This is a genomic window from Bdellovibrio bacteriovorus (assembly GCF_001592745.1).
GTDB classification, from domain to species: Bacteria; Bdellovibrionota; Bdellovibrionia; order Bdellovibrionales; family Bdellovibrionaceae; genus Bdellovibrio; species Bdellovibrio bacteriovorus_B.
Window position 1 is genome coordinate 2,126,101 of the sequence record NZ_LUKD01000001.1, and the last position, 56,914, is coordinate 2,183,014.

Consider the following 56,914-nt stretch of genomic DNA (forward strand, 5'->3'; position numbering starts at 1 on the left):
TGAATGTAGCCGTAAGTGCGCAACTGCCACACGTAAGGGTGATTGGGCTCTCGCTCTAACTTTGCGCGCAGTTCATCAATGTCAAAGGCCGATTTAATTTCTTCAATCAGACCCGTGGCTTCGACAAAGCCATCAGCTCGGCCCGAGACGACAAATTCATAAGGACCTGCCTCAAAAGAGTGAACTAATTTCTTTTCGGGCGTGTAGCCCGGGTTTTCTCGGACACGCTGACGTTGAATCGTAACATGCACTTCTTGCCCGCTTGTAGGAATCGGGCCATAGCCTGAATGCGTCTCGATGCTACCAACACGAGGCGCGGGCAATGCAAATTGTTTAAGATCCAGGTTTATTTTTCTCATCACTATTCAATATCAAATTTTAGTTGATCACCACGACGCTGAAAGTGCTCGGTGGAGAGATCAAACTTTTTCACATTTAAACCGTATTTGCGAGTATAAAGCTTGAACATTTGCGCCATTTGGTCAGCTCGAGGCCCTTCCCCGCGCATACGCGATCCAAAGTTCGCGTCATTCAATTTGCCGCCGCGTATATCACGCACCGAGTTTAAAACTTTTTCCTTTTTTAACGGCTGATGGACTTCCAGCCACTCTTCAAAGATAGGCAGCACGGAAGAAGGAAGCCGCAATGGCACATAGCCTGCGTACTGAGCCCCCGCGTCTTTTGCTGCCTTTAAGATCGCGGGCATTTCGTGATCATTCAATCCTGGAATACAAGGGGCGACGTTGACGCCCACAGGAACGCCGGCTTTCGCCAAAGTCTCGATAGCTTTAAGACGAGCGGCGGGCCTTGACGTGCGGGGCTCTAAGATCTGAACCAAGTCATCATTCAAAGAAGTGATTGAAAGGAAAACCAAGGTGCCGTTATAAGCGGCCATCTGCGAAAGAATATCGACGTCGCGAGTGACCAAAGCGTTTTTTGTAATTAACGACACTGGATTTTTAAACTCCAACAAAACTTCCAAACAACCGCGAGTCAGCTGCATCTTTCTTTCTAGAGGCTGGTAGCAGTCGGTGATGCCGCTCATTGCAATGACAGCAGGTTTCCACGAAGGCTTCATCAAAGCTTCGCGCAAAAGTTTGGGTGCTTCTTCTTTGACGAAAATTTTAGATTCAAAATCCAAACCTGGGGAAAGGCCCAAATACTCGTGTGTCGGACGAGCATAGCAATACGCGCAGCCGTGTTCACAACCGCGATACGCGTTGATAGAAAATGTGAAGCCGATGTCCGGGCTTTTGTTTTCCGTGATAATCGTGCGTGAAGAATCTTTCAGAACTTCCGTTTTAAGAAGAGCTTTTTCGTCCTCAAGATAATTGTCGAAATCTTCTTCGGTAGCTTCGTATTTGAGTGAGTCGTAACGATTGGTGACGTTGCTACTGGCTCCACGACCGCGGATGTCTTTACGAAATTCACGAGTCATAAGAAGCGAGTATGCCACAGAACCAACGCCCTTCCTAGTCGGCTGGTGAAAAAGGCCCATCCGACTGCGTTGGAAGCCTTCCGCCTTGCGGCTGGACCTTTTTGACCAGCCGATGAGATGTGAGTTTGGTTTAATTTTTTATTTGGCGGGGGCGTGGGTGTCGTGGTGGTGGAAATGTGAGTGTTTTTCTTCTTTGTGGCGTTTGAAGATGGATTTGTAGGTGTTGACCATGAAGAGGGAAACGACGACGAAGACTAGGCCGAAGAGGACGGCTTCGCGGATGCCGAAGAGGTCGGTGAGTTTTCCGATTGCTAAGTGCATGATGATTAACATCATTGAGTCGGTCGCCATCATATACGAAACGGCCGTATCTAAATCTTCAGGGAATTCAGAAGAGATCCATGAGATGGCGAGGGGATAAAAGGGCGCGATCATAAATCCGGTTCCAGTGAGGAATAACGGATGGATGAAGACGCCTCCCAGGATGCAAATCGCGGTTAACACTAAAGACGCTGAAAGCAGAAATTGCGGCGAGCGTTTGAAGTGGACAACGGCGAACAACAATCTTCCAAGCATCATCGCGATAAAGAAATAGGTGACATAGATACTTGCGGATTCCATGTCATAGTTCCAAGTTCTTTGCATGTACAAAGCTAAGCGCGATGAGACCATGATTTCAGCAGCGACCGCCAAACTGAGCATCACAGCTAGGAAAAGTTGGGGCTTAAAGTTTTTCTTTTTATTGGCTTTGTGAGTCTCTGGAGAAAAAGAGGCCTTCGTGTGAAGCGACTTATGACTTGGGTGAAAGGTGTAACCCACAAAAATCATGGGTGCTAATGAGGCCGCAGCAAACGTCCAGCGCCAGCTTCCTGTGATATATTCCATACCGGCGGCCAATAAAGGAGCCATTAAACTTGCTAGGCCATACATCGTGTGAAGACCTGAAAGCATCTGTTGTTTTTTCTGGGGTGTTGAACCCATGGGTACCAGAATATTTGGCACCAAACCTAAGATACCCAAACACAACCCATAGACGAAACTACACACGAGGAACATGGGAAAGATTGGGGATGCGGCTAATCCCCACATGGACAACATTAGACCTACGGCGCCGCCTTGAAGAACACTCAGGCGGTCGTAACGTCGTAACATATATCGACAGCCGTAACTCGCAATAAATCCAGAGATATTGCTTAACGCAAACATCAAAGAACCCATCGAGTCGCTGACTCCGAATTGCTTCAAGATCTCCGGAAAAAGAGGGCCCCTGATATTGTCAGTCAGACCAAATACAAACAAGCTCGCATAAGAGAGAAAAATAAAGGGCCAAATCATGAGACCCACTATAAAGACCGCTCCCTAGGAAGACAAGGGCAACTAATTATGCGGCTTTGGAATAGGTCGTGCCCGACGTGTCTATCGGGCAGGCATAATATGTAGAAAATGCTTGGGAGTCCTGCTCAATTTAGTGAAATCCCTAGGAAATAAAGGGTTGCTATGCTACAAACGGAGCCCACATAAATCCTTAACCAAAGGGACTGACAAGGTCCCAGCTGTAATAAGCATGGCTGTAACAAGCCAAGGAGCCCCGAAGATGGAATTGAATGATGGTGCTAACACCACTCAAGCTAGCGCGCCTGTGAACTATTCTGACGACAACGTCGCAAAACCCCTCGAAAACAAGCCGGTGAACTTCTACTCTCTGACACTAGAGGGCCTAAAGTCTTATCTTAAAGGCAAAGGTAAAGAGCAATTCCGTGCTCAACAAATCTTTAAATGGGTTTACGAGCAACGAGTGACTGATCCGGAACAAATGACGAATCTGTCTAAAGAATTCCGTGCGTCTTTGCCACAAATTCTTTCTTTTGATCTTCCTCCAGTACTGACTCACTTAAAGTCTGTCGACGGAACACAAAAACTTCTCTTTGATATGGGTGGTGGCAACAGCGTGGAAGCCGTCGTCATTCCATCTGAAGACCGTCTGACTTTGTGTATTTCTTCAGAAGTGGGCTGCAACATTGGATGTAAGTTCTGCTTCACCGGAAAACAAAAACTAAAACGTCGCTTGCGCACAGAAGAGATCGTCGGCCAATTCATGCAGGTGCATGATCGTTTGGGTGAAGGTCAACGTATCACGAATATCGTGTTCATGGGGATGGGCGAGCCTTTGGACAATCCAGAAGCGGTTTTCCAAACTATCGACGTTTTACATTCTCCATGGGGCATCAACTTGTCTCGTAAGAAAATCACGGTTTCTACATCCGGTATCGTTCCGGAGATGTGGAGAGTTTCAGAAGCGAAAGTTCGTTTGGCGGTGAGCTTAAACGGCCCGACCGATGAGATTCGTACCCAAGTTATGCCGATCAATAAAAAGTGGAACACAACAGAGCTTTTGAACGCTTGTAAAGAACATTACCGTATCACGAAAGATAAAATCACTTTCGAGTACGTGTTGTTAAAAGGTGTGACGGATCAAATCGAACACGCACGTCAGTTGGTGAAGCTGGTGAAAGACGTTCCGTGCAAGATCAACATCATTCCGTTCAACGAACATCCAGGTTCAGGATATGAGCGTCCTTCAGATGAAGCGGTGGAGGCTTTCCACTCTGAATTGATGCGTCTTGGAGCTCACGTTTTACTTCGTCGCTCTATGGGTCGTGATATTTTCGCGGCTTGTGGCCAGTTAACAAGCCAAGTTCCAAATAAGCCTGTTTCTATGGACATTTCGAATTCAAAATTAGCAGGTCTACCAAAATACAAACGCGAGATGCTAGAAAACTCAGCGGCATCACAACAGGAGCAATAGTTTTATGTCAGAGATTTTAGTCGTTGGAAGTTTGGCTTACGATTCCATTCAAACTCCGTCAGGAAAAGTGGACCGCGCCTTGGGTGGTTCCGCAAATTACTTCTCTTTGGCCGCTTCTTTGTTTTCTAAGGTGCGTGTGGTCGGTGTTGTGGGCGAAGACTATGATCAAGGAGACTACGAGCTTTTGAATTCTCGCGGCGTTGACTTAAGCGGTCTTTCGAAAGTTGCGGGTAAGACGTTCCACTGGGCCGGTTCTTATGAAGGCGATATGAACGAAGCAAAGACGTTAAAAACAGATTTAAACGTTTTTGAACATTTCAATCCGCAATTGCCAGAACACTTCAAAGATTCCTCTTTCGTTTTCTTGGCAAACATTGCTCCGGAATTGCAATTGCAGGTTCTTGAGCAAGTGAAGTCACCAAAATTTGTCGGCATGGATACAATGAACTTCTGGATCTCGATCAAAAAAGAAAAGTTGATCGAAGTTCTTAAGAAAGTGGACCTTGTTCTTATCAATGAAGGTGAAGCAAAAATGTTAACGGGAGCGGCGAATGCCATTTCGGCGGCACCGTTGATCACAGCCATGGGCCCTCAAGCTGTTGTTATCAAACGGGGTGAGTACGGTTTTGCGATGTACACGAAGGAAGAAGGATACTTCATCCTTCCAGCAATGCCGATTCCGACGGTGGTCGATCCCACGGGTGCTGGCGATACTTTTGCTGGCGGCTTCTTCGGTTACTTGGCAGCGCAAAAAGACAAGCCAACATTGGCTCACTTGAAACAGGCCTGCATCATGGGTTCTATGATGGCCAGCCACACGATCCAAGACTTCTCCGTTCGTGCGCTTTCTAAAGTGACTTTGGGCGACGTCGAAAGACGCTTGGCTGACTATAAAAAAGTAATCACGCTTTAAAAAATACCGATTTTCCCAGAGAGTTTTTCGGACTCTCTGGGACTATTGTCCAGAGTTCCTTTTTTCTCTCTAAATCCAACTTAAATCCTGATCAAGACGCGATATCTTATATAGATATGCGTTTAGTTTTGGTTATGAACATTCTGGTTATGTGCGGCCTTCTTTCTTGGAGTTCGCACTCACAAGCTAATGAAGCTGTGCTTTCAAAACAAATTGGCTGGGCGGCCGCGAATATCGAAAATCCGGCGGTGACTGCGGCCTTTAAAACTTCTTTCGAAAAGTTCGTACAGGATCCCGCCAACAAAAAGATTTCGGAATCAAAGGAAGGAAAGCAACTCTTAAGTCAGGGCCGAGGCCTTTTAAATGTTGTCTCCTTACAAGAAAAGCTGAAAAAGTGCGCCGTCAAAGAGGAAGCTTCTCAAGAAGTGCAAAAAGCTTTAATTGCTGCTTTGAACGGCAAAGCCGCGGCAGATCTTTCTAGCTACGACCCGTGCCGCGAACAGGCTCCTGAGTTGCTTTTTGCAAAAGATCTGGTTGAACATCAAAAAGTTCAAAGCCAGAAAAGAATATTATCTATCGCGCAGTCACAGGTGCAGCAGACTCGAAGCTATTGGAAGAATGTGAAATCTCAAGATGCCATTGATACGGCTGTGGAACTGATGGAAAAAGAGCGAGATCTGAAGGACTCTCCTCCGAAAGCCGGTGTTGAACTTCTGTTATATACCCAAGCAATCAAAAAACGATCGAATCGAAATGTCATTACCGGAGCCAACGTTCATTCCGCTCTTAAAGAAGTGGAAGGGGAACTGGACAAACATCAAAAGTATCTTGAGGATCTGGCTAAGACCTCTTCAGACGAAGCTTTGCAACAGTTGGTCGTCAGTAATCCCGCAGCCACCGCGCAATATATGTTAGAAAATCCTGAAAGCTACGAACTTCTTTGTCGCTCTTTGCAGAGCTATGATGAAGGTGTTTCTAAGAAAGCATTTATCGACAAGGCCGTTTTTTGGGGTGGTCTTGTGGTCGGCGGTGTTTTACTTGCGACCGGCATTGGTGCGGGTGTCGGGGCCATGGTGGTTTCTAGCGCAACGGCGGCATCTGCTTTAACAACGGTCGCTGCCGGGGCTGCTCTAGCGGGGACAGTGACTGCTGGTGGAGAAGTTTTGTATTCTTCTTCTAAGTCTCATTCTTCATTTATCGAAGCTCAAACTTTAAGGTCTGCAGGTTTTTCAGAGGCGTCGTCATCGAACATGAAACGCGCGGATCAGGCGACCGAGAGGGCCTATGACGAATTGGCAGAGGCTGGCTTTTCCGCCGTCTCTATCGTGCCGCTTGGCGCCGGATTTAAATATATGAAAAATGCGGCGGCGGCATCTAAACTGGGATCCGCAAGCAAAGTGGCCTCGGAGGGCACTAAGGTCGAAAAAGAAACTGTCCAAGCCTTGTCGGCCTCACTCAAAGAAATCTCGTCTGACAAGAAGGCTCTGAAAGTTTTAGAGGATTCGTCAAAGCAAGTCAGCTCGGAAGAAATGGGCACATTCTTAGGGTATCTTTCAGATCTTCCCGCACAACAGCGCAAAGAGGTTTTAGATTTGATTAAAGAAAAACCGGATCGCGTCGCTAAATCCATTCGTGAATCCACTCAGTCCGGAGTTTGCCGATGAGAATTAGAAATATTATTCTTCTATTAAGTCTGACATTTTCTTTTCAAACTTATGCTCAAACAGTGGAAGAGGCGAAACGAATACTCAATAGGAACACATCTCTTTACGATGTTTTAGGTGTTGCGCCGAATGCCTCTGATGCGGACATTAAGAATGCGTATCGGCGTTTAGTGCGCACTTATCATCCGGATCGCTTTCAAGGCGACCCCGTTAAATCGCAAGTGATGAGCCAGGTTACGGCGAAACTTAATACCACGCGCGACACATTGATGGATTCAAGTCTGCGTAAGCGTTATGACAATACATTAAAAGCTTCCGGAAGATATAACACGACTTCGTCGTCGACAGCGACGAAAACAGAAGCTCCTGCTTACAAGAAATATGATTTCGGCACCGTTCATCCCGAAGAGCCAGTAAAGAAAAATCAAGAGCCCCCCAAACAAAGTGCGGAACAGCCTAAGGCCAGCGAAAAAGCGAATTCTCAGACCGAAGAACCTAAGAAGCCGACTTCATCTGCAAAAACATCTGTCAATGAGCCTTCAACGACGACAAGAGTCTCTTCGACTCCAGCGACGAGTTCGAACCCTCCGGCGAACCGGGCGACCTCGGCAGAGGCCGCTAGAGCGACGAAACTTTATAATGACGTTCAGAAATGTTCCGGCGGATTTTATAAAGCTTTTGTCGATGTGATGATCTAAGCTTCCATTTCTTCCCGGATCTTAGTGATGTGCTTTTCGGGAATTTGCTCAGCGATATATTCAGCCATCGCGGCAATAGTTAAAGAAGGGTTGGTTCCCGTTGAAGTGGGAAGGATGCTTCCATCGACAACATAAAGTCCGGGATAACCAAACACTTCGCCTTTTGTGTTCACGAAACCTGTTTGCTCTGAATCACCCATAGGGCACCCACCCAAAGGATGCACCGAAATTACTTTTTTTAAGTGAGTCAGTGGATTTTCGACGTAAACTCCATCAACCATCTCGGCCAATCTTTTCATCTCGGAACGAATGCGCGTGAAGTGGACCTCGCTTTCGTCGATCTTCCAGCGAATCAATGCCTGATCGTCATCGCGCAACTGGATTTCGCCGTCGGGTTTATCCCGACCCATGCCTAAAAGAACCAGGCAACGTTTGGTAAATTCAGCTCGGTCGATGCTTTTTGCCATTTCGTCGCCGATGTTGATCTGATCGTGACCGGAAATTTTTAGGACTTTAAAAATGTACTTTTTAACATGATGAGCAGCCATTGTGGCTAAACCCGCAAACCCGCTGAACTGAGGCACCTTGCCGGACAAAAACCAAGCAAAACCCACCGGGTATCCCGCCTCTTGTATAAACATTCCGTGAGGATATCCATCTGCATAGTCATTGTATTTATACTCGATGGATCCGGTGATAACGGGGCCGTTAGTTCCGTCAACATTGTGTTTGGATTTAAAGATCAAAGAGATGAAATCCCCGTTGCCACTCCATCTTTTTCCTAACCATTTATTTAGAAGTGGCAAGTGACCATATCGTTTCATCTTTAAAAGTAATGAAGTAGAACCCAAGGAGCCTGCCGCCAGCACGACATTTTTTGCCGTGAACCTGTTTTCCTGCATTGGGAACTCAGGGATCACGTAGGTTACGATGTAGTGATCGTCTTTCTTTTCGATTTTTGTGACTTCCGCGTGAGTGCGAACCTCTGCTTTGTAAGCGGCCTCCTTCAGGTTTCGCGCCCGGAAAAGATAATTTAGATCCAAGGTGTTCTTTGCGTGGATATTGCATCCAATGTCGCAGTCACCGCATTTATTACAACGAGATTGAAGAGCACCGTGAATATTCCGGGTTTGATGTCCCGGAAATTTTCCTTCAAAGCGCACGGCAATCGGAGGGAATACCATCGTCGGTTTTTCAGTCGTTCCTAGTGGGGCTGACATTTCGTCGGCAAGCTTTTTCAGCAAGGTCGTTTTAGGTGTGTTGCGGTAATAAGGATGTGTGTCGTACGGATAGGGTTTTGCTTCCATCATATTTAGAACACGATCATAGTAGGGCTCTAGCATCTGGCGACTGATGTTGCCGGGCCAACCTTTAAAAAACTCTTCGGGCATTTTATATAAAACATTCGCATAGATCAGGCTGCCGCCACCCAATCCGCTGGAGGTGATCGTCATCACGTCACTTTCCGGAGTGTCGCGAACTTCCATCAGTCCATATTTATTATCGATGGGGTCCCAGAACATGTTCTTGCGAATTTCATGTGGACGTCGCGGGAACTCATGCATTTTCCATTCACGACCTCGCTCAAGCAAACAAACTTTATAACCTTTTTCAACAAGTCGGCACGTCATCACGGATCCGCCAAAGCCAGACCCGATCACGATATAGTCATAGTCGTACTTCATTTAATTCCTCACGCAATACGAAGCTTGCGGGTTTCGACACCAGAAATACCGGAATGTTGTTTTAAAAATTCAATCAGTTCAGGAAAAACTTCGTTATGGCAATACTGCCCCATGAAGATATCCTGATGACCGTAGTTGGTAAACTCTTTATAGGACACCTTTGAAGCATTTTTCGTCTGACTTAAAATTTCATACGTCGTTTTATTTGAGTTCGGGAAAATATGGTTTTCCGCTCCCGAAATCAGCAGGGTCGGAGGCATGTCTCGTTTCTTCATCTCTTCCAAATAGTTGGTTTTTGAATCGAATGAAATCGAAGCTTTCGCTAACAGCATTTTGCGAATGTGCTTGTGGTAGTGAAAGCTTGTGCCGCCAAATAAATCCATTAAACGTCGATGTGTAACAGGGTGAATATTGCGATGATTGAAAGCCGCAGGGAAGCCCCATCCCCACATAAAGCTCACCATATGACAAGCGGGCTCTTTGCATTCACGGCGCAAACTGCGCTCCATCCAGTACAGCCAGCGACCCAAAGCGCGGCCGGGATGATAGGGAATTTTCGGAGACACATAGGGATATCCCAGAACTTGTCCTAAGATTTCGGGCCCCACCATCATCTTGGCCATCGCTTGCCAAGGAACCATTGGAGTCAACGAAACACTATTCGCCACGATGCTCGCAATATTTTTTACGTATCCTGCGGCGTAAGAGGCCATGAAAGACAGAGATCCTACACAGTGAGCTATCACGTGGATCTTCACATCGTTGCCGCATGATTCGCGAATGAAATCCACCGCGCGCGGAATGTCGTATTTCGCCACATCATCAATCGTGTAACGATGCGGAGTCATATTGTAAGTGAATCTTCCACTTCCGCGCCAATCCAGGGACCACACGTCGGAATATCCAGAAGCGTGAAGTTGATTCACTAAGTTTTGGTGCTCAGGCATGATAAACATGTCTGTCGAAGTCGTGAGGCCGTGGAGCAGCAAAACCACATTCTTAGACTCTTGATGTTTAAATCTTTGCACGGAAATTGTCAGGCCATCGCGAGTGTCAAGAGGATGAAGAGTCTTTTCACCTAGGGCGACACCTTGAGTGGTGTGCATAGGGTATTGGTGCTCATTCCAGCGAGCCGAAGTCGTGGTGAAGATGAAGGGAGCGTAGCTTTCCCAAAGAGTGTCAGTGAAAGCCTTGAAGTATTTCATCAAAGCTTCTTTTTCTTGCAGGAAGGAGGAAGCGTTGGTTTTAAAACTTTTCATTTGAGTTAAGAAGTCACTCAGTGAAATACGTAAACTTCCGATAGCGTGCACTTCTTTATCGCTGTAATTATCAAAGGGAGAATGCCCTTCCCAAAGATAATAGTACAAAGTCGTCGTTTGGTTCCATAACTCGGAAAGATCTTCTTTTAAGATGGCTTTGTAACCAAAAAAGGTCCATTTCTTCCCTTCACGGTCGGTTAGAAAAAGAGTGTAGTGCATCTCTTTAACTGTATCGAAATGTGGACTGGCGGCTGGCAATGTGAATAGTTGAAAATAACCTTTTTCAATGCGCAGTTCTTCGCGAAATCGGAAATCGGTGATTCTGCCATACATCTGGGAGGGCGTGCTGTGATCGTCCAAGAACTTGTCCAGATTGGGCACTTTGATCGTCACCGTAAACTCAAATGGCTGCTTATCAAAGCGATCATTTTCAATCAAAAAATCAGAATGTGAAAGGGGTTTGCCTGGTGACAAGACAAACTTTTTTGGGACTACGAATCCCGACATTCTCTCGGTGAATTCGACAGAAAGTGACGTCATAAATATCCTTTGTTTATATAAACAGTATGGTGTTTCGGCTCCTATGTAAACGCGACTGGGACTTATGATCGGTGGCCAACTCACCTTGTTTTCGGCCACAGGAAGAAGGACGGGGGCGTCTTAAAATGAGACTTTCAAGACCTTCATCCTGATATGGGAGCGACTCTGTTTTATTCTTAAAGGGGACCAGGAAAAATTCCGATATTTCCCTATAGATATGAGCAAAAAGAAAAAGAAATCTTCAGCCGCGGAAAACCTTATTGAGTCCTTGATGGATGATCTTAAGGATATTCAGGCCGATTCTTCGTATCATGCGGGGCAATCGGAGGATGATTTTTCTGGTCTGCCAACGTTGGAAGATGAAGCTCACCGCGTGGAAAATACCAGCGCGGGAAATAATCTGTGGGACAACTTAGAAAAAGGTTTAGAGAAAGATCTTGATGCCTCTGAGTTTACCGGGGGTGCAGAAGCCTCTTCTGAAGAAGAAGTTCCCGTAGAAGATTTCGATATGCCCGAAGGCTTTGGTGATTTGCCACCTTCTGAGCGTTTTATGGTCAATGGGGCTCCTACCGCTGAGGAAGAACGCTATCAAGGCCCTTCTGCGGGTGGGGGATACCAGTCTTCCGATGAATTGTTTTCTCCTCCGACGCCGGACCTCTCGTCTGACGATTCATCTTCAGAAGATGAATCTACTCGTCCGGTCTTTAGTGGTCAGGCCAGTGGTGGTGAAGACAAAACGGTTTCCATTCAGCAAGATTTCAATGTGACATCTTCGGTCGCGTCGACAAACTCTGACGCCGATAAAACTGTGGCTGTTGATGGCTTTGCCAATGCTCGTTTGGGTGCGCGCAAGTCTGCCGATGTGGATGTCAAAGTCAGCGTAGGTAATTTCCGCGGAAGCCGTGGCTCTGCCAACGTAATGACTTCTGTGGATGCCAGCTTAGCTCAGGCCGAGAACCTAAAGCTGGCGCAACAACGCATTCTTGAACTTGAAAAAGAAGTAGAACATCTTCGTGGCGATAATGAAGAATTGGCTTCGGCTGGTGAAATCATTCGTTCTCGCACAGATGAACTGACAGTTCGCATTACGGCTTTAGAAAAAGAAAAAGCCGAGATTCAAGAATCCGCGCAAAGTGAAATTCTTATTTTAAAAGGCAATCTTCAGTACAAAGAAAACGAAGTTGCCAAGGCGCGTATTAAAGTTGAAGAACTGGAAACTAGACTTAAATCTGACTTTAAAAAGATCCGCGTTCGCGAACGAGAACTTGAAAACCGTCTGGAACTGCTGCGGGCAGAGAAGTCGGCTCTTGTTCGGTCCAAAGATGAGTATATTTTAGAACAGAAAAGAAAGATTGATCAGCTCTCTCAGGAACTCGATAATTACCGTAAGAAATGTCTTGAGCTTAACAAGACTATCGAGGCCAACCAAGATCAGGTCAAACGTACAGAGCGTGCTCTGCGTTTAGCCTTGACGAACTTGGAAGCTAAAGAGGAAAGTGCCGTTCCACTGAAGAAAGCTGAGTAGTATGGAATCTGCTTCCCCAGAAGAGAGCAACGAGACCGCCGTCGCGGTGAAACCCGCTCCTATTAAAAAAATCAAAGTGATTGTGAGCGACCTCCATCTGGGGAAAGGTCGTCTATTGGAACAAGGCGGAATCAACTCTTTAGAAGAGTTCTACTATGGGGAAAAGTTGGTGGAGTTCATCCATTACTATTCTTCGGGTGTGTATCGCGATTACGAAGTGGAACTTATCATAAATGGGGATTTTCTTAACTTTCTGCAGTGTGATTACAAGGGACATTTTCTTTCGGTCATCACAGAATCCGTCACTCTGGAAATTTTAAAAGAGATCGTTAAAGGCCACGAAAACGTTTTTAAAGCGTTGGCTGAATTTGCCTCTAAGCCGAACAACACCGTAACGTACATCGTGGGAAATCACGATCAAGGTATGCTGTGGCCTGCGTGTCGTGCTTACTTAAACCAAGTGATTGGCACGCCTATCCGTTATAAAAACATCGTGTACTTCTTTGATGGCGTGCATATTGAGCATGGTCATATGCATGAAGCCGCAAACCGTATGGACCCCAAAAAGTTTTTCCTGAAGAAAGACCTGGTGGAGCCCATTTTGAATCTGCCTTTTGGTTCCCACTTTTTTTTGGAAGTGGTGTTAAAGATCAAACAACATTATCCGCACGTGGATAAAATCCGCCCGTTTGGAAAAATGGTGCGCTGGTCTTTGATGAATGAAACCAAAACCATGATTCGCGCGTTTTTCATGGCGCTTTTTTATTTTGCCAAAAGTGCTTTCATCAAGGATCCACGTCGTCACTATCCGTTGAAGCGCATTATCAAAGTCATTGCGGAAAGTGCGATCTTTCCTGATTTAAGTGAATCGGCGCGTAAAATTCTTCACGATGACCGCGTGCACACTGTTGTTTTTGGCCACACCCATGTTTACCAATACCGCCAGTGGTCCGAGAATAAAGAATATTTTAACTCGGGAACATGGACGGAGATCACATCTTTGGATATTGTGTCTCTTGGTAAAATCACAAAGCTTACTTATGTACTGATTGAGTACCCTGAAGACGGTGGTCGCCCTCGCGGTCGCTTAAAAGAGTGGAAGGGTTATCATCGTATCGAAGAAGACGTTGCGATTTCTTAGAGGCCAACTATACTGGCCTCTCTTACAATGAGGCGGACGTATGTTGGAAATAGTTCAAGCTGGTCATAAACTCGATGATTCCATCCTGCAAAAGTGCCAGGAATCTCTAAAAATCTTTTTACACCGGAAGGACATTGGCTTCCCTCAATTGGTCGAGCGCATTCCTTTGTGGCAGCAATCTCACAAAGTCGGTCAAGAATTCAGCCGCCGCTTTAAACAGTTGGTAGTTGTCGGTCTTGGTGGAAGCTCACTAGGCAATCGTGTATTGGCTGAAGTCTTCCGCGCGAAGAACATGTTCTTCGTCGACAACGTCGATGCTTTGGAATTTGAAACTTTGATGGAGGAACTGGGTGATCTGAAAGAGGTCGGTTGGGTTTTCATTTCTAAAAGTGGAACGACAATTGAATCTTTATGCTCTCTTGAATTCATCGATCAGATATACAAGCAAGAAAATCTAAATCTGGCTTCTCAAAGTGTTGTTATCTCTGAAAGCAAAGACAATACGCTTGTTCAATGGGCTAAAAAGAATGACATTCCAATGTGTGAAATCCCCGTAGACGTTGGGGGACGTTTTTCTGTTTTATCACCTGTTGGAATGATGCCCGCAGCTTATCTTGGATTGGATCTTGAAAAGTTTCGCGTGGGCGCGATGCGTGCTTTGCAAGACACGGCCCTTGTCACTCAGACAATGGCGCAAGTGGCGCAAAGTTATAAGCGTGAAGAGTGGATCACTCTTTTGTGGTTCTATGGTTCACGTTTAAAAAACTTCGGAGCTTGGTTTCAGCAATTGTGGGCGGAGTCTTTAGGCAAAGCGCACGGTCGGGATGGTGGTCCCGCAGCTCGTGCCAGCACTCCGATGTCCGCAGTGGGAGCTTCTGATCAGCACTCCATCTTGCAACAAGTGATGGAAGGTCATCGCGATAAGTTTGTGATCTTCATGCGCATCGAAGAAGCGGAAGCAGGATCGCAGCGTTTGAAAAAAGCACAGTTCAATGAAACCAAGGATCTTGAAGGTCGCACGATGGGTGAGCTCTTGAGGGCAGAAGCTTTGGCCACACAAGAGGCACTTACTCAGAACGGAGTGTCGACATTGACTCTTAAGACGAAGGTCTTAGACGAACATACGTTAGGTTACATGTTCATGTTCTGGGAACTCGTTGTTGCCGGCCTGGGTGAATACTTGCAGATCGACGCCTTCAACCAACCAGGTGTAGAGCTAGGCAAGAGACTAGCGAAAGAGAAATTGAAGAAAGCTTGATTGTCATCAGTCGTAGAGGAGACTTATACTTTCCTCTATGGCTCACAACGATGATTCTTCCAATGACAACTTAGAAAAAACCAGTATTGTCGCCAGTGACACTTTCCGTGGTCGTCTGAAAGAGGCCGACGAAGTTCCACCGGCGATTGTTGTTTTGATTGGTCCTCCTGGATACGTGGGGAAGCAATATCCTATCACCGCGAACGATATCGTGATCGGCCGCTCGGTGGAAAGCCAAGTTTATATCGACGATAAAAGTTTAAGTCGTTCCCATGCCAAATTTGCTGTCAATGGCAGTGAAGTGTCGGTGATTGACTTGGGTTCTACAAATAAAACCATCGTGAATGGTCAAGTCATCCCGCCATTGGCTTCATGTCTTTTAAAAAATAACGACCAAATTAAAACCGGCAATGTCATCTTCAAATTCCTTGAAAAAGGAAGCATCGAAGCGATGACAAATGCGGCTATGTACGAGCGCGCTCAAAAAGACGCTTTAACAGGCGCGCATTCTAAAGGAGCCCTTCTTGAAAAGGGACCCGAGGCGATGAAACGGGCTGAAGTTTTAAACGAGCCGTTGAGCCTTGTGACATTCGATATTGATCACTTTAAGAAAATCAATGATAACTACGGTCATCCCGGTGGGGACCACGTTCTTAAAGAGTTGTGCCGGATTGTCATCACTAAATTAATTCGCTCTAATGACTTTTTCGCTCGTTATGGTGGAGAGGAATTCGTTCTTCTTCTCTCTGGTTCTCCGTCAAAGACAGCCGGTGAGGTGGGAGAGCGTATTCGCCAAACAATTGAAGCTCATGAGTTCGTTTTTGAAAATAAAAAGATTCCTGTCACAATTTCCGTGGGCGTAGCCACAAAATTACCGCAAGAAACTGAGTGGACTCAGATCTACGACCGCGCAGATAAGGCTCTCTATCAGTCGAAGCAGGGTGGACGTAACCGGGTCACGATTGCTCCATAAATTTCCGCGAAAAAGCCTCCAATTCGGAGGCTTTTTACTTTGACCCAATGCGGGTACAAAAAATGGCGCTCTTTTGAAAGAACCTCCTGGGAAGAGAATTCTCTTACCGTCTGAGGCAAGATTTGTTAAGACTTCTTCCGAAACATTCGGAGGAATGCCATGAAACTTAGCGCTGCTCTTATCACTCTTTTGACTGCGTTTTCAGCTCAAGCTCAAACACCGGTAGTTCATGCAGTTTGCACAGGAAAAATTGATGATATCCAAGTTGTGTTTGAAATCCGTGACACTTATGCCGTCACTTTAAAGCAAGGCCTTTTGACTATCGGCGAAGATACAATCAGCCTGCACTGTCGTGACAGCAAGAAATCAAAGCTGGCCGATAAAACTTCCGTATATCAGTGTAAAGAGTCTCGCAAAGGCGACGGTAAACTTCTTGTGGAAGTTGAGCGCGGAGTCACAGGTCATTTGATCGCGAACATCCAACGCGAACAAATCTACCCAATGCCACCAGCATCCTTGGGTTCTTTGCTTTGTCTTGAATAATTATTTGAATCAGAAATGAGTTTTGATTCCTATGTGTGTTGGGCCTCTGAAAAGAGGCCCTTTTTTTGCCCAGATTATTTTTCTTCAATCAGGCTTAGCACAGTCCAACGTAAGGGAATACCGAAGGCGAACTCTTTAAAGTCTTCGCGGCTGACGGGACGAACTAAGTTCCCAGAGCCGGCTTGAAGCCAACTGTAGCGTGTCGGACTTTCTGGATCGATCACACCAATCAGTCCTTTTTCTTTATCTGCAAAAACCTTCAGGACGAAATGGTTTCCTCGTACGGGAGGGTTGTCATTAAGCATGTCATCAGGAAAAGGGATGTCTCGTCTCGGAGGAAAGCGTCCCCCGCGGCCTGCAGGACTTTGTGGGCGAATTTCAGTATAGTTCAACATCAAGATCTGAACTTTGTCTGACCAAACTTCATCGATATTAAAATTCGTGCGGCCTTTGATAACGAAGTCTCGCTTGATATTCAATTTAGTATCAAGAATCTTTAAAAAGCGAACCAAGTCCGTTTCAAGCAATCCGCGATTGATCTCTATATAATGAGGGCGCAGCGCTTCTCCGGTTTCTTTAATAAGCTCTACCAACTCCTCTTTAGAAAATGTTTGTGCCTGAAGCTGCAACCAGTTCGCGGCACTGGTAGGACCACATAAAGAGCTCGATTGGTTAGCCGGAATCACGCCGCGATCATAAAAAAGTTCATCTTTTTGATCGAGCATAAGGTGGCGAAGTGCACCTTCTTCCGGAAGAGCTTGAGCTAGTGACGCCGACCCCCAAAAGAACACTGCGGTTAGTAAAAGTCCGATATTTTTCATGAGCGCAGTTTTAACAGACTTCCACTATTTCCCACAGAGGGCCCCGGTCCTTTCAGAAATCTTTCCAGTGTCGTCGTGTTCCTAGACCAAGGCCCGGACCCATAAGTTTTGCTAATGCGTGTTATAACAAAATGCGTAATTCCTAAATTATTTCATATATTTAGAGCCATTTTGACCACCTTTCTTCGGCATCAACGTTGCATTAACGAAACAGTGTAGGCAGCGCGGGTTTGGGGGCGAATTTACCGCGAGCTGAGGGGGGCCAGGCGGCTTCACTGGGAAAAAAATTCAGAACGTTAACCGAATTTAGACAGAAGCGAGTCAAAGTATGGAGAGAGATCTTTTAGTATCGGATCTTGAACTGGTTGAAAAAGTAAAGTCTGGTGACAGACGCTCTTTTTCCGAACTCGTGAAACGACATCAAAGAAGTGTGCTGCGACTGAGTTTGAGGTTTGTGAAGGACATGGACACGGCGGAAGATGTGACGCAAGAAGCGTTCATCAAAGCTTACGAGAAGCTGAACTCTTTCGAGGGCAGAGCTTCTTTTAAAAGCTGGTTGTTTCAGATTGCTGTGAATACAGCACGAAACAAAATCCGCGAGTGGAAAAGGGATACCGTCGACATAGATGATGTGCAGCTGGCAGTGGATGCTGAAGCTGAAACAACTCTGGTTCACACGGCGGTGGCTGACATCCTTCAGCAAGAGGTGGAGAAATTACCCTTCAAACAAAAAACAGCGTTGGTCCTTCGTGTTTACGAAGACCTTAGCTTTAACGAGATTGCCGATATTATGGAGTGTCCTTACGACACTGCGAAGGCGAATTACCGCCACGCTCTCCTTAAACTTCGTCAAACTTTTGAGCAAAAAGCAGAGCTCAAAAATTGGACGGAAGAAGTAGGTGGTTTCTTTATGGAAGTGAATCAAAGATTTGCGGAAGCAGAAGGATAATCAATGGATCGTATGGATCGATTAGATAAAGTTCGAAAAGGACTTAAGAAAGCCGATGATCTTGAACTCCCGATGAATGAAGATTTCTTCAATCGTCTGCACGACAAGATCATGGCCGAGGTCGAGGAGACGGCCATCGCGCCAGCTCCGGTGTTGATGACACCACGAAATCTTTTGCGCTCTCACTGGAGAGGATGGCTTTATCCGGCAGGCGGTGTAACATCTCTTTTTATTTTGGCGTCACTCTTGTTGACTCAGGTGTCAAAAGTTAACCAGTCCATGCAACGTGTTGGATTATTGAGCGATGGTCATGAAAGAATTGTAGCTGAGGCCTTGTTGTCCCCAGAAGACTTGTCCCAGACTTTAATCAGCACTCAGAGCGAATCTGATTTTTATATGGACGTAGCTCGCGAATCATTCGAAAATTTATCAGGATCTAAATTCAATAAAATTATGGGTGAAAGCGGACGCTAATCACCCATTGTCGGGTGATTAAAGTGCGTTTGATTTTTCTTTTCACTATTTCAGTTTTGTTTTCCACGTCGTTGGTTTCCGCTGCGTCTGCGGCGGAAAAGCGCAATCAGTTGGAAGAGTTGCTTATTTGGAAAATGAGTGACGAATTAAAGCTGACTCCGGTGGAAGAAAAAAAGTTCACCGACATCGTTAAAAGCCTGAATCAAAAAAAAGCCGACCTCAATCACGAGTTGCAAGCTTCTGTCGAAAAAATGCAGAAAGCAACATCCGCAAAATTTAAAGAGGATGAACTTTCAAAGTATCGTAAAACTTTGCAAAGTTACGGACGTGTGGGGGAAGAAGAGTTTGATAAATTGAAACCGCTTCTAGGTTCCGAGCGTATGGCTCAGTATTTGGTAATCAAGCAGGATTTAACAAACAGAATCAAGTCCATGCTGGCAAATCCTGAAAGCAATGGCAAAGGAAGCAAATCGCTTCCTTCACCAAAACTTATCGAAGAAAAATAATTAGTTGCAGTCAGAGTAGTTTTTGCCTGAACGGATGCAAGCTTCAAACTCAGAACGATCTGGGCCCGCTGCTTTTGCGCACAATTGGATAGCGTCAGCGTAATTGATGCCGTTGTTCTGTCTGATGATTTCAGAAACGTTGCAAGTCGCTTCACCCAAACGGCAAAGCTGAGTTGCTAGTTCACGGTTACCGTGAGTCTTTTGCATCATTTCAGAGACACAGTTAGAAGCTGCGTTTGCAGCAGAAAAAGAAAGTACAACAGCTACCATAGTGATTAGTTGTTTCATGGGTTTCTCCTTTAGATGCCGCCTGGGTATCAAGGAGAAAAAATGATGTCTATGTGGAAAATCGTAATATTCGGACTCGTGGAACACTTTAAAGGTAAAACAGAAGTTTATTAGGTCTGGGAAATGTTTCGCCTTTTACGGCGGAACACTTCCCATGACATTATCTCAGAAAATTTCGTGGAACAGCTTTGCTAAGGAGCTTGTTCTTCGGAATCGTCTTCAACACTTCCTTGGAACTGTTGATCGCTTTTTTGGCTACCAGGCTGCTGTTGTTGTTGGCCTTGGTTGCGTGACTCTTTTTCCAAGTTTTGTTCTTTAGAAGGGATTTTCGAAGACTGCTGGTTCTGTTGGTTCATGTTTTGGTTAGCCATATATCACCTCCTACGGTTGATCTGTCTCTATTGTACTCAATACAACTGCCAGGAGGCGATGGTGTGTGAACAATCAGTGTTAATTCTGCAATCCTGTGCGAATTAAAACTAGATCCGCTGACTTTTTAGCTAGCTCCAGCATCTGCTCCTTGTACAAAGTCGCGACTTTATCAGGACCAAGTTTCAGCGCCTCCGCACAAGTCTTACCGGTGTTAAATGATAAGTCTTCCGGAGTGATATTCACGCTGGCTTCCAATTCTTTCGTTTTCACGTTCCAAAGCTGTGCACGAACCAGGGTGTAGCCCTGCAGGTCACCTTTGATATTTGCGGTGGATTGACAGAAGAAACCAAAGCCTGCGCGATAGTTGGTATAGGATTCGAGAGATGTCGGATGCACAACGAAAAGATATTTGGCTCCCTGCTTTTCTGCTTCGGTACCAAGATACTCTTGAAGGGCTTGATAACGATTGCCCAGGTAAATGTCTTTCAGCTGAGCCCCGGTTTCTTTGCCAGTTTTAATGACCACCGGGTCCACGTTCAGTGCGAAGACTTTTTTGTTTTTATCTTTCAAACCATTCTGAATTTCCGCCGCGACACTTTGGTTCAAGGACCATGAACTGATGTTGGCGGACATTTCTTTATTGGCGTTCTTATTTGTACCCACATATTTCACGGGAAGAGTTTCGTCAAAAAGTGCAACGACACCGACGTCATTCAATTTCTGCAAACGCGTCTCAGGTTTTGGTGTGGTCGTGCAGGAAAAAAGAAGTGCGGATGCGCAACAAAGAATAACTAACTTCATCATTTGAATCCTCCGGAAACTTTGAAAGAGGATACGAATTTTTAAAGACGAAGTCATCGTCAGGAAAAAACAACTAGGCTATTTTGCGCCGCTCAGGTTGTGAATTAAATCTTTCAAACCTTGGTTTGGATCTTTTGATTTTTCTAAGGATTTACATGTTTCAATGAAGCGAGAGTAATTCGAGCCCACGAGTTCATAGAGCTTTTCAAATTCGCTTAAGTCTTGCATATACGTTTTATAAACAAGCAGACGGGCGTTGTTCAACTTCAGTTCAGGGAACTTTGCGTAGTTGTCTGTCAGCAACTGAGGCTGAACTTCTTTGACGAATTTTTCTTGTATTTCATGGATGCGTTTTAAACGTAGCGTTTCGTTGCGTTCAGAGGACGGCAGATTTTTATACCAAGTTTCTAAGTTTTTTAATTCGGCAGATATAAACTTCGAGAACGTCTTACTGTCAGAGTTTTCATTTTGAATTTCTTTGAGCGTCGGAGAGTCCGAGCCTTCACGCTTCAGATAAAACTGTTCGGCACCTTTGTTACCCAAGAAGGTGGCGAGGCGCTCATTGAAGTCCGCAGAATTTTTAATATACAAGGTCGCATGCACAGTTTCATGGATGATCGTGTTCACCAAGGTGTAATCATCGTAGCGAAGCATAGAGCTTAATATAGGGTCGTTAAACCATCCCAGTGTGCTATAGGCTGAAACACCGCGCATATAAGTGTCGAGATCTTCTTTTTGCATTTCTTTTTCAAGATCTTGAGCATCGGCTTCATTGAAGAAACCTTTGTAAGGCATCTTACCCATGAACGGGTAAGACCACTGGTAATGTTTTAATTCCCAGCGGGGAGCCGCACTGACAACATAAGTGACATAGGGTCGGCCCAATTCAACGTAAGAAGTATAGTTTTTAGTCGCCGTCAGGTGAAGTTCTTGCTCTGCAAACAAGCGGGCTTCTTGTGCTAATCGCAGTTTCTGCTTTTTATTTTCCTCAAGCTGAGGATCTTTGAGGGCTTCATCCAAAGGAACCCGACTGCTGAGCAGTTGCATTTGCCCCATGCCGGATTTCATCAGATAACCCATCTGGCATCCGGTAAGGCTTATGAGAAGAGTGGCTAAGATCAGTACTTTTAAAGCACCCAAGTGATGCCTGCACGAACTGAAGAGTCATCCGTCTGCATGCCACCACCAATCGGCGTCTTCCAGACGTCATAGCTCAACTTAATTCCGAAGGTCTCTGTCATTTGAATTTTTAAACCCGCACCGTAACTCGGAACCGTCGCATTTTCGGGTTCGATAGTATAAGAGTCCTGTCCTTCGATTTTAACTTCTTGGAAGCGACTGATCTGTGCGCCGCCGCCCTTGATGTAGGGTTGGAACAAGGATTTTTTATCAGCAAACACTAAGATAAGATCCGCACCCATGATTTGGGATTTCTGTGTCGTCGTACGTTGAGGATCCGAAGAGTTTGCTTTTTCCTCACGCAAGCCGCGCGCATCTGTGTAACTCAGCTCCAGGGCCAGACGCTCTAGAAAATAAATCGAAACAGAGCCGGTGATAGATTCAGAATCAAAGGAGTTGTTTTCATCAAAAGTAGTCGTTTTTCTTCCGTAAGAAAGACCCAATTCCGTATAAAGAGCATGGGCAGGGGAGGACATAAACAAAACGGCCAAAACACAGATAGAAAATATTTTTTTCATATCTTTCATTCTAGCAAGGACTGTGGCGAGTGACAGAAATTTAAGACCGCGGCTGGACTAAAGCAGACTAGACTTCAACTTTTGTATAGTGAAGCGGTCTAATTTCTATTCACGAGAACCGGGGGAGCGTAGTTCACGGTGAAAGAAAATTTGATATGGATAAAACCATCTTCCTGCACCATTTCGGGCGGAGGATTAGGGAAGACCTTTGCATCACGGAAAGCATTTACGGCCGCAGCATCAAACGCTGGGATGCCGGAGCTTTTCATAATCAACGACTGACGAAGATATCCGTTTTTATCCAGAAGAAACTCGATATGGGTGACCCAATTGCGGTTTCCCGCATTTACTAAGGTCAGTCGATCAAATCTATCGATAGCCTGTTGCACGCGGGTTTCCCAACGATAGCGGACCAGTTCTTCCATACGTGCATAAAAAGTATAGAACAAGTAACGATCGGTATTGAGAGCCGTGAAAGATCCTATCTTCATTTCGTTCGGCATTGTTTCACCGATCGTCGACATGCCTTCGTTGAAGCGATTCATCTCTTGCAAGTCTTTACTGATGTCGACTTCTTTGAAGCCATCTTTATCCATGCTTGGCTGAGACTCGGCAGGACGTGGCCTTTGAGGTGCGGCAGGTGTGGGTTTTTTGGGCTCGGCAACCGCGGCTTGGTTGCTACGATTTGTGGTCATGCCGGACTGAGCCGCACGTGTTTCTTCCTTCACTCGCTGTTTTTGTTCGGAAAGAAATTTTGCCAAAGTATCGTCTTCCGGAAGCTTCATTTTTTCAGGCACGATGGCTTGCCGCACGATTTGCTGCTCTTTGGGCTTTAGCGCCTGCATGATCTGCGCTTCTGGCGTCAGCTCCACTTCGATAGTTTCCGCCTCAGGCAACTGAAATTTCGGTGCAATCCAAATCACGGTCCCCATCAAGAGGCAGTGAACTAAAATGCTAATAAAGACGGCGCGAATAACAGGCATGTCTCAATATAAGACGAAACTGGACCTTGGTGCAAGACGGCTAAAGTTGAAACATATTTTACCGATAAGAAATGAGTCACAGGGGGAAAAATGGGTAAGGTTCTCGATATTACGCCGCGCCTAAGAGGTCAAAATTCTTTAGAAAATACAAAATTCGAAGCGCGTGCTGAGGTCCTTGATATTACTGAGGCTCGTCAAGAAATTCTGAGCCGTGATCGTCGTGATGTAAAACGTACGATTCTGACTGAGTTCGTGGGGGCTTTCGTAGTCCTTCCTGAAAAAGGTCTTTTAAAAGCAGCTTTGTACGATATCTCTGAAAACGGGATGGCGTTTGATTTGGAACTGACAGAAGGCGGCTTCTCTCAAGGAGATGAAGTGGCTATGCGTGTGTACTTGAATCATTCGACTTATTTCCCATTCACGATTCGTGTAACAAACAGTCGTGCGATCGAAGATGAAGGTGTTGTTCGTCACGGTGCTAATTTCGTTAAAGGCACGATGAACGATGTCGCACTTCATCATTTTGTGAAGTTCATCGAAAACGTCAGCGCTAGTCTGAAAACTGATTCCGGGGACGTTCTCGTTTCCCACATCTCTTAATTTAATCACGCGGCCCTTTTCCGTAGACTTTAGTCCTGCAATTTGTTGCAATTTAGACAGTAGAAGTTCTGCTGTCTGAATTGCAGAATTTCTCAGGACTATAACTACGGAGGGATGTCCTTGAGTAAAGCTAAACGCAGAAAAATTGTTGTCGACACGAATGTCATTCTTTTCGATGCTCAGGCTATCCTGCGATTCGGCGAGGCCGATGTACATATTCCCATCTCTGTTATCGAAGAGGTGGATAAGTTTAAAAGAGACCAAGGTGAAAACGGACGTAATGCCCGTCAATTCAGCCGCTTTATCGACGTGCTTCGCGCGAAGGGTTCCTTAGCGAGTGGCGTGCAGATCGATAATTCCGAAACCATGGTTTACATCAATACGGATTTGATGTTGGCGGGGATGCCTTCGGAATTAGATCACCAAAAAGCGGACAACCGTATTTTGAATACGGCGCTGGCTTTGCAAAAACAACATCCACGTTACAAAGTGGAGTTGATTTCTAAAGATATCAATCTTCGTATCAAAGCGGACGTTTACGGTGTTGTCGCAAAAGACTATGAAACAAATGACATCAATCGCGACGACCTTTACGAAGGTTATCAAGAGATCATGGTGACTCCAGATCAGATCGATGCTTTCTACAAAGAAAAACGTTTCGTCACAGACGTGAAGCTTTACGCGAACCAATACGTGATCATGAAGGATTCAGCGAATCCAAATCACTCGGCGATCGGTCGTTACAGCAATAATGAAAAAGCCATTGTGCCTCTTGTTCAGGCAGCGGATTCTATCTGGGGTATTCACGCGCGCAATGTAGAGCAAGCTTTTGCTTTGGATTGTTTGTTGAACGATGAAATCATGTTTATCTCGCTTGTCGGTAAAGCCGGTACGGGTAAAACTTTGATGGCGATTGCTGCGGGTCTTCATAAGACTCTGGATCAAGGTCAATTTCAGAGATTACTCGTATCTCGCCCCATTTTCCCTATGGGACGTGACATCGGTTATTTGCCAGGTGACATCGAGCAAAAATTAAATCCCTGGATGCAGCCAATCTTTGATAACGTTGAATTTTTGATGGGTGCGGACAAAAAAGCAGCGGGTCGCGCGCAAGAGCTTATTAATCAGGGCATGCTGAATATTGAGCCTTTGACTTACATTCGCGGTCGCAGCATTCCGAAGCAATACCTCATTGTTGACGAAGCACAAAACTTGACTCCGCATGAAATCAAGACGATCGTTACGCGTGCCGGCCGAGGGACGAAAGTAGTTCTTACGGGCGACGTTTACCAGATCGATAACCCTTACGTGGATTCAGCGAACAGCGGTCTTACGTATGCCGTCGAGAGATTCAAAGGCCAACCTATCGCGGCCCATGTCACTCTGACGAAAGGTGAAAGATCTGAGCTCGCAGAGCTGGCAGCGAATATTTTGTAGGAGTTTTTTAAGATGACTGATACGGCGACTTCGATTGATGTAGGATACACAGCTTCCATTACTGTTCAGGTGACTGACAAAATGGTGCAGCAATTTGCGGATCTTTCAGGAGACCGCAATCCTATTCACTTGGATGATGACTATGCTTCAAAAAGCAGATTCGGTCGCCGTATTGCTCACGGTATGATCGTCGGGGCTCTGATTTCCAGAGCTCTTGTTGATGGCATCGGTGGCGGCGGTATTTATCTAGGTCAGTCTTTGAAATTCGTAAATCCTGTCTTCATCGATGATACGATTGTGATCACTATTAAAATCACGGGCATTCGCAAAGAAAAAGGCATCGCCACTGTTGAAACAAACGCGGCGAAACTGAATGGCGACGTGGTGGTAAAGGGTGAAGCCGTCATCATGATGAGCCGCCCTGCCTAACAGATAAAGGAACTAATGGGACCTGTATTCCAACTGGTTTATTTAAGTCAGGCTGCCGAGGATATCAGCTATTCTGATATTCAGGATATTCTCGAAGTCTCACGCATCAATAACGAGATGGAAGAGGTCACAGGAGTTCTTATTTTTCGCGATGGCTATTTCTTGCAGCTTCTTGAAGGCCGCGAACAAGACGTCAAAAAAGTTCTAAGTAAAATTCTGATGGACGATCGCAATCATACTATCCGCGTTCTTATTGAAACAACGGCGGCCGAGCGTCTGTTCGAAAAATGGTCTATGGCTTTTTATGACGGAGATATTTCTCACAACGAAACTGCGGACTTGGTTGAACTTTTCAACACCTGTCTGACAGGCAGCCGTCGTACCGTTATTATTCCTATGCTTAAAAAGTTCCAGGCCTCAGCGCCAGAACCTCAATAATCATCAAAGGACGACAACAATGAAAAACTTTATGATGCGACTTCTTGCCGCTAAAAACTACAATACAAATTTAGACGACGTGGCTTTAGCCATCCTGCGTGTCTTCATCGGATTGACGATGGCGTTTTCTCACGGCTTAGGAAAACTTCCCCCGAATGAAATGTTGATCGGCGGAGTTGCTGGGATGGGCTTCCCGGCACCAGAACTTTTTGCATGGCTAGCAGCTTTAGCTGAATTCGCCGGCGGACTTTTGCTTGCAGTAGGTCTTCTGACTCGTCCTGCAGCTTTAACCGTCATCATCACCATGTTAGTAGCGGTCTTCGGCGTCCACGCGGCAGACTCTTTCCAGCAAAAAGAAATGGCTTTGCTCTACCTTTTCACCGCTCTCTTCTTCCTACTTCACGGTGCCGGCCGCTGGTCTCTAGACCACTTCATCACCAAGAAAAAATAAAAGGTGCCTGCTTCTTTTTTGTAATCCAGCGCGCCAATCAAAATTTTTTAAACGAATTTTTGATTTTAAAAAAACTGTATTTTTCTTCACAAGACGGATGTCCCACGGGACTCCGTCTTTTTGCTTTTTAATGATGTTTCAGGGCATTTTCCGAACCGATTTCCTGATTCTTAGACCTCTGCCTTTTCACTTTACGACATCTGCTTCAAGGTTGTTGGACCGAGAACAACTTTCGGTCTGTGAATAATCAAGGAGGGTGTAATGGCATCTAGATCATCAAGCAGCCCAGGATCTTCAAAGCGAGGATTTGCGGCGATGGATCCAGAAGAACAAAGAAGGATTTCTGCCATGGGAGGACGAGCAAGTCATGGCGGAGGTCGTGGCCGTCGCGAAGAAGACAGCTACGAAGAGTCGGACCGTAGCAGCCGTGGTGGAGGCCGCAGCGAGCGTGGCTTCGCGGCGATGGACCGAGAAGAACAAAGAAGAATTTCTTCAATGGGCGGACGGGCAAGTCACGGTGGCGGCCGTGGTCGAAGCGAAAACTATGAAGAAGATCGCGGAAGTCGCGGTCAGGGTCGCAGCAATCGTGGCTTCGCGGCCATGGATCGTGAAGAACAAAGAAGAATTTCTTCAATGGGCGGACGGGCAAGTCACGGTGGCGGTCGCAGTCGCAGCGAAGACTATGACGACGATCGCGGAGGTCGCGGTCAAGGTCGCAGCAATCGCGGTTTCGCATCGATGGACCCTGAGGAACAAAGACGCATATCTTCGATGGGCGGACGCGCTAGTCAAGGCGGCCGAGAACGTGATTGGGACGACGACTATGATGAAGATCGTTACTCGACTCAGTCGGACTGGGATGAAGATGACGACATGGATTCCGACGAAGATTACGGAAGAGACCACCGTTCCTCGAATTACTATTAATTATATAGCCATGTTTTCCGGGAAGGTTCGACCGGGGGCCTTCCCTTTTCTCTATAAAATATCCAGAAGTTTTAATTTCAATTTCTCTTTAAAATCGTCCAAATTTATAGGCCGTTTCAAAAGCTCTTCAAGACTGATCATCGTTTCAGGTGGGAAACCACAAGGATTCAAACCTTGAAACGCTTGAGAATCGTACGTCATGTTAATAGCGGCACCGTGAAAGCTCACCCATTGGCGAATACCCACGCCGACCGAAGCCACTTTTTTATTGCCGCTCCATACGCCGGTATCGTCCGTGAGCGAACGACCCTCTACGTTTTCAAGACCATAGGATTTCAGAACTTCGACAATGCCTTCTTCAAAAATACGTAGGAAAGGAGCGATGTCGCGTTCTTTGCGACCTTTGCGCATCTGGTTTAAATTCACAATGGGATAGATCACAAGTTGGCTTGGGCCATGATAAGTCGCGCGTCCGCCGCGAGTGACTTCGACTTGCAATCCATTCCAAGCAAAGACATCGCCGGGTTTTGTAGAGCGGCCTAAAGTCACTACGGGAGGATGAGTGCAAAAAACAAGAAAGCCCGGAAGATTTTCTTTTGAAACCTTCTCTACCAAAGCCAATTGTTTTTTTAGGGCGTCTTCATAGTTGATAAGACCCCAATCTTGAAACTGCAAAACCGACATACCTTTTTGTGCCATTGATCGGAAACATTGTCATGCACTTCGATGAAAAGGGCTGGTTTCTTTGAAGTGAAAAAAAATTGGACAGCAATGTTTTTGGGTATGTAAACGCATTAGTCACAAAAATTTCAAAATGAGATTCGTTTGAAATGACGCCACACTTGCTTTCAAAATGGAAATCAGGAGAGGGAGTATCTCATGAAGAATCTAGGATTGATCGTCGTTCTGCTAGGAGCTATCGCACTGACAGGATGTCTTGAAAACGGCGGAGGCACGGAAGCTCCCTCAAATAACAACAACGGCGATTTTTCTGTGATCACTGAGCCACCACCCGAAGAACCCGATAGTGGCACCGGTGGCGGAAGCACCGGCGGAGGCGACAATGGTGGAACTGTGCCCCAGCCGAGCGCACCGAATGGTTTTGATATCAACAAAGGCGAAGTCTTGACGGCATCGAATAATTTGTTGCTCGACTTCTATCCTCCTTTTACCAGTGCTTACACAAAAGTGTCAGAAGATGAAACTTGTTCTTCAGGAACTTTCGCAAGCTTCGTAGGCAGCCGCTACCACTTAAGCTCCAAAACAAATCAAAGTGTTCCGCTGAGTGTTCAGTTTCGCGATCACGATGGCCGAACAAGTGTTTGTTACGTGCGCAGAATTTTCATCGATCAGGCGGGGCCTGAGATTGTTTTTGCAAAATATCCTTCAGCGCCTGTTGAAGAAGGAACCGATGTTGAAGTGGTCTTTTCTGTCACTGATCCGGGTGCAGGTGTCCAAAGTGTGACATGCATGGTGGGTGCGGTGTCTAAGCCTTGTGCGGCGGGTACGAATAAAATCGTATTTCCAAAACTTGCTGGCGGCGAATACACCTTGAAAGTCTCAGCAACAGACAAGTTTAATCAGTCTTCAGAAAAGTCCGTCACATTCACGGTCACTTCTTTGTACAAACAAATGGTGCAAAACGTGAAGGTGAACGAGTACCAAAAAGTCGATATCTTATTCGTGATCGACAACTCGGGCTCTATGGAATATGAACAAAAAAGCATGGCGTCTCGCGTTCGCAACTTCCTGGATGTCGTTAAAGGATTGGATTGGCAGATCGCCGTTACGACGACAGATCCATCGAATTCAACATTAGGAGACGGACGCTTGGTGCCTATCTATGGTCAGACAAACAACTACATTTTGAACTCTTCGATGAGCGACACGGTGGCACGAAATGCTCTGGGCATGACTTTGCAACGACCTGAAACGGGAAGTGGCGATGAACAAGGAATTTATGCTGCTTACCGCGCGATCGAAAGATCTTTGGCTTCAACGGCAACCAATAAAAATTTCATTCGCTCGGACTCGCAACTGGCAGTTGTCTTGATCTCAGACGAAGATGAATCCGCGAATGGAGCTAAGAACGACCCAGCGAATTTCGTGAAGTATGTGCAAACGGCTTTCAACGGTCAAAAAAGCGTGAGCTTTCATTCGATCATTGCTCGTCCTGACGATAAAGCGTGCTTGAGTGGTGAAGGCTATTCCGCAGGTTACCGCTACGAACAGATTTCAAAACTGACAGGGGGTGTGATTGGTGATGTGTGCGCAACAGACTATGCAGCGCAAGTCCAAGGGATCGCTGAAGGTGTGCGCCAGACACTTAAATCCATCACCCTGTCATGTGCTCCAGTGATTGACAGCATGAGATCCTTATTGGTTTTAAAAGATGGACAAGTTTATAACGGAGCTCGCACGATCAATGGTGTGAACGTGGTTTTCAACGATATGTTGCCTAAAGGCGATTACGAAGTTTATTACTCTTGCTTGAAATAGATCGAAATATTTCAGCACGTCGCGGGAAAAGGGCCTGAGAAGGCCCTTTTAGTTTTTGCTGATTGCAGATGTAGATTCAAAGTCGTCGTTCTGAGTGATTTTAGTGTCTTCATCGGCGCGAGTGTCTTTAGTCAGAAGGCTTTTTAAAACCAGACGCGCCGGAGTATCCACCATCAAGCTAAAGCCTGAGGGAATGGCGACATTTCGGTCCAAAGCTTTTTTAAGGTCCGGATTGTACATAACAAAGTCTTCTTTAGCTAATCCACTGCGACGAAGAAGTTCCTTCGCGGAAATAGCGCGAGCCAATTTTACCGTGTGTAAATCCAAAGTCTTTTCATACTGAAGATCTTTATAGATTTGTTCGTGGTACTTTTCTGCATAAAGAGCCGCCAAGAACTCACAATAGAAGTTAGAAGAGGCAAAATCAAAGGTCTTCGATTGATAGTTTGCAATAATAACACCTAAATCTTCGCTTTCCGCGGCCTTCGCCGCACGACGAATGCCAGATGGCCCGTGATTCCACGCCGTAATAGCCATAGGCCAAGAGCGTTTTAAAATCATATGATTTTCTTTTAGCAAGCGCGCGGCCGCGTCCGTAGCTTTGAACGGAGAATTTCTTTCATCAATATGATCATTCACCGTCATAAAGCTCTTACCAGTGTAATCCATAAATTGCCAGATGCCCGAAGCGCCGACTTTACTAACCGCATGACGATTGAAGCTGCTTTCCACGAAAGGAATGCGTGTAAGTTCAACCGGAAGCTTGTGATTGCGGAAGATTTCTTCCATACCACTTAAGTACAAAGGACTGACTTCGACACCTTCAGCAAAGAAGTTCTTTTGGCCCGTTTGCGAGCGAATATTTTTAAGTGCATCCTGAGCATTTTCTTGCAAAGAGCCTTCGACATTTTCAAAAGCTTTGGCAATAGCGACTTGATACGGGTTTTCGTCATCAACGTCTTGCCCATCAGCTAAGGACTTCATCGCTTGTTTAATCTTCTTAATTTCCTCATCAACAAAATCGTCCGCTTTCATATTGCGCATCCAGCGGGCCTTAGGAGTCTCGGCATTAATGATGTGAGAAATATCAATCACTTTAAACACAATCCACGGATACATCGCGTGGTGGACGACCTTTTTGTTCGAGTCATAGCGAGTGTAAATATCAAACCAAAACCCGACGCGATCACGTAGGTTTGCAGGGATTGAGAACTCGTCAGAGATGCGGTTCTGATAGTCATTCAGAATTTCTTCGCGATGATAGACCACTTCCGGATCATGTGAAAAGACGACGCCGTCCAAGATCATTTTCTGGATCTTTTTGATTTGCGCGACAACGACCGGGAAGCTAGCGGAGTTAAAAAGAGCAATCACCAAAGTCATCATCACGAGTGAACCCAGCACGTTGCGGGTGCTTCTTTTTGAGACGGCATTGATAATTTTCTTCATGTTTTCAAGGGTCTTCATGCCTTTGGTAAAGAGCAAGAGTGATGCTAGGTAGACAGCCTTCGTAAGCCCGTTAATTACAGCTCAGGAAGCTTCACTGTCTAAGAGTTCATCACTGACAACAATTTCGGCGCAAGTCGTATAAGAGTTCGTCTTTTATTGAAACTTTAGGGAGTCAAAATGTACCGATATTCAGGCTCTTAAATAGATTTTGAATTTTCCGCTCGACAGCTCTTGGTGTGCTCGGTGGATATGGAGGCTTAAATTTTAGCAGCAATTATAAATTTAGCTCCGGTGGCCGCCTGGGAGAATCTTCTTTAGAAGCTTTTTTTCCCAGCATTCGCATTAAGGATTGAGCATCAAACGGAGCGCGCACTTTGATGTCGTTGTCGAAATAAACGAAAGCGTCCCGTTTTCTTTCGGTCGCGGGCTTGTCGCTGATAGAAAGCGCATTTGCAGGCTCTTTGCCTTCGGTCCATAGTTTCAATCGATCGGCCCACCAGCGCAGTGTCGCATCGTCATATCCACTGGCATAGAGCTCTTCGGGGCCGTGCAGTCGCAAGTACACAAAGTCACTTGTTAGATCTTCCATGTAAGGCCATGTTCCCGCTGTATCTGCAAATACCAAGGCAACATTGTACTTTCGTAAAAGGTCGATGAAGGCGGGATTTTCAAATGAGTGATGGCGGACCTCAATAGCGTGACGAAGTTTCTTCTTTATATTTTTAAACGGTCGTGGATATCGTTTCCCGTAACGCGGTGATGATTCGGAGAGCGTCACGGCCTCAGAGAATGTCGTCGGTAAAAGTTTAAAGAAATTTTCCAGACGTTCTTCATCGAAAAGAAAATTCGGTGGGAACTGCCATAAGAAGGCACCCAACTTTTCTTGCAGATACAATACACCCGTTGCAAAAAAGTTCGCTAAGGGCTCTTCGATATCCTTGAGACGGCGAATGTGAGTGATGTAGCGCGGACCTTTCACCGAAAAAACAAAGTCTTTGGGAGTCGTCACAAACCACTTCTGATAAGATTCGGGACTTTGCGAAGAGTAAAACGAACCGTTTATTTCGATAGAAGAAACCTGGCGACTTGCATAGTGCAACTCTTGCTTCTGCGGAAGGTCTTCAGGATAGAATATTTTGCGCCAGGGTGGATAGAGCCAGCCTGAAATGCCGATTCGTATTTCCATACTTCTACGTTAGCAAACGACGGAAGCAGTTGTCGTTGTCACTCAACAGAAGCGCCAAGATACAAAATAAAAAAGCCCGCACTCGGCGGGCTTCAAAACACTATTTGAAACAGAAATTAGTAATAACGGATGATTTCGAAAGTCGCGTTGCAACCACGGTCTACCCAAACACGGTCTCCGTATGCGCCTGCTGTACGACCCCAGATGCAAGCATCGTAAGAGTGTTGCGAGTACAAACGGATTTGTGAAACTCCGTACGAGTTGAAGTAGCACTCTTGGTAACGATAACCGTAAGAAGAGCATGTCACATACTCATAACGATAAGACGGTGGTGGATTTGGATATGGCGGATATCCAGGATTGTGGGGAGGACGAGGCCCCGGGCGCACAGGATCTGGATAAGGAGCAGGGCGACCTGGAGGACGAGGTCCCGGTCTGATATAAGAAGTTTCAGCCTGATATTCAGAATCCATAACATCGGCGTGAGCCGCTGGTGCCAAAGCGCACATCACAAGAAGCGCTGCAAAAAGGTGTTTCATGTATTCCCCCAATGGAAAGGTGTCATAGTGACGCCAAAAAATATTTTTTTACTATAAACATGCATAAACGATGCCGCGAAAATCGGTGCCAAAAAGTACAATTGCTCAGTGAGAATAGTGATGTCACGAAATCAGTCTGTGATTTTACGCAAAAAAAAAGCCCCGTTTTTTTAACGGGGCTTTTGCTTATTTCGGAAGTGGTTTTTGAATGATGTGAATCGCGTGGCCCAAAGTGGCTTCAGCGGTTTCCATCATCGCTTCACCGAGCGTTGGATGAGGATGGATAGACAAGGCGATGTCTTCCATACGTGCGCCCATTTCAATCGCTAGAACAGCTTCAGAGATCAAGTTAGAAGCTTCTGGTCCTACAATGTGAACGCCCAACAAAACATGCGTTTTCTTATCAGCGATCATTTTAATAAAACCGTCCGTTTCCATCATGCTCACAGCGCGGCCGTTCGCTCCGAATGGAACTTTACCAATCAATAGATCCGTGAAGCCTTTCGCTTTGGCTTCAGCTTCGGTCATACCTGCAGAAGCGATTTCTGGATCCGTAAACACGACCGCTGGAACTGTTTTCGCATCGTAAACACGATTTTGACCGGAAATAACTTCAGCCACCAACACACCTTCGTGAGAAGCTTTGTGAGCTAGCATTGGTTGTCCCGCAACGTCACCGATGGCAAAGATGTTTTGAACATTGGTTCTGCGTTGAGCATCCACTTTAATAAAGCCACGTTCGTCAACCGCGATACCTGCTGCTTTTAAGTTTGCTTGATCGCCATTAGGACGACGGCCTACAGTCACAAGAATCTTATCGCACTTAACAACTTCTTCTTTGCCATTGATTTCAACGGTTACTTCGTAACCGTCTTTAGCTTTTTTCTGACCTTTAGCTTTTGCTCCGTACATGATGTTCACGCCGGCTTTTTTAAGCTTACGTTCCACAACCTGTGCGCAGTCTGGATCAACAACACCTGCAAGCAATGCAGATTGAGCTTCGATCACAGTTACTTCTGTGCCTAGTTTACGAAGGTAAGAAGAAATCTCTAGACCGATATAACCACCGCCGATAACAGCCACGCGCTTCGGAATAGTATCGAAAGCCAATGCGCCTGTTGATGAACAGATGTCTTTTTCGTCAAATTTGAAACCAGGGATTTCAATCGGGCGAGATCCTGTTGCCACGATAAAGTATTTTGCTTGGATTGTGTCTTCGCCAGCAGAAGACTTCACTGTGATCTCTTTCGAGTTTTTGAAGTTCGCTTCGCCAGGAATGTGCGTAACGCCGTAACCTTTAAGAAGTTGCTTCACGCCACCAGACATTTTATCGCAAACAGATTGTTTCCAAGTCACAAGTTGTTTCATATCAACAGTGATATCACCCTTGATCATCAAACCCATGTCTTTGAAGTTGTGTTGTGCTTTATGCAAAAGGTGAGTCGCCGTGATCATGGCTTTAGATGGGATACAACCCACGTTCAAGCACACGCCACCAAGAAATTCTCTTTCGATAACAGCAGTTTTAAATCCAAGTTGTGCTGCGCGAATCGCAGCGACATAACCGCCGGGACCCGCACCAATTACTACGACGTCAAAAGTTTGTGCCATTTTCTATCTCCAAGCTAGCCAGGGGCTAGACAAGCTCCACCAAAAGTTTACCAGGGTTTTCAATACGCGCGATGAAGGCAGCCAAGAAGCGAGCGGCCACGGCACCATCAATCAAACGGTGATCGGCTGTCATCGTGTAGTTCATCACTTTGATAGCTTTCAACTGGCCATCCTTGATCACTGGTTTTTCATCGATTTTGTACATACCAAGGATCGCCACTTCTGGGTGGTTGATCACTGGAGTCGCGTACGTGCCACCGATAGAACCGATGTTCGTTACAGTGATAGTCGCACCTTTCATTTCGTCTGGTTTCAACTTACCGTCGCGAGCACGTTTAGAAAGATCCAAGATCTCTTTAGAGATTTCCAAGATCGTTTTTTGGTCTGCATTCTTGATCACTGGAACAACAAGTCCGTTTGGAGTGTCTGCCGCGAAACCAAGATTGAAGTATTTTTTGTAAACGATTTCACCCGCCGCATCGTCGATAGAAGCGTTGAACATTGGGAATTCGCGGATTGTCGCGATCAATGCTTTCATCACGATTGGCAGATAAGTGATTTTTGTGCCGTGCTTTTCAGCGTGTTCTTTCAGAGACTCACGCATTGCAACCATCGCATCCACTTTCGCTTCATCCATGATCGTGAAGTGAGGGATCACGTGTTTAGAACGTTGCATGTTTTCAGCAATTTTCTTACGGATACCGATCAATGGAACGCGCTCTTCCGCAGCACCTGCCGGGCCTTGGTAAGCGGGTTTAGGGATCGACATACCTGGAGCCGAAGCCGGAGCTTTCGCTTGGGCTGGAGCGCCACCTTTTGCTGACAAGACATCTTCACGAGTCACACGACCCGCTAGACCCGTACCACCCAATGAATTGATATCAACACCCATTTCACGAGCCAAACGACGTGTCGCTGGAGTCGCAAGAACTTTCGAATCTGCAACAGGCGGGAAAATCGCGCCTGGCGCAGGATGTGCAGCAGCGGTAGCTGCGGAACTGGACTGAGCCGAGTGAGCCGCCGCAAAGTTCGCATGCGCTGAAGCTGGAACTTCACGTTGTGCGCCCGCTGGAGGTTGAGCTGCAGGAGCTGAAGGAGCCGCACCCGCGCCACCTTCTAGAGTGATCATAGTAGATCCGACTTTTACAACTTCACCTGTTTTAAATTTCAAATCTTTAACAACGCCAGCAACGGGAGTTGGGACTTCCACAGTCGCTTTGTCCGTCAAAACTTCTGCAATAGCTTGATCTGCTTTGACTGAGTCACCTGGTTTTACCAACCATTTTACAAGTTCACCTTCAGTAACACCTTCTCCCAATTCAGGAAGTTTGATGTCTTGAACTTTACCGCCACCCGCAGCTGGTTTTGCTGCTTGAGGAGCAGGAGCAGAAGCCGTTGGAGCTGCAGGCTTAGAAGCGGGAGCTGAAGCCGCCGCACTCGCACCGCCTTCAAGAGTGATCATTGTCGATCCCACTTTCACAACATCGCCTGCTTTGAATTTCAAATCTTTGACAGTGCCTGCAACTGGAGATGGAACCTCAACCGTTGCTTTGTCCGTCAATACTTCAGCGATAGGTTGATCCGCTTTTACAGAGTCACCTGGTTTTACCAACCATTTTACCAATTCACCTTCTGTAACACCTTCGCCAAGTTCAGGCAGTTTTACTTCAGTAGCCATGTTGAGAAAGTCCTTTCCAAAGTTCTTCTAAAGTCGTCAAATTTAACAAACACTCCCTTCTAGTCTTCCCCTAGAGTAATTGCACCGAATTACACCCCGCGACATAGGGGTTAAAAGCCCGTACTTTCGGATAATTCGGAGCTTCATGAAAAGCTATCGACAAAACCGGCCGGAACTGACTAATTTGGCGGCCTGTTGAAGGGGAGTTCCATGAAATTTTCTCAAAAGTTGCACGAGGGTGTTTTTCTTAAGCGCTACAAAAGATTTTTTGCCGATGTTCAGTTTCAAGGGCAGGAAGTCGTGGCTCACGTCCCCAACACCGGAAGCCTTAAAAGCGTGAATAATCCGGGTCAGTTGTGCCTGATTTCTGAGACCGACAATCCCGAGAGAAAACTCAAATTCACTTTGCAAGCTATCAAGTCGCCTCAAGGCGCTTGGGTGGGGGTGAATACGGCGACTCCGAACACGATCATGAAAGAGACGTTGATGGATGTCGTCGGCAAACCGGGAGTGATGGGAACTTTCGCGCATTGGTCTCAATTTGATGAAGTAAAACCAGAATACAAAATCAGTGCTGAGACTCGCCTTGATTTCGTGCTTAAAAAGAAGAACAGCGATAAAATGCATTTCATTGAAGTGAAAAATGTAACCTTAGCCGAAGAAACGACCGCCAAATTTCCCGACGCCGTTTCCGAACGTGCGCAAAAACATTTGCGCGAACTGATGCAGTTGGTGGCGCAAGGGCATAGTGCAGAGATCGTCTTCACCGTGCAACGCCACGACTGTGATGTCTTTGCTCCGGCGGATGAGATTGATCCTGACTACGGTCAACTTCTGCGCGAAGCTCATAGCATAGGAGTTAAGGTAACTCCTCTGGTAGTGAAACTGAGTCCGGAAGCGGTCGAGCTCTCGGAGCAGGAATTGCCCGTGCGTTTTTAAGTCGAAGGCCGCCGTGAGCGGCCTTTTTCTTTTAATGATGTGAAACATTCGAAAGGATTTCGTGACTAAGACGAGCATCCTTCGCGCGGTTTGCGACATCGCCTAGGCTGACCATGCCGACCAAGCGTTTATCTTTGTTGACGACAGGCAAGCGGCGGTGCTGGTGACGACTCATTTTTTCTTTCACTTCATCGATGCTGTCTTCTTCAAAACAGTAGTTAATGCCTTGGCTCATGACTTCTTCCACTTTCGTACGGCGGGGATCCTTGCCTTGAGCCACGACGCGAATCGTGATGTCTCGATCGGTGATCATGCCAATCATTTTATCGTCTTTCTCAACAGGAACGGATCCGCAGTCTTCATTAAGCATGATTTGCGCGGCTTCAAATACACTGTGCTCAAAATTAATCACTTTTGCTTTGGGGGTCATCACGTCACGAACTTTCATAGAGAGATCTCCTTTTTGCCACCAAGGATAAAAGCAATCTTCCCGAGAAGAATTCAAAATTTCGATGTATTATAACGGGGACTTTATTTGTCTTCTTTTTTTATGACCGAGATTGAACCATTGTTTTCTAAGACGGCCAGTTTCACTTGCTCCAACCGAGTGCAGCCTTCTTGACGAAGTGATTCGTCAATCTCGTGGCGGGTCATCTTTTCTTTTTTCACCAGCTTTTCATTTATTTTTCCATTGTAGATTAAAACCTGTGGAATGCCATCGATGATATTTGCAGCCTTTTTGCTTTTGAAAGATATTATCCCAATCAAGTGATCGATCGCAAAAAGTGTGGCCGCGGTGATGAGGCCACCTTGCAAAGATTCATCGCCTCCACTCATAGAGTTTTGAACGCCGTCCGCAACAATCAGAAGTAAAACAAAATCAAAAGGGGACGACTCTGAGATTTGTCTTTTGCCTGTCAACCGAAGAGCGATCAGTAGAAAGAGATAGACAATCAAAGCACGAACAATCATTTCGCCAGCGGGTACGGCCATCTCAAACATAGTTTGCCTCCCATGAAGTCATGTTACGTCACCAAGGAAGAACTAAGGACATGTGTTTTGCCAGCGTGTCAGAAGAAAAAGGGATTTGCCTCTTTGGGCTCCGGGCATACAATTGTGCCTTATATTGTTACTAATCAGGAGTTAAACATGACAACAACTCAAGCCTTTGCTGCTCATAAACCCAATGAAGCTTTAAAACCTTTTTCTTTCGAGCGTCGCGAGCCTCGCGCTAATGATGTGGCGATTGATATTGAATTCTGTGGCGTGTGCCACTCCGATTTGCACCAAGTTCGTGACGAGTGGGGGAAAGGGATTTTTCCTATGGTTCCAGGTCACGAGATCGTGGGCAAGGTGACTGCGGTGGGGGCCTCCGTGAAGAAGTTCAAAGTGGGCGATCGCGTCGGTGTGGGCTGTATGGTGGATTCATGTTTAAGCTGCCCATCTTGCTCTGAAGGACTTGAGCAGTTCTGTGAGCAGGGAATGATTGGCACTTATAACTCCATGGAAAAAGACGGTAAGACCGTCACTCAAGGTGGCTATTCAACGAAGATTGTTGTCCGTGAAGAGTTCGTGTTGCGCATTCCCGATAATATTCCCATGGATAAAGCAGCACCTTTGTTGTGTGCGGGTATCACGACTTATTCTCCGCTTCGTCACTGGAATGTAAAACCAGGAACGAAAGTGGCCGTGATGGGTTTGGGAGGCTTGGGACATATGGCAGTGAAACTTGCGTCAGCGATGGGTGCCGAGGTGACCGTCATCAGTTCTTCCATGAAGAAGAAAGAAGACGCCGTGCGCTTGGGTGCCAAAAACTATGTTGTCGGCTCTGATCCCGAGACAGCAAAGAACTACAATCGCTACTTTGATGTGATCATCAACACGGTTTCTGCGGGATTGAATTTGAATCAGTATCTGCAATTGGTAAAACGTGATGGTTCGATGGTTCTTCTGGGAGTGCCTGAAAAACCAGAACCGGTTCATCCTTTCCCACTTATCATGGCCCGTCGCAGTCTTGCGGGTTCTTTGATTGGTGGCATCGCTGAAACTCAAGAGATGTTGGACTTCTGCGGCGCTAAGAACATCACTCCGGATATCGAGGTGATTCCTATTCAGAAAATCAACGAGGCCTACGAAAGAATGTTGAAAGGGGACGTTCGCTATCGCTTCGTGATTGATATTTCCTCTCTGAAATAAGTCCTGTAAAAACGTCTAGAGTTCCGACAGTTTTCCTCTAAAAAGCTGTCGAGAACTCAGCCGTTTCTAAAAAGTTTTAAGTTTTAAAAATGAGTGACCGATGGGCTCTGTGTAACCACACGGAGGATCGGTATGATGTCTATCTCACCTGGTAAAGTCATAATGACGATAGCTTTCACCTTCACACTCGCCGCATGCGGAAATCAAATGCCCGCACTTCCAGACGACCCCAACAACGAGCCTGTCGCTACCAATCCTGACGATAATGGCGGGCAGGGAAGCACAGAACTTCCATCGATCGTAGAACCCACACCCACAGAGCCTGTGACGCCTCCCACGTTAAGTGAGCGCGAACAGATTCTGAAGAATTACGACTATGTAGATCCGAACCACATTGTCCCGACAGAGCATTTAGAAGAAGCGCTGATTTATTTTCATAAAAATAAAAGCAGTTTCAAAAATCAAACAGTGATTTCAGTTTTGGATTTCAGCCAGAAATCGACACAGAAACGTTGGTACTTTATCAATATGTCGACGGGAAGTGTGTGGAACATTCACGTGTCGCATGGAAAAGGTTCTGACAGCAATCACGATGGTTATGCAGAGAAGTTCAGCAATGTGTCGGGTTCAAATGCCAGCTCTTTAGGTTTCTATAAAACCGCAGAAACTTATCAGGGCAGCAACGGCTATTCGTTGCGCTTAGACGGATTGTCTTCAACGAACTCCAACGCCCGTTCACGCGCGATTGTCGTTCACGGGGCTAGTTATGTTCAAGATTCAAGTGTGATCCAGGGAAGAAGCTGGGGATGTCCCGCGGTTTCGTCTACAAACCGCGATAAGGTCATCAATATGATCAAAGGCGGAAGTCTGATTTACGCGACAAACTAAAGAAGTTTCAGTTGTTCACCTACAAGCTTCTTTAAGTTTTCCACGTAACCGACATACTCTTCCATATCCAAACGCTCATCGGCACGAACATGGGCGTTTGTGGCGTTGTAGGGAGTTAATTCGATTACATCCGCGTGAGAAGAAATCGCAGCGAAGTTGTTTTCTTCTAGAACTTGCATCAAGGCGTCAAGATCATGACCTTCTTCATCCGAAGGGTATTCCAAGCCGCGCATTTCGCACAATGCTTTCAAATATTTTTCACAAGCTTGAGCTAAATTATAGCCAACCATATCGTGCTGCTTTTCATCATGCAGATTCTTTTTAGCAAGATCCAAATCGTCCTGAGCTTTAAGAATGAGAGATTTTGCGTGAGCGCTCATGAAGACTCCTGTTTTTAAGGTTGATGGCTCTACTTTAGTCTGAGTCTTAGCGCCGTGCCAAAGAAATTCGCGTTTAAAAATAAAAAAACCCGCGGGGACACCGCGGGTTTTTGAAGTTTCGGTAAGAAACGAATTATTTCTTAGCAGCCAAGTGACGATCGATGATGTCCTTGAACTCAGAGAACGGGTAAGCACCACGTAAAGAAACACCGTTGATCAAGAAACCTGGAGTTCCAGAGAAACCGAACTTACGAGCTTCTTCCATGTCCGCTTCAATGCGTTTAGTGATGGCTTCGCTGTTAAGATCTTTTTCAAGTCTCTTCATGTCAGCGCCTGCTTTTTTAGCAGATTCTTTCAAAGAACCTTCTTTTTTAGTACGTAGGTCACCTTGGTTTTCGAAAACTAGGTTGTAGAACTTTTCAGCTTTAGCATGGTCTTGCATTGCGATAGCTTCGAAGTATCTAGCTGCTGGCATCGCCATTGGATGGAAGTCCAAAGGAAGGTGCTTGTAAACAACACGAACGTCTTTTGGGTAAGCTTTCATCACTTCATCAACTGTCGCGTGACCTTTAGAGCAGTATGGGCACTCGAAGTCAGAATATTCAATGATCGTCACTTTAGCGTCTTTTGGACCAAAGATAACGCGGCCTTCTTCAACTGCAGGTTGAAGTGGGTTTGCGAATTCCTCATCACGCTTTTTGCCTTCTTCAGCAACGGCTTTTTCTTGAGCTTTACGTTGTGCATTTTGAGCTGCTTTATTTACAACTTCGATAAATGCTTCAGGGTCTTTTTCGATAGCTACGAAAACGATGCTTGGATCTTTTTCTACTGCTTCTTTAAGTTGTTTTGCAGAAGGAGCACAGTTCACTAGGGAAAGTGCCAACGCGCCGATGCTAAGAATCTTTAGTGCTTTCAATGTTTCCTCCGAGATGGATGATTAAGTTTTTAAGCCCTTTTATTTGACATTATTTTTCGATCGTTGAGAAGCGAAAACGCTCTAGCCCAAGGTCGGTTTAAACAAACACCTGTCTTCCCGGGTTTCTTGGCGGAAAAGTGTTTTATTATGCGACAGAAGGGTGTTCTGGTCTTGTCTAGCGCGCGAGCGTCTTTAAACTCGAAAATATGAAAAAAGCAAATTTCCTTTTAACAATGATCATCTATGTATTTTGCGCACAGGCCCATGCGGGTTTGCTGTTTAACTACTCTCAACTGGCACTAAAAGATCTTGATCAAATGAATAAATTGGTCAACGACAAGGTGAAAGAGTCCAAAAAATCGAGCAGCGGAAAGGTTGTTCCGTTGAAAGAAGCATTGCAGGCTGTTTATTCTCGGCCAAATGACGATGACATGATCGACAAAATCGTGGCTCCGTTGCGGTCGAATTTAGATGAATTGGAGTCCTGGGAAAAAACGATCAGTCAATTAACTGACGAAGCTATCAACGCGCTGAAAAATCCTCGGGCTTTTAAACCGGTCGTGCAGACGACGTACGTCATTTTCTTGGAAAATCTTTTGGCAGAGGTCAAACCTTACGTAAAAAGTGAAGGCTTCGAACGCCAGATTGTAGAACGGGTGCGGGATGCAAAGATTGAAGTTTCGAAAGAGGCTGTCAACGAACGCAAACTTCGCACGATGAAATCGACAGCGTCTCCTTCAGAAATTGCGGAAAAAATTCTGTCTCAAAGCACAAAGCCTGCGGAAACAACGCCGGCTGCGGACGAAAAATCGTCTGAAACTTCGGCAGAAAATACTTCTTCCGGGCAATAATTTCCCTCGACCAGACCGGCTCTTGGCAAATTCGACCACGGGCCAGCGTCAAACGATAGATCTCCTCAAGTCTCAAAAAATCGCCTCAAATTGACTCAAGTTCTCACGAACTCCTACCGATAGAAACAACATGTGGGCTGGATGCCCTTAGAGCAATTAGGAGGATTCGAATGTTTCTGCAAGGCGATTTGCAAATAGTGTTTGATGCGCTTTACACCGTAGGTGCCATTGACCCTGTTTTGAAATTGGATTGGAGCGAAGTCACAAAAGACATGATGGCAAATCCACAGGTCTTGAGTGATGCGTTTCATTTGATTAATTCTTGCAAAGGCGACAAAGACCTCCTGATTCAAAAGCTCCACATGATGGATCCGAGATCCGTGAATTATATCGCTATGGAGGTGGCACGTGAATTTTGTGAGTTCCAAGATCGTACAGAGCTGCACTAAGATTGCATTGCTTCTACTGATCACTCAAAGCGCGTTTGCCTGGGAAGTGGATTTTTCTCGTCGCCAAGTTCAATTCAACGACGTTAAAAATGAAGATCGCTTGCCTGCGAGCATTAAAGAAGATCAAAGCGTGATTTTAACGAAAGTCTTTGATGCTGTTGAACCTGCTCAAGACATCGTGATCATGAATACCGACAAAGGTTTTGTTCCTGAAGTCGTCCGCTTGAAAAAAGGTGGCAACTACCGCATTCACGTGGTGAACGTGAATGGCAAAGAGAAAAATGTCAGCTTTGTTTTGGATGCTTTTTCTGAGCACCACAACACGGTGTTTGGAGAACAGAAAACATTCTCTGTGTCGCCAAAAACAGACGGCATTTTTTCTTATCAATGCCCGGAAACAGCGGTTCAAGGAAAGTTCATTATTTATTCTGATATTGCGGCAGACAGAAAACCTGCCTCTCATTAATTCGGAAGGTCGCACCCATGTCTGATAAGTCGAGCGTTTTCAAACAGACCATTCAGCAGAATTTAGGTCCTGTCTTGAAGTACCTTGATGACAAGGGTGTTTCCGAAATTCTTATCAACGGACACCAAGAAATTTTCGTCGAAAAAAAGGGGAAGCTCGAAAGAGTCCCTGAAACTTTTCCGTCCGAAGATGATCTGCGCGCGGCGGTGAACAGTATCGCCCAAAGCGTGGGTCGACGTATCGATGACGAATCGCCTCGTCTTGATGCGCGTTTGCCGGATGGTTCACGTATCGCGGCGGTGATCCCGCCAATGTCCCGTAAGGGCACGACACTTTCTATTCGTAAATTTACCAATAATAAAATCACTTTTGCGGACTACATCAAGTTTGGCGCAATCACTGAAGATGGCGCGCGCTTTTTGGATATCTGCATGTTCTTAGGAAAAAACATCATTGTCAGCGGTGGTACCGGTTCCGGTAAAACCACATTGCTTTCGCTTTTGTGCACGCGCATTCCTAAGGGTCAGCGTGTGATGGTGATCGAAGACTCTTCCGAACTTCAAGTGGATTACGAACACGTCGTGATGTTTGAAACTCGTCAAGCCGACCAAATGGGGAAGGGCGAAGTTTCCATCAAAGATCTTTTAAAAAGTGCTCTTCGTTTAAGACCCGATCGCATCATCGTGGGGGAGGTTCGTTCTAGCGAAGCTCTTGAACTTTTGAATGCGATGAACACCGGTCACAAAGGGTGTATGGGCACGGTCCACGCCAACACGCCTGAAGATGCCATTGTCCGTTTGGAAGCCTTGGCTCAAGGTGGGGACGGTAAGATCAGCGAAAAAGCTTTGCGCTCGCAAGTCGTCTCGGCGATCGAAATTATTATCCAAGTTTCCCGTTTTTCAGACGGATCTCGCCGTATCGCCGCAATCAGCGAAGTGCGCGGATTTAATAGCGATGGTTCGTACAACGTTGTTCCCATTTTTGAAATGTCCCGTCTTACACGCCGTCCCGACGGAACCCTGGAAGGAAAGCTCCAAGCGACCGGCAACGTGCCGACATTCATGGACGAAATCATCGACAACAACCTCCCATTCCCAAAAGCCAAGTTCAACAAACCCCAAGCCGCATAGCGCGAGGCTTGTGAAAACGACCCGATCGACTGCGTTGTCGAGCTTTGTCTTCCGCTCGAGTCATTTTGACAAGCCTCGTCATTTCTTGAGAGTGCCTGCTTCTTTTTTGTAACCCTGGGTGTCATCGGGAATTCGGCATTATATAGTTTAAATGGCTACCGATTTACGCTAAGACTTCGTCGTGCACTTTAGTTGTAAGATTTCAAACGCAGTCTTGAATATTTTAGAGGAGCAAGGCGAAGACCTGAGCCCTCTTTATGAGCAGACCCATCTTCCGGTGGAATTGCTCAGGGACTCGTCGTATTGGATCAGCGCTCCTGACATGGAAAACTTCCTGGAGTCTGTTCTGCGCTTGCCACTCAAACGAGATGGAAATGTTTTGCAAAGAGCCGGTCATGATGGACCTTCGCTTCGTGCTTGGGGAGTGCTCGACAGCGTTCTGCGTATGATGCCTCGTCCGCAGGAAATCTTTAATCAGCCAGAACAGTTCTTGTCGTACTTTATTTCTCCGAAGCCGCCGATTGAAAATCTTCGTCGCGACGAATTCAGTATTTCTTTTGATCTGCCCTTGCCGGCAGAGCAGTACCCTCACGTCACGACATACTTGAAAGCGGCGTTTGAGTCCTTGCCGGTGTACGTAGGTCAGCCACCAGCTACTTGCGTGTGGGAAGGCATTACGATTCAACTGAATTGGTCGACTCAGCAAAACACCATCTTCAGCGAAAATGTCGGTCATCAAGTCAGCCCGGCTTTATTCCAAAGCTTGATCGATGATTTGCAACGCACTCAACGCGAGCGTGAAGACTTGCAAAAGTACGTCGGTGACTTGGAAGAAAAAATTCGTGATTACGAAAAGCAGAAGTTAAAGGTTTCTGCCGGTGAAGAAGTCAGCGTCGCCACAGAAAAAGTGTCGTTGATTCCGCACGAAGGCACTTTAGCGCACCTTAGCTTCGACAGCGATTCTCCAGGTTATAGCCTGAATCAAAACTTAGCCCGCATGCATGACTACATGGTGCGCGCGCAGCAACTTATCACCATGCTTGTTTCCCAAGGAAAAATGAATTCCGCGGTGAAAGAAGCCATGCGTCGAGTGGACTGGGAACACGTGAAAACTCAGTACCCGCGCACCGTCTTTGAAAGCATGGAGCTTGTAAAGAAACTTAATAAAACCACCGAGAAAGAAGGAAACCAACATGTCTGAGATTATCAGCGTCGTCTCTCGTGAAATTTTAGATAGCCGTGGAAATCCAACGGTTGAAGTTGAAGTCACTACAGCTGATGGCAATATGGGCCGCGCGGCCGTTCCATCAGGAGCCTCTACGGGAGCTCACGAAGCTTGTGAGCTTCGTGATGGTGATAAAAACCGTTATCTTGGTAAAGGTGTTTATAAAGCGGTGGATAACATCCGCGAAAAAATTGCTCCGGAGATCTTGGGTCTTCAAGTGACAGAGCAAGTTTACATCGACAAAATCCTTCGTGATATCGACGGCACTGAAAACAAATCAAACTTGGGCGCGAACGCGATCCTAGGCGTGTCTTTGGCAGTGGCTAAAGCCGCAGCCGCAGATTCTAATCTTCCTCTTTACCGCTACGTGGGTGGTTCTCAAGCCTGCCGTTTGCCGGTTCCGTTGATGAACGTTCTTAACGGCGGAGCTCACGCGAACAACGGTCTTGATATTCAAGAGTTCATGATCGTTCCTACAGTGAACAATTCTTACGCTGAATCTCTTCGTGCGGGTGCAGAGATCTTCCACACATTGAAAAAAATCTTGGCGAAAAAAGGTCTTTCAACAGCTGTGGGTGACGAAGGTGGCTTTGCTCCCAAATTGGGTTCGAACCAAGAGGCTTTGGATCTTTTGATGAGCGCGATCGTGGATGCGGGTTATGATCCAGGTCAAAACGTGTTCTTGGCTTTGGACGTTGCTTCTACGGAAATGTACAAAGACGGTAAATACGAATGGCAAGGTGGTCACATCACGCCAGCAGAACTTTTGAACATCTACAAATCTTGGGGCGAAAAATATCCTCTGGTTTCTATCGAAGACGGCTTTGCTGAAGACGACTGGGATTCATGGGTAAAAGCTACGACAGAGATGGGTTCAACAATGCAATTGATCGGTGACGATCTTTTCGTAACAAACCCAAAACGTTTGCGTATGGGTCTTGAAAGAAAAGCGGGTAATGCTCTTCTAGTGAAAGTAAACCAAATCGGTACTTTGACAGAGACTTTCGAAGCCGTGAACTTAGCGCAAAGAAACAAATACCGCACAATCATGTCTCATCGTTCCGGTGAAACAGAAGACGTGACGATCGCAGATTTAGCGGTAGCTTTGAACTGCCACCAAATCAAAACAGGCAGCTTGTGCCGTGGTGAACGTACCGCGAAGTACAACCAACTTCTTCGCATCGAAGAAGACCTGGGTGGCATGGGAATGTACTGGGATAAATCCGCATTCCGCTAAAAGGTGCCTGCTTCTTTTTTGGGTCTACACCGCAGCAAAGAGGAACTCGAAACGAGTTCCTCTTTTTTGAAAAGAACTTAGATTTGAATCTAAAAATAAAAAGGCGATCCATACGGATCGCCTTTTTCGTTTTTAGTCGAGCTAACTACGTCTTACTTAACCAAGTACATCGGAACATTTGCAACCGATAGAGACAGAGTGCCAGAACCCTCGACTGCCGTCAGATAGTGGAAAAGCTCAAGTCTGTTGTGATTTGTGTTGAACAAAGAGGCATTGAAAAGATTTGTAGTATCAAATTTCAAAGCTCCGCCTTCTTCTGTTAAAGAAGCAAAGACCGTCAATGTATTGAAAGGATTCAACCAAACCTGAACTTGATCCCAACCTTTCGGTGGAGCTACAGGAAGAACCCAAGGGCCTTGGGAAGTCGTAACATACATCGCAGTTTCTTTTGCAAAGTCAGAAGCCGTAGTCACGCATTCTTCATTGTCATTTTGGATTGAAGTCGTCGCTGTAAGATCCATAGTGCGCACCAAAGTATTTCCAGTGATAACATTCTTAACTGTCGTTACCAAAGTACCAACCTTGAAGTTCAATGAAGAAACACAGAAGTTTTCGCCATCATCATGACGTTGGCTTCTTTTGATTTCAGAAGTAACCACCTGATTGTTAGCTGTGAACTGAACTGTCACCTCATACAGGCCTGCATTGAAGCCCCCGTAAGTATTTGTAAGGTCTAACGTTGCTTTACCAGTAAGGTCTGCAGCGAACGCCGTTAAAGAAGCAAATAGAACAGCAAAAAAAGCGATTTTTTTCATATGAATCTCCACGTCTTAAAGTGGAGACGTTATGGCCGTCCTATCGCTGAAACTCAAGTTTGGAAACTGTCAGGGTTCTGTTAGGACGGCCGAAGCTAATTATTTAAGTCCTAAGTGCGCTAGGATACGTGCTCCGTACTCTGGATCACACTTACTAAAGTGGGCGATGTTTCTTCTTTGCAGCTCTTCTGGAAGTCCCTTCATAGTTCCTGCGAGATTGCGAGTCAGTCGATCGCGCTCTTCATTCGTGAAAATGCGATAAAGATTTCCGGCTTGAGTGAAATCATCATTGTCTTTGTGTGCATCATAGCGATCGGCGGCTCCTGATAAAGGCAGTGGTGGTTCGCTATAACGAGCATCTTGAGTGGGGCCGCCAAACCCGTTGGGTTCATAATTGTCGACGCGTCCTCCGTTATTATCAAAGCGCATGCTTCCATCCCGGTGATAAGTATTCACCGCTGACTGAGGACGATTCACAGGCAGATGCTGGTAATTCACACCCAAACGATAGCGGTGAGCGTCGGGATATGCGAAGAGTCGTCCTTGCAACATCTTGTCCGGAGAAAATCCTACGCCTGGTGGCACATTGCTTGGTGAAAAAGCCGCTTGTTCGACTTCCGCGAAATAGTTTTCAGGATTGCGGTTGAGTTCCAGCACTCCGACATCTATCAAAGGAAAGTCTTTATGAGGCCAGATTTTCGTTAAATCGAAAGGATTAAAGTTCGTTTGCTCGGCCTGTCTTTCCGTCATGATTTGAACTTTTAAAGCCCAGCGAGGAAAATCCTTTCGCTCAATAGCTTCAAACAGATCGCGTCCCGCATAATCGGGATCGCTTCCCGCAAGCTCTGTGGCTTTTTCAACCGAAAGATTTTTTATCCCTTGTAGAGATTTGAAATGAAATTTCACCCAGACGCGTTCGTTCTTGTCATTGATGAAACTAAACGTATGACTTCCGAAACCGTGCATAAAGCGATAGCCGTCGGGAATTCCGCGATCACTGAAAAGAATCGTGATTTGATGAAGGGCCTCTGGGGCATTTGCCCAATAGTCCCACATGCGGAACGGGTTTTTGTACCCAGTGCGAGGGTCGCGCTTTTGTGAGTGGATAAAATCCGGAAACTTCAGTGGATCTCTTTCAAAGAAAACCGGTGTGTTGTTGCCCACGATGTCCCAGTTTCCTTCTTCCGTGTAAAACTTCAAAGCGAAACCACGTGGGTCGCGCTCGGTATCCGCAGAGCCTTTTTCACCAGCTACGGTAGAAAAGCGTAAGAACACGTCTGTTTTCTTTCCGATTTTGGAAAACAAGGCGGCTTTCGTAAAGCGAGTGATGTCGTGCGTGACAGTGAAAGTGCCATAAGCTCCCGAGCCTTTCGCGTGCACGACACGTTCAGGAATTCTTTCGCGATTAAAGTGCGCTAGTTTTTCGATCAAATGAAAATCTTGGATCAAGACCGGACCTCGTTCGCCCGCAGTGATAGAATGTTGATTTTCAGAGACGGGAATACCTGCTGATGTTGTCAGTGTTTTACTCATGATGTAAGACTCCTTTATTTGTAAACGGGGACTGTAGAAGTTGGAAAACAGCTTTAAGACGGCGAAAAGCACTCGGTCCTTTAAAGCGCAGGTGAGGGGAAGTTTCGGTTAACATAAGGGCCATGTCTTTTCGACCAAAGGCCTCGGCGTACATTAAAGCTGTTTGTCCGTTATTGTTTTTTGCATGAATATCAGCACCGGCATTGATAAGAACCTGTGCAATCTTGTTGTGACCTTTAAAAGCAACGCCCATAAGGATCGTGCTGCCGCCATGGTCGCGAGAATTGGGATTCGCCCCATAGCGAAGAAGCAGGTGAACCAAAGACAGGTGGCCGTTATACGCAGCCAACATCAAAAGGGAATGCCCCTTGTGATTCACCAAATCCGGATCTCCATGCTTTGCTAAATACAATAGGACGTTTTGAATCTGCCCTTGGCGAACGTAATCAAAGACAGAGTCTTCACCTTGAGCTGTTAATTTATAGTCTTCCCATGTTCTCACCAACGACCTCCACTGGGTATATGAGTAATTTCGGTCTTTTTGGTGTATAAATCGAATCGATAATTTTGATTTAAACTATCGATATTAACTATATAGAGTCCGCGGCGAACTTATTGAGGACTGGCCTTCAGTCGTGTAGCCAACTCTCTTTTAATGAAGCAGAATATTCTCATGTCCTACACTCAGTTTGCAGTCGGAGTCCGTCGTTTCTTGAATCATCCCACGAAAGTGGCGATGTGCTGTCTAGTGGTCTTTGCCGTTTCTATCGTTCTGAATGGAAATGTGTTCCGCCTTTGGGGATTGCATCGCGATTTTGACCGCATCAATGAAGACATCAGTTCTACTCGCAGAAATATTGCCGGCCTGTCCGCGCAATTAAAACAAGCAAAGGATCCGTCGTTTATTGAACGCCAGGCTCGCGATAAATTAGATCTGGCGGGTGAACATGACTTGGTCTTCGTTTTCCCTGAGCAATAGTCTATAGCCTATCGCGTTATCTGATGCGTATCAGGTATAATCCAACTAGTATTTCGACTCTAATCCAACCTAGTTTTAGAGTAAATCTAGAGGTTTATATGATTGATAAGCATGAACTGGAATGGACAAAAGAATCCCTTCGCACACTTCGCCTTCGTATGGGCTGGAGTAAGTCGGAACTTGCTCGTCGTTTGCATTGCTCTTCAGAGGATGTTGATTCTTGGGAAGATGGAGTCCGTCTGATTGAAACTCCGATCAAGAGTGAATTAGAAATCTTATTAAGACAGGCTGAAGAAGCTTGTGATGAAGTGAAGTATGCTCCGTTTGCTGAAAATGAGTGCGATAAAAAAGCGCTTGAGCAAATTCACTTTTCTCGCGTCAAACTAGACTTAGAATAATCGACATTAAGAATCTCCCAGTGTAAAAATAGGCCTTCTCTGGGAGATCTTATGAAAAAGCTTTATCTCATCGACGTCAGTGCCATGTTTTTCCGCGCGTTCTTCGCGATCCGCCAGTTGACGTCGCCGTCGGGCGTTCCCGTAAACGCCGTGTATGGATTTTTATCCATGCTCATCAAACTTCTAAAAGAAGAAAAACCCGAATACTTGGTTTTCTGCTATGACCGCAAAGAGCCATCCTTCCGCAAAGATATGTACGCTGACTATAAGGCGCACCGTACGGAAATGCCTGAAGATCTTCAAAAACAAGTTCCTTACATCAAAAAGTTCGCTGAACTTTTGGGAATTCCCGCATTCGATATGCAAGGCTATGAAGCGGATGACATCATCGGCTCGTTAGTAAAATGGGGCCGTCATCACAATATGGAAGTTTTCATCGTCAGTGGCGATAAAGACTTCGGACAATTGGTGCAAGAGCATGTGTGGCTCTACGACACAATGAAAGACATCCGCTACGACGCCAAAGGCGTTTTTGAAAAGTGGGGAGTCAGTCCGGCGCAATTCATCGATTACTTAGCCATTGTCGGCGATGCCTCGGACAACGTTCCCGGCGTGAAAGGCGTTGGTGAAAAAGGCGCAATCAAACTTCTTGAGCAGTTTAAAACTTTAGAGGGCATTTACGAAAATATCGACAAAGTTGAAAGCAAGAGCGTCCGTGAAAAGCTTCTGGCTTCTAAAGAAAATGCATTCTTGTCAAAAAAGCTCGTAACTATTTCTACGGACTGTAAGGTGCCGGAAGATTACAATGCCTATAAGCTTCAGCCTTTTAAGACTGAAGAGTTAAAAGCTCTTTTGCAAGAGTTGAACTTTAAGACGTTCGAAAAAAATCTGTTTGGTTCAACAACGGAAGTTCCTTCTTCAACGCCAAAAGTCTCTGTTCCAAGTGAAGCCGTGAGTGAAGGAGAAATTCAGCCGACATTAGTTATCACGAAAGATGATAAGCATTTCCAAGAGCGCACGGTCACGACTCGCGACTTGGCGGAAATGCTTGCGGAAAATCAAACTCTATGGGGCTTCAGCGACACGCGCGGAGTTTTCATAGGCACCGACTCTGAAGTTTTAGAGGTTTCTGACTTTGAATATCTCGGAAAACTTTCGGACACTTTCAATATTCGCTGGAGCGGCTTTGACCTTAAGGCCTTCTGGTATAAAATTGGAGCCAAGTCTCCAATGGCCGCTTGGGATTCTCAGTTAGCCGCGTATGTTTTAAAAGCTGGAGACACGTCTGACTTCAACAAGATTTATACTCGTTACATGTTGGAGACTATTCCAGAGCTTGTTTCGCCTTCGGCTTTGTACAATGCCCATCGCAATTTTGCCGCAACTTTGCAGCATGAACTGAAAAAACTGGCGAGTGAAAAAGTTTATCAGGAACTCGAGCTTCCTTTAGTGCGCGTTCTTCTTTCAATGGAAAGATGGGGTGTGCGTATCGATAAAGATCTTTTGGCGAAGCAAAGTGCAGAGCTTGAAGGGGAAATCGCGACTCTTGAACAAGGTATTTTCAAAGAAGCCGGTGAAAGCTTCAATGTCGGAAGTCCGAAGCAATTGGGCGTCATCCTTTTTGAAAAAATGGGACTTCCAGCTGCTAAAAAGACGAAGACAGGTTATTCCACAGACGAAGAAGTTCTGTCTGGATTAGATCATCCGATTGCCAAGCTGATTTTGCAATGGCGTGAGCTTTCTAAGTTGAAATCCACATACGTGGATGCGCTGCCAACAATGATTGATGCTAAAGACGATCGCGTACACACCAGCTTTAATCAGGCGTTGACGACAACGGGCCGTCTTTCAAGCACACAACCGAACTTACAGAACATTCCGATCAAAACGGCACGCGGCCAGCAGGTGCGTAAGGCATTTATTGCCGCCCCAAGAATGAAGCTGTTGTCGGTGGACTATTCACAAATTGAACTTCGAATTTTGGCCCACATTTCGGAAGATCCGAATTTGTGCAAAGCCTTCGCTGAAGATTTAGATATTCACGCGGCGACCGCAGCCGAAATTTACAACGTGCCTTTGGATCAAGTTACGTCCGACTTAAGAAGATCTGCAAAGGCCGTCAACTTCGGAATCGCCTACGGACAAGGAGCGTTCGGCTTGGCTGAAAACTTGGGCATCTCAAGAACTGAAGCTAAAGATATTATCGAACGCTACTTTACAAGATTTAAAAACGTTCGCGAGTACATCGAAGGCACGGTGAAGAAAGCCCATGAACAAGGTTACGTAGAAACCTTGTTCGGTCGTCGCCGTTATATCGAAGAGCTGAAATCAAAAAACATGGCTCTAAAAAAATTCGGAGAGCGCGCCGCCATCAATGCACCTATTCAAGGAACGGCGAGTGACCTAGTAAAGAAAGCAATGATTGAGGTCTTTGAAAAAGTGCCAGTAAGAATGTTATTGCAAGTGCATGACGAATTGATCTTTGAAGCGACAGAAGAAGACCTCCACAAGTATTCTCCAGAGCTTGTGAAAATAATGGAGAATGTGGCGCAGCTGAAGGTTCCACTAAAAGTGAATTATGCAATAGGAAACAACTGGGACGAAGCCCACTGACCCGCGCTGATGAAAAAGGCCCGATCGACTGCGTTGGAGGGCCTTGTCTTCCGCTCCGACGTACTAGGAGTACGCCTCCGCTGCAGCCAAAACCCTCCGCCTTGCGCTCGAACCTTTTTGATCAGCGCTAGTGTTCGGTGGGTTAAAGTTAGTAAGCGGTTGTTCGAAAATAATGACTTCGATCAATTCAGATTTTTAAACTTAAGAAGAACATCGTGATCGCTCAGCTAACGCGGCAGCCGGCCACCGCGACTGGCGTGGCGACGAGAGACTTCGTCCTTGGTAAGGGCTTTTAGCTAAGCTTCCCTGCAGCGAGTTCCGCAGCGAAGCAATCAGCAACAGCGGTAGCCAAGAAGGAACAAAAAGAGCGAGGACTGTCCGAGCGAAAGGGAAGCTTAGCTAAAAGCCCTTACCAAGGAAGCAATCTACTCCGTCTCCCACCCAACAACACGTCCGCCTTCGAAGTAGACGAATCGCGTTTCCTGTCTGAAGCCGGAAGAAGTCGACACATGTCTTTGGTATTTCCAGCGTTCATTTTTATAAATCGGATTTCCTGAGACTTCGACTGCTAGGGGTTCGCCCCAGGATCGGCGTACATATTCTTGTGGCATTCCTACGGCGATGTCTTGAGTTTCAACGAGATCCCGCATCTCTTGTTGTGGCGCTTGGCTGCGGCTCCAGATTTCGTTGCGGTTGATCCATTGTTGACGGCCTTCAATAGAGGGAATGGAAAGAAATTGGATTTTTTCTTCGTCGTTTTTCAACCAGGGAAGAATTTTTGAATACTGTTCGCGCTCCTTTTTTGATCCGAGGGAGCGTTCCAACTCACGTACTTTTTGACGATTGCGGATGTCTTCGATGTCTCGTGAAGTTAGTGAAGTGGGGTCTTTGCCCATTTCGTAGGCGGTTTTTCTTGTGTCGCGGTCAAGATAGTTGGAATTATCAGAGCGGCTGTCAGAGTATTGAGTGGTGGAATCACCATAGCCACTGCCGGTAGATCTTTGGAAATTCGCGCATCCTGAAAGTAAAACAACGGGAATCAGAAGCAAAACAGACTTCATTGAGGGTCTCCTAGAACTTTATGCTAGCCGATGACCTTCTGTTTATAAATTGTTCTTGCGACGTATTTGGTTCTTTTCTTACAATCGTCTTGGGAGTAGGGCTTGGTAGATAATGAAAGCACGACCAAAGTAGAGGACGAAAAAAAGGACGGCACGCCTGAAGGTGAAGCCGAGGACGTCCTATCTTTAGAGTCGTTAGATGAAATTATCGCGAATGAAGATCCCGAATTCGCAAAAGGCCTTGTCGATATCGGCCCGGATGATCCTTCAAACACCATCTATGAAGAAGGTGTTGAGCTTGAATACACTCTAGAAGAAGAAATTAAACTGTGGCAGCGATCCACAGGACTTCGTCAGAAACTTTACAAGCTTCTGCCGTTCCTTCCGAAAATTTCTTATAAAATAAAAATGAAGCGCACGATTCTTCGCTTAAGTTGGATTAAGTGGAAAGAACAAGCGATTCAGAACTTACGAAATGCCGGACCAAATACACTTGCCGGATTAAAGAAGTTAGCGGCGTCCATGAAAGCGGGAATCGGCACCGGGCTGACCGCTTTTAAATCATTCAGTTTAGTAAAGAAGTTGGCCTTCGTAGGTTTGATTTTATTGACGGGAGCATCGGGTTATCTGATTTACCGAACAGCCACGAAGGGGCTGGTTCCTCATGACCAAGAACTCTTTATTGGTTCCTTCGCGGATTGGTCACAAGCAAAATACCAATACGATCCGAAAGCTGAGATGGAATCTTTCTATGATTCTACGCGGACGACTCAAAATATACTATTGATGAAAAAGATGGTGGTGAATCTCAAACGCTCCGTTGAGTCCGGACCGAACCCGATGGGAGCTTTTGAGTTTTACGTGGAAGGCACGGCCTCGGAAGTCGTTGTCGAAATCAAAGACCGTGAACCTGAAGTGGAAGATTTATTCCTGAGAACGATCGAAGAAACGACATTCGATCAGGCCTCCTCAGGGGAGGGAAAACAACTTCTTTGCGAAAGACTGCGCAAAGAAGTGAATAAGATTCTGACTAAAGGATACGTACGCCGTATCTTCATTAAGACCGCGATTATAAAGCCTTAAAATTTGAAATATCGATGTTGTAGTACTTTAAGCGATCATGCAAAGTGCTCTTAGGCATTCCCAAATCCTGAGCTGTGCGGCGCTGATTTCCTCGATTGGCCGTTAATCTTTTAATGATCATCTGTTTTTCGATCTCTTTAATCACCGGGATGTCATTGGCGACTTTTTCTGTCGGTTCTAACAATGTGCGATCCAAAAGTTTTTCAATATGGTTTTCCGTGATGTGCTCACGCGGATAAAGAGCAGCGGCACGACTCACCAGGTTTTTAAGTTCACGAATATTTCCTGGCCAAGAGTGTTTTTTTAATCTGGCAATGGCGCCAAAAGAAAAACGCACGCGCATTTTGCGGGCGAAGTTATAAAGAAGTTCTTCAAAATCCTCCATGCGGAATTGCAAGGCCGGAGGATTGACCGCGATAACATTCAAACGGAAGTACAAGTCCGAGCGGAAGGCGCCTTCGCGAATTTTTTCACTCAAATTTTGGTGAGTCGCCGCAATGATTCGCACGTCAGTTTTGATATTGCGGTCGGCGCCTACGGGGCGAATTTCGTTGTTTTCTAAAGCGCGTAAGAGCTTTGCCTGCAAGCTGTAAGAAAGATCTCCGATCTCGTCTAAGAAAAGCGTTCCTGCGCGGGCAGCTTCAAAAGCTCCCTTGCGGTCGTTGATGGCACCAGTGAATGATCCTTTAACGTGCCCAAAGAGTTCACTTTCAATCAGGGTTTCGCTTAAGGCGCTACAGTTGACGCTGACGAAAGGTCCGCGGTGACGATCGCTGGTGTCGTGCAAAGCTTGGGCGATGACGTCCTTACCTGTGCCCGAAGGACCTAAAACTAAAACTGGGAATTCGGTTTTGGCGACGTTGCCTAAGGTTTTAAGCTCGTCATTCCAAACTTCATTGCGGCTTGAAAGGGGAAACACCGTTTGCGTCTCTTCTTTTTCTCTGTAAATGAGTTCTAAAGTGCCAAGGCGAATGATGTCGCCATCTTGAAGGACCGCTTCGACAACGCGGGCATCGTTCACGTAAGTACCGACGGCAGAGCGAAGGTCGCGAATGATATAATGAGAATCTTTTTTCTCGATACGCGCATGGCGATCCGAGATCTGTTCCGCTGTCAGCTGGATCTGACATTGAGGGTCTCTCCCCAAGGTCATGAATTCCCCAAGGGAAAGGTTTTT

Annotated in this window: 59 protein-coding genes (2 of these 59 running past the window's edge); 32 read left to right on the forward strand and 27 right to left on the reverse strand. The window is 46.0% G+C overall.

Annotated elements, in window-relative coordinates; genetic code table 11:
- The 3 genes from AZI87_RS10175 to AZI87_RS10185 all read right to left on the reverse strand — a co-directional run.
- Positions 1-359, reverse strand: the beginning of a protein-coding gene (locus AZI87_RS10175) for an ATP-dependent DNA helicase (RefSeq protein ID WP_063206425.1). Its footprint begins 2,008 nt before the window's first position; the window shows 359 of its 2,367 coding nt (coding positions 1-359); its start codon is at positions 357-359; its stop codon lies off the left edge, out of view.
- A 2-nt stretch (positions 360-361) separates the two neighbouring features.
- Complete coding sequence (locus AZI87_RS10180; RefSeq protein ID WP_063206658.1) at positions 362-1,438, reverse strand: PA0069 family radical SAM protein; 1,077 nt, start codon at positions 1,436-1,438, stop codon at positions 362-364.
- A gap of 138 nt (positions 1,439-1,576) precedes the next feature.
- On the reverse strand, positions 1,577-2,773 hold the full coding sequence (locus tag AZI87_RS10185) for an MFS transporter (RefSeq protein ID WP_063206426.1): 1,197 nt from the start codon (positions 2,771-2,773) through the stop codon (positions 1,577-1,579).
- A gap of 259 nt (positions 2,774-3,032) precedes the next feature.
- Here AZI87_RS10185 and rlmN point away from each other — a divergent pair, with 259 nt between their 5' ends.
- From rlmN to AZI87_RS10205, 4 genes are all read left to right on the forward strand, one after another.
- The gene (rlmN, locus tag AZI87_RS10190) at positions 3,033-4,244 is read left to right on the forward strand and encodes a 23S rRNA (adenine(2503)-C(2))-methyltransferase RlmN (RefSeq protein ID WP_063206427.1); all 1,212 of its coding nucleotides are present in this window, start codon (positions 3,033-3,035) and stop codon (positions 4,242-4,244) included.
- A gap of 4 nt (positions 4,245-4,248) precedes the next feature.
- Entirely contained in the window at positions 4,249-5,157 is a 909-nt protein-coding gene (locus tag AZI87_RS10195; RefSeq protein ID WP_063206428.1) for a PfkB family carbohydrate kinase, read from the forward strand.
- A 134-nt stretch (positions 5,158-5,291) separates the two neighbouring features.
- Entirely contained in the window at positions 5,292-6,821 is a 1,530-nt protein-coding gene (locus AZI87_RS10200) for a tolA protein (RefSeq protein ID WP_253696650.1), read from the forward strand.
- Complete coding sequence (locus AZI87_RS10205; RefSeq protein WP_063206429.1) at positions 6,818-7,519, forward strand: J domain-containing protein; 702 nt, start codon at positions 6,818-6,820, stop codon at positions 7,517-7,519. Before AZI87_RS10200 ends, AZI87_RS10205 begins: the two co-directional genes overlap by 4 nt.
- On the opposite strand, the gene AZI87_RS10210 is transcribed toward AZI87_RS10205, so the two are convergent.
- Together AZI87_RS10210 and AZI87_RS10215 are read right to left on the reverse strand one after the other, a co-directional pair.
- Positions 7,516-9,204, reverse strand: coding sequence for a GMC oxidoreductase (locus AZI87_RS10210; RefSeq protein ID WP_063206430.1), 1,689 nt, complete (start codon positions 9,202-9,204; stop codon positions 7,516-7,518). The genes AZI87_RS10205 and AZI87_RS10210 overlap by 4 nt on opposite strands.
- Positions 9,205-9,212: 8 nt before the next feature.
- On the reverse strand, positions 9,213-11,003 hold the full coding sequence (locus AZI87_RS10215) for an alpha/beta hydrolase (RefSeq protein WP_063206431.1): 1,791 nt from the start codon (positions 11,001-11,003) through the stop codon (positions 9,213-9,215).
- 217 nt (positions 11,004-11,220) lie between these two features.
- Here AZI87_RS10215 and AZI87_RS10220 point away from each other — a divergent pair, with 217 nt between their 5' ends.
- The 5 genes from AZI87_RS10220 (at position 11,221) to AZI87_RS10240 (ending at position 16,443) form a co-directional block, all read left to right on the forward strand.
- Positions 11,221-12,528, forward strand: coding sequence for a hypothetical protein (locus AZI87_RS10220; RefSeq protein WP_063206432.1), 1,308 nt, complete (start codon positions 11,221-11,223; stop codon positions 12,526-12,528).
- A gap of 1 nt (position 12,529) precedes the next feature.
- Entirely contained in the window at positions 12,530-13,669 is a 1,140-nt protein-coding gene (locus AZI87_RS10225) for a metallophosphoesterase (protein WP_063206433.1), read from the forward strand.
- Between the two features lie 40 nt (positions 13,670-13,709).
- Complete coding sequence (locus AZI87_RS10230) at positions 13,710-14,927, forward strand: hypothetical protein (RefSeq protein WP_063206434.1); 1,218 nt, start codon at positions 13,710-13,712, stop codon at positions 14,925-14,927.
- Between the two features lie 37 nt (positions 14,928-14,964).
- Complete coding sequence (locus tag AZI87_RS10235) at positions 14,965-15,900, forward strand: diguanylate cyclase (protein ID WP_063206435.1); 936 nt, start codon at positions 14,965-14,967, stop codon at positions 15,898-15,900.
- Positions 15,901-16,059: 159 nt separating this feature from the next.
- Complete coding sequence (locus AZI87_RS10240; RefSeq protein WP_063206436.1) at positions 16,060-16,443, forward strand: hypothetical protein; 384 nt, start codon at positions 16,060-16,062, stop codon at positions 16,441-16,443.
- A gap of 74 nt (positions 16,444-16,517) precedes the next feature.
- On the opposite strand, the gene AZI87_RS10245 is transcribed toward AZI87_RS10240, so the two are convergent.
- Positions 16,518-17,264 (reverse strand): hypothetical protein, encoded by a 747-nt coding sequence (locus AZI87_RS10245; protein WP_063206437.1) that lies wholly within the window; start codon positions 17,262-17,264, stop codon positions 16,518-16,520.
- Positions 17,265-17,592: 328 nt separating this feature from the next.
- Between AZI87_RS10245 and AZI87_RS10250 the strand changes: the two genes are divergently transcribed.
- The 3 genes from AZI87_RS10250 to AZI87_RS10260 are packed head-to-tail and all read left to right on the forward strand — an operon-like array spanning position 17,593 to position 19,193.
- On the forward strand, positions 17,593-18,213 hold the full coding sequence (locus tag AZI87_RS10250) for an RNA polymerase sigma factor (RefSeq protein WP_063206438.1): 621 nt from the start codon (positions 17,593-17,595) through the stop codon (positions 18,211-18,213).
- Between the two features lie 3 nt (positions 18,214-18,216).
- Positions 18,217-18,687, forward strand: coding sequence for a hypothetical protein (locus AZI87_RS10255; RefSeq protein WP_063206439.1), 471 nt, complete (start codon positions 18,217-18,219; stop codon positions 18,685-18,687).
- Between the two features lie 23 nt (positions 18,688-18,710).
- Positions 18,711-19,193, forward strand: a complete 483-nt coding sequence (locus AZI87_RS10260; RefSeq protein WP_063206660.1) for a hypothetical protein — start codon at positions 18,711-18,713, stop codon at positions 19,191-19,193.
- On the opposite strand, the gene AZI87_RS10265 is transcribed toward AZI87_RS10260, so the two are convergent.
- The 6 genes from AZI87_RS10265 to AZI87_RS10290 all read right to left on the reverse strand — a co-directional run bounded on the left by AZI87_RS10265 (position 19,194) and on the right by AZI87_RS10290 (position 23,334).
- A complete protein-coding gene (locus tag AZI87_RS10265) occupies positions 19,194-19,481 on the reverse strand; it encodes a hypothetical protein (protein ID WP_063206440.1) in 288 nt (95 codons plus the stop codon).
- Between the two features lie 191 nt (positions 19,482-19,672).
- Positions 19,673-19,852 carry a hypothetical protein gene (locus tag AZI87_RS10270; RefSeq protein WP_063206441.1) on the reverse strand — a complete coding sequence of 60 codons (180 nt, stop codon included), beginning with the start codon at positions 19,850-19,852 and terminating at the stop codon, positions 19,673-19,675.
- A gap of 79 nt (positions 19,853-19,931) precedes the next feature.
- Positions 19,932-20,657, reverse strand: a complete 726-nt coding sequence (locus AZI87_RS10275) for a hypothetical protein (RefSeq protein ID WP_063206442.1) — start codon at positions 20,655-20,657, stop codon at positions 19,932-19,934.
- A gap of 75 nt (positions 20,658-20,732) precedes the next feature.
- Positions 20,733-21,734, reverse strand: coding sequence for an aminopeptidase (locus AZI87_RS10280; RefSeq protein WP_063206443.1), 1,002 nt, complete (start codon positions 21,732-21,734; stop codon positions 20,733-20,735).
- Positions 21,735-21,781: 47 nt separating this feature from the next.
- Positions 21,782-22,351, reverse strand: coding sequence for an outer membrane beta-barrel protein (locus tag AZI87_RS10285; protein WP_063206444.1), 570 nt, complete (start codon positions 22,349-22,351; stop codon positions 21,782-21,784).
- Between the two features lie 98 nt (positions 22,352-22,449).
- Positions 22,450-23,334, reverse strand: a complete 885-nt coding sequence (locus AZI87_RS10290; RefSeq protein ID WP_063206445.1) for a cell envelope integrity protein TolA — start codon at positions 23,332-23,334, stop codon at positions 22,450-22,452.
- A gap of 90 nt (positions 23,335-23,424) precedes the next feature.
- Between AZI87_RS10290 and AZI87_RS10295 the strand changes: the two genes are divergently transcribed.
- From AZI87_RS10295 to AZI87_RS10320, 6 genes are all read left to right on the forward strand, one after another.
- Positions 23,425-23,934, forward strand: a complete 510-nt coding sequence (locus AZI87_RS10295; RefSeq protein ID WP_063206446.1) for a PilZ domain-containing protein — start codon at positions 23,425-23,427, stop codon at positions 23,932-23,934.
- A 114-nt stretch (positions 23,935-24,048) separates the two neighbouring features.
- A complete protein-coding gene (locus AZI87_RS10300; RefSeq protein ID WP_063206447.1) occupies positions 24,049-25,371 on the forward strand; it encodes a PhoH family protein in 1,323 nt (440 codons plus the stop codon).
- A 12-nt stretch (positions 25,372-25,383) separates the two neighbouring features.
- Entirely contained in the window at positions 25,384-25,800 is a 417-nt protein-coding gene (locus AZI87_RS10305; protein ID WP_063206448.1) for a MaoC family dehydratase, read from the forward strand.
- Positions 25,801-25,815: 15 nt separating this feature from the next.
- The gene (locus tag AZI87_RS10310; RefSeq protein WP_063206449.1) at positions 25,816-26,238 is read left to right on the forward strand and encodes a BLUF domain-containing protein; all 423 of its coding nucleotides are present in this window, start codon (positions 25,816-25,818) and stop codon (positions 26,236-26,238) included.
- 19 nt (positions 26,239-26,257) lie between these two features.
- On the forward strand, positions 26,258-26,689 hold the full coding sequence (locus AZI87_RS10315; protein WP_172795513.1) for a DoxX family protein: 432 nt from the start codon (positions 26,258-26,260) through the stop codon (positions 26,687-26,689).
- 261 nt (positions 26,690-26,950) lie between these two features.
- Entirely contained in the window at positions 26,951-27,616 is a 666-nt protein-coding gene (locus AZI87_RS10320) for a KGG domain-containing protein (protein ID WP_063206450.1), read from the forward strand.
- Positions 27,617-27,667: 51 nt separating this feature from the next.
- Here the strand turns inward: AZI87_RS10320 and lipB are convergent, their stop codons facing one another.
- Entirely contained in the window at positions 27,668-28,315 is a 648-nt protein-coding gene (lipB, locus tag AZI87_RS10325) for a lipoyl(octanoyl) transferase LipB (RefSeq protein WP_253696652.1), read from the reverse strand.
- Positions 28,316-28,495: 180 nt separating this feature from the next.
- Between lipB and AZI87_RS10330 the strand changes: the two genes are divergently transcribed.
- On the forward strand, positions 28,496-30,115 hold the full coding sequence (locus tag AZI87_RS10330; RefSeq protein WP_063206451.1) for a hypothetical protein: 1,620 nt from the start codon (positions 28,496-28,498) through the stop codon (positions 30,113-30,115).
- 48 nt (positions 30,116-30,163) lie between these two features.
- Here AZI87_RS10330 and AZI87_RS10335 read toward each other — a convergent pair whose 3' ends face one another.
- The 5 genes from AZI87_RS10335 to AZI87_RS10355 all read right to left on the reverse strand — a co-directional run bounded on the left by AZI87_RS10335 (position 30,164) and on the right by AZI87_RS10355 (position 36,578).
- Positions 30,164-31,564, reverse strand: a complete 1,401-nt coding sequence (locus AZI87_RS10335) for a lytic transglycosylase domain-containing protein (RefSeq protein ID WP_172795514.1) — start codon at positions 31,562-31,564, stop codon at positions 30,164-30,166.
- Positions 31,565-31,838: 274 nt separating this feature from the next.
- Entirely contained in the window at positions 31,839-32,750 is a 912-nt protein-coding gene (locus AZI87_RS10340) for a DUF72 domain-containing protein (protein WP_063206453.1), read from the reverse strand.
- 116 nt (positions 32,751-32,866) lie between these two features.
- Positions 32,867-33,289 (reverse strand): DUF3011 domain-containing protein, encoded by a 423-nt coding sequence (locus AZI87_RS10345; protein WP_063206454.1) that lies wholly within the window; start codon positions 33,287-33,289, stop codon positions 32,867-32,869.
- A 186-nt stretch (positions 33,290-33,475) separates the two neighbouring features.
- A complete protein-coding gene (lpdA, locus tag AZI87_RS10350) occupies positions 33,476-34,900 on the reverse strand; it encodes a dihydrolipoyl dehydrogenase (protein ID WP_063206455.1) in 1,425 nt (474 codons plus the stop codon).
- Between the two features lie 25 nt (positions 34,901-34,925).
- The gene (locus AZI87_RS10355) at positions 34,926-36,578 is read right to left on the reverse strand and encodes a 2-oxo acid dehydrogenase subunit E2 (protein WP_063206456.1); all 1,653 of its coding nucleotides are present in this window, start codon (positions 36,576-36,578) and stop codon (positions 34,926-34,928) included.
- Between the two features lie 210 nt (positions 36,579-36,788).
- Between AZI87_RS10355 and sfsA the strand changes: the two genes are divergently transcribed.
- Positions 36,789-37,517, forward strand: coding sequence for a DNA/RNA nuclease SfsA (gene sfsA / locus AZI87_RS10360; protein WP_063206457.1), 729 nt, complete (start codon positions 36,789-36,791; stop codon positions 37,515-37,517).
- Positions 37,518-37,548: 31 nt separating this feature from the next.
- On the opposite strand, the gene AZI87_RS10365 is transcribed toward sfsA, so the two are convergent.
- Complete coding sequence (locus AZI87_RS10365; RefSeq protein WP_063206458.1) at positions 37,549-37,965, reverse strand: CBS domain-containing protein; 417 nt, start codon at positions 37,963-37,965, stop codon at positions 37,549-37,551.
- 83 nt (positions 37,966-38,048) lie between these two features.
- Positions 38,049-38,519, reverse strand: a complete 471-nt coding sequence (locus AZI87_RS10370) for a DUF421 domain-containing protein (protein ID WP_063206459.1) — start codon at positions 38,517-38,519, stop codon at positions 38,049-38,051.
- A gap of 147 nt (positions 38,520-38,666) precedes the next feature.
- On the opposite strand from AZI87_RS10370, the gene AZI87_RS10375 reads away from it, so the two are divergent.
- Together AZI87_RS10375 and AZI87_RS10380 are read left to right on the forward strand one after the other, a co-directional pair.
- The gene (locus AZI87_RS10375) at positions 38,667-39,713 is read left to right on the forward strand and encodes an NAD(P)-dependent alcohol dehydrogenase (RefSeq protein WP_063206460.1); all 1,047 of its coding nucleotides are present in this window, start codon (positions 38,667-38,669) and stop codon (positions 39,711-39,713) included.
- Positions 39,714-39,845: 132 nt separating this feature from the next.
- Entirely contained in the window at positions 39,846-40,601 is a 756-nt protein-coding gene (locus tag AZI87_RS10380; protein WP_155722529.1) for a murein L,D-transpeptidase catalytic domain family protein, read from the forward strand.
- On the opposite strand, the gene AZI87_RS10385 is transcribed toward AZI87_RS10380, so the two are convergent.
- Together AZI87_RS10385 and AZI87_RS10390 are read right to left on the reverse strand one after the other, a co-directional pair.
- A complete protein-coding gene (locus AZI87_RS10385; protein ID WP_063206461.1) occupies positions 40,598-40,981 on the reverse strand; it encodes a HEPN domain-containing protein in 384 nt (127 codons plus the stop codon). The genes AZI87_RS10380 and AZI87_RS10385 overlap by 4 nt on opposite strands.
- 133 nt (positions 40,982-41,114) lie before the next feature.
- The gene (locus AZI87_RS10390; protein WP_063206462.1) at positions 41,115-41,897 is read right to left on the reverse strand and encodes a DsbA family protein; all 783 of its coding nucleotides are present in this window, start codon (positions 41,895-41,897) and stop codon (positions 41,115-41,117) included.
- Between the two features lie 206 nt (positions 41,898-42,103).
- Between AZI87_RS10390 and AZI87_RS10395 the strand changes: the two genes are divergently transcribed.
- The 6 genes from AZI87_RS10395 (at position 42,104) to eno (ending at position 47,255) form a co-directional block, all read left to right on the forward strand.
- Entirely contained in the window at positions 42,104-42,748 is a 645-nt protein-coding gene (locus AZI87_RS10395) for a hypothetical protein (protein WP_063206463.1), read from the forward strand.
- Positions 42,749-42,918: 170 nt separating this feature from the next.
- Positions 42,919-43,197, forward strand: a complete 279-nt coding sequence (locus AZI87_RS10400; protein WP_063206464.1) for a hypothetical protein — start codon at positions 42,919-42,921, stop codon at positions 43,195-43,197.
- Positions 43,157-43,663 carry a cupredoxin domain-containing protein gene (locus AZI87_RS10405; RefSeq protein WP_253696654.1) on the forward strand — a complete coding sequence of 169 codons (507 nt, stop codon included), beginning with the start codon at positions 43,157-43,159 and terminating at the stop codon, positions 43,661-43,663. Before AZI87_RS10400 ends, AZI87_RS10405 begins: the two co-directional genes overlap by 41 nt.
- A gap of 17 nt (positions 43,664-43,680) precedes the next feature.
- On the forward strand, positions 43,681-44,793 hold the full coding sequence (locus AZI87_RS10410) for a CpaF family protein (RefSeq protein WP_063206465.1): 1,113 nt from the start codon (positions 43,681-43,683) through the stop codon (positions 44,791-44,793).
- Between the two features lie 214 nt (positions 44,794-45,007).
- Positions 45,008-45,994 carry a hypothetical protein gene (locus tag AZI87_RS10415; protein WP_253696656.1) on the forward strand — a complete coding sequence of 329 codons (987 nt, stop codon included), beginning with the start codon at positions 45,008-45,010 and terminating at the stop codon, positions 45,992-45,994.
- Positions 45,987-47,255, forward strand: a complete 1,269-nt coding sequence (eno, locus tag AZI87_RS10420; protein WP_063206467.1) for a phosphopyruvate hydratase — start codon at positions 45,987-45,989, stop codon at positions 47,253-47,255. The genes AZI87_RS10415 and eno overlap by 8 nt, the downstream gene beginning before the upstream one ends.
- Before the next feature lie 152 nt (positions 47,256-47,407).
- On the opposite strand, the gene AZI87_RS10425 is transcribed toward eno, so the two are convergent.
- The 3 genes from AZI87_RS10425 to AZI87_RS10435 all read right to left on the reverse strand — a co-directional run bounded on the left by AZI87_RS10425 (position 47,408) and on the right by AZI87_RS10435 (position 50,105).
- Positions 47,408-48,070: a hypothetical protein gene (locus AZI87_RS10425; RefSeq protein ID WP_063206468.1), complete on the reverse strand. Its 663-nt coding sequence runs from the start codon at positions 48,068-48,070 to the stop codon at positions 47,408-47,410.
- Positions 48,071-48,169: 99 nt separating this feature from the next.
- Positions 48,170-49,606 carry a catalase gene (locus AZI87_RS10430; RefSeq protein ID WP_172795519.1) on the reverse strand — a complete coding sequence of 479 codons (1,437 nt, stop codon included), beginning with the start codon at positions 49,604-49,606 and terminating at the stop codon, positions 48,170-48,172.
- Positions 49,596-50,105 (reverse strand): ankyrin repeat domain-containing protein, encoded by a 510-nt coding sequence (locus AZI87_RS10435; RefSeq protein ID WP_063206470.1) that lies wholly within the window; start codon positions 50,103-50,105, stop codon positions 49,596-49,598. The genes AZI87_RS10430 and AZI87_RS10435 overlap by 11 nt, the downstream gene beginning before the upstream one ends.
- Before the next feature lie 153 nt (positions 50,106-50,258).
- Here AZI87_RS10435 and AZI87_RS10440 point away from each other — a divergent pair, with 153 nt between their 5' ends.
- The 3 genes from AZI87_RS10440 (at position 50,259) to polA (ending at position 53,593) form a co-directional block, all read left to right on the forward strand.
- Positions 50,259-50,582, forward strand: a complete 324-nt coding sequence (locus tag AZI87_RS10440) for a septum formation initiator family protein (protein ID WP_253696659.1) — start codon at positions 50,259-50,261, stop codon at positions 50,580-50,582.
- A 98-nt stretch (positions 50,583-50,680) separates the two neighbouring features.
- On the forward strand, positions 50,681-50,980 hold the full coding sequence (locus AZI87_RS10445; protein ID WP_063206471.1) for a helix-turn-helix domain-containing protein: 300 nt from the start codon (positions 50,681-50,683) through the stop codon (positions 50,978-50,980).
- 51 nt (positions 50,981-51,031) lie between these two features.
- Positions 51,032-53,593: a DNA polymerase I gene (gene polA, locus AZI87_RS10450; protein WP_063206472.1), complete on the forward strand. Its 2,562-nt coding sequence runs from the start codon at positions 51,032-51,034 to the stop codon at positions 53,591-53,593.
- Between the two features lie 425 nt (positions 53,594-54,018).
- On the opposite strand, the gene AZI87_RS10455 is transcribed toward polA, so the two are convergent.
- The gene (locus AZI87_RS10455; RefSeq protein ID WP_063206473.1) at positions 54,019-54,654 is read right to left on the reverse strand and encodes a hypothetical protein; all 636 of its coding nucleotides are present in this window, start codon (positions 54,652-54,654) and stop codon (positions 54,019-54,021) included.
- Between the two features lie 102 nt (positions 54,655-54,756).
- Here AZI87_RS10455 and AZI87_RS10460 point away from each other — a divergent pair, with 102 nt between their 5' ends.
- Positions 54,757-55,737 (forward strand): flagellar basal body-associated FliL family protein, encoded by a 981-nt coding sequence (locus tag AZI87_RS10460; RefSeq protein WP_063206474.1) that lies wholly within the window; start codon positions 54,757-54,759, stop codon positions 55,735-55,737.
- On the opposite strand, the gene AZI87_RS10465 is transcribed toward AZI87_RS10460, so the two are convergent.
- On the reverse strand, positions 55,724-56,914 hold the 3' portion of the coding sequence (locus tag AZI87_RS10465; RefSeq protein WP_063206475.1) for a sigma-54 interaction domain-containing protein. 39 nt of this gene lie beyond the right edge of the window; only the last 1,191 of its 1,230 coding nucleotides appear in the window; its start codon lies off the right edge, out of view — the gene reads right to left on this strand; the stop codon is at positions 55,724-55,726. The genes AZI87_RS10460 and AZI87_RS10465 overlap by 14 nt on opposite strands.

Coding starts and splice junctions, on each gene's coding strand:
- AZI87_RS10180 (WP_063206658.1), bottom strand. CDS start 1,438: ATGACTCGTGAATTTCGTAAAGACATCCGCGGTCGTGGAGCCAGTAGC.
- AZI87_RS10185 (WP_063206426.1), bottom strand. CDS start 2,773: ATGATTTGGCCCTTTATTTTTCTCTCTTATGCGAGCTTGTTTGTATTT.
- rlmN (WP_063206427.1), top strand. CDS start 3,033: ATGGAATTGAATGATGGTGCTAACACCACTCAAGCTAGCGCGCCTGTG.
- AZI87_RS10195 (WP_063206428.1), top strand. CDS start 4,249: ATGTCAGAGATTTTAGTCGTTGGAAGTTTGGCTTACGATTCCATTCAA.
- AZI87_RS10200 (WP_253696650.1), top strand. CDS start 5,292: ATGAACATTCTGGTTATGTGCGGCCTTCTTTCTTGGAGTTCGCACTCA.
- AZI87_RS10205 (WP_063206429.1), top strand. CDS start 6,818: ATGAGAATTAGAAATATTATTCTTCTATTAAGTCTGACATTTTCTTTT.
- AZI87_RS10210 (WP_063206430.1), bottom strand. CDS start 9,204: ATGAAGTACGACTATGACTATATCGTGATCGGGTCTGGCTTTGGCGGA.
- AZI87_RS10215 (WP_063206431.1), bottom strand. CDS start 11,003: ATGACGTCACTTTCTGTCGAATTCACCGAGAGAATGTCGGGATTCGTA.
- AZI87_RS10220 (WP_063206432.1), top strand. CDS start 11,221: ATGAGCAAAAAGAAAAAGAAATCTTCAGCCGCGGAAAACCTTATTGAG.
- AZI87_RS10225 (WP_063206433.1), top strand. CDS start 12,530: ATGGAATCTGCTTCCCCAGAAGAGAGCAACGAGACCGCCGTCGCGGTG.
- AZI87_RS10230 (WP_063206434.1), top strand. CDS start 13,710: ATGTTGGAAATAGTTCAAGCTGGTCATAAACTCGATGATTCCATCCTG.
- AZI87_RS10235 (WP_063206435.1), top strand. CDS start 14,965: ATGGCTCACAACGATGATTCTTCCAATGACAACTTAGAAAAAACCAGT.
- AZI87_RS10240 (WP_063206436.1), top strand. CDS start 16,060: ATGAAACTTAGCGCTGCTCTTATCACTCTTTTGACTGCGTTTTCAGCT.
- AZI87_RS10245 (WP_063206437.1), bottom strand. CDS start 17,264: ATGAAAAATATCGGACTTTTACTAACCGCAGTGTTCTTTTGGGGGTCG.
- AZI87_RS10250 (WP_063206438.1), top strand. CDS start 17,593: ATGGAGAGAGATCTTTTAGTATCGGATCTTGAACTGGTTGAAAAAGTA.
- AZI87_RS10255 (WP_063206439.1), top strand. CDS start 18,217: ATGGATCGTATGGATCGATTAGATAAAGTTCGAAAAGGACTTAAGAAA.
- AZI87_RS10265 (WP_063206440.1), bottom strand. CDS start 19,481: ATGAAACAACTAATCACTATGGTAGCTGTTGTACTTTCTTTTTCTGCT.
- AZI87_RS10270 (WP_063206441.1), bottom strand. CDS start 19,852: ATGGCTAACCAAAACATGAACCAACAGAACCAGCAGTCTTCGAAAATC.
- AZI87_RS10275 (WP_063206442.1), bottom strand. CDS start 20,657: ATGATGAAGTTAGTTATTCTTTGTTGCGCATCCGCACTTCTTTTTTCC.
- AZI87_RS10280 (WP_063206443.1), bottom strand. CDS start 21,734: ATGGGTTATCTGATGAAATCCGGCATGGGGCAAATGCAACTGCTCAGC.
- AZI87_RS10285 (WP_063206444.1), bottom strand. CDS start 22,351: ATGAAAAAAATATTTTCTATCTGTGTTTTGGCCGTTTTGTTTATGTCC.
- AZI87_RS10290 (WP_063206445.1), bottom strand. CDS start 23,334: ATGCCTGTTATTCGCGCCGTCTTTATTAGCATTTTAGTTCACTGCCTC.
- AZI87_RS10295 (WP_063206446.1), top strand. CDS start 23,425: ATGGGTAAGGTTCTCGATATTACGCCGCGCCTAAGAGGTCAAAATTCT.
- AZI87_RS10300 (WP_063206447.1), top strand. CDS start 24,049: ATGTCCTTGAGTAAAGCTAAACGCAGAAAAATTGTTGTCGACACGAAT.
- AZI87_RS10305 (WP_063206448.1), top strand. CDS start 25,384: ATGACTGATACGGCGACTTCGATTGATGTAGGATACACAGCTTCCATT.
- AZI87_RS10310 (WP_063206449.1), top strand. CDS start 25,816: ATGGGACCTGTATTCCAACTGGTTTATTTAAGTCAGGCTGCCGAGGAT.
- AZI87_RS10315 (WP_172795513.1), top strand. CDS start 26,258: ATGAAAAACTTTATGATGCGACTTCTTGCCGCTAAAAACTACAATACA.
- AZI87_RS10320 (WP_063206450.1), top strand. CDS start 26,951: ATGGCATCTAGATCATCAAGCAGCCCAGGATCTTCAAAGCGAGGATTT.
- lipB (WP_253696652.1), bottom strand. CDS start 28,315: ATGGCACAAAAAGGTATGTCGGTTTTGCAGTTTCAAGATTGGGGTCTT.
- AZI87_RS10330 (WP_063206451.1), top strand. CDS start 28,496: ATGAAGAATCTAGGATTGATCGTCGTTCTGCTAGGAGCTATCGCACTG.
- AZI87_RS10335 (WP_172795514.1), bottom strand. CDS start 31,564: ATGAAGAAAATTATCAATGCCGTCTCAAAAAGAAGCACCCGCAACGTG.
- AZI87_RS10340 (WP_063206453.1), bottom strand. CDS start 32,750: ATGGAAATACGAATCGGCATTTCAGGCTGGCTCTATCCACCCTGGCGC.
- AZI87_RS10345 (WP_063206454.1), bottom strand. CDS start 33,289: ATGAAACACCTTTTTGCAGCGCTTCTTGTGATGTGCGCTTTGGCACCA.
- lpdA (WP_063206455.1), bottom strand. CDS start 34,900: ATGGCACAAACTTTTGACGTCGTAGTAATTGGTGCGGGTCCCGGCGGT.
- AZI87_RS10355 (WP_063206456.1), bottom strand. CDS start 36,578: ATGGCTACTGAAGTAAAACTGCCTGAACTTGGCGAAGGTGTTACAGAA.
- sfsA (WP_063206457.1), top strand. CDS start 36,789: ATGAAATTTTCTCAAAAGTTGCACGAGGGTGTTTTTCTTAAGCGCTAC.
- AZI87_RS10365 (WP_063206458.1), bottom strand. CDS start 37,965: ATGAAAGTTCGTGACGTGATGACCCCCAAAGCAAAAGTGATTAATTTT.
- AZI87_RS10370 (WP_063206459.1), bottom strand. CDS start 38,519: ATGTTTGAGATGGCCGTACCCGCTGGCGAAATGATTGTTCGTGCTTTG.
- AZI87_RS10375 (WP_063206460.1), top strand. CDS start 38,667: ATGACAACAACTCAAGCCTTTGCTGCTCATAAACCCAATGAAGCTTTA.
- AZI87_RS10380 (WP_155722529.1), top strand. CDS start 39,846: ATGATGTCTATCTCACCTGGTAAAGTCATAATGACGATAGCTTTCACC.
- AZI87_RS10385 (WP_063206461.1), bottom strand. CDS start 40,981: ATGAGCGCTCACGCAAAATCTCTCATTCTTAAAGCTCAGGACGATTTG.
- AZI87_RS10395 (WP_063206463.1), top strand. CDS start 42,104: ATGAAAAAAGCAAATTTCCTTTTAACAATGATCATCTATGTATTTTGC.
- AZI87_RS10400 (WP_063206464.1), top strand. CDS start 42,919: ATGTTTCTGCAAGGCGATTTGCAAATAGTGTTTGATGCGCTTTACACC.
- AZI87_RS10410 (WP_063206465.1), top strand. CDS start 43,681: ATGTCTGATAAGTCGAGCGTTTTCAAACAGACCATTCAGCAGAATTTA.
- eno (WP_063206467.1), top strand. CDS start 45,987: ATGTCTGAGATTATCAGCGTCGTCTCTCGTGAAATTTTAGATAGCCGT.
- AZI87_RS10425 (WP_063206468.1), bottom strand. CDS start 48,070: ATGAAAAAAATCGCTTTTTTTGCTGTTCTATTTGCTTCTTTAACGGCG.
- AZI87_RS10440 (WP_253696659.1), top strand. CDS start 50,259: ATGAAGCAGAATATTCTCATGTCCTACACTCAGTTTGCAGTCGGAGTC.
- AZI87_RS10445 (WP_063206471.1), top strand. CDS start 50,681: ATGATTGATAAGCATGAACTGGAATGGACAAAAGAATCCCTTCGCACA.
- polA (WP_063206472.1), top strand. CDS start 51,032: ATGAAAAAGCTTTATCTCATCGACGTCAGTGCCATGTTTTTCCGCGCG.
- AZI87_RS10455 (WP_063206473.1), bottom strand. CDS start 54,654: ATGAAGTCTGTTTTGCTTCTGATTCCCGTTGTTTTACTTTCAGGATGC.